Here is a 49,965-nt window from a genome sequence, read left to right as displayed (position 1 = left end):
TGGAGGACATGGATGTGCTGGCTGAAGAGGAAGATGAATTCTGGAAATCAAGTGATGAAGAGCGTATGCAAGTCCGGGCTCAAGCCGGTCCACGTAGACAAGAGTGCCTTCACATCAGGCAAGTGAACTACTGGGCCGGAGAACAGTGCAACAACTACTTCGGACTTACGCCAGAGCAGGTGGTCGGCATACTCAGCGACCACGTCGCCCGTGCGGATGTACTGGAGGAGGGCGCCTATATTGTTGTCTCGTACGACCCGCTGACCTCGGAGCAGGCGCGAGAAATTACTCCTGCATTGATGCCTTTGCTGAAGACGCGGTGAAGTACTTGAACGGGGTAGTGTCTTCGCTGCGATGCAGGGCGCCTGGGGCGGGTAGTTGCAGGCGATTCATCCAAACCTGCTGTGCTTTACCCACCGTGGTTGCCCACTTTTTGCAGGGTGCCTATCGCGGTATGGCAGCAAGGTCGTGTACGAATCGAATTACCCTATTTTCCCGATACAGATGCTGTGCAAATACGGCAGTCACCAATTCGCGGGACTAATACAAGCGGATGCCTCACTTGAGAGGTGGCGCCGGACAGATTTCCGCATTGAGTGGTTCTGAGACGGTCGCTTGCTGGTCAGAAGCGGTCGTCCAGCGCGTTGCATCGATCGGTTGAATCCACAGTCGATCGCTGCCTTGGATCACTGGCGACTCTCGGTTGCGGCCACTGTCAGCTTGCGACCTGAACGATGGCTAACGCAGTTGGCTGACACTGGTGCTGCTGGATATGATGTATCAATAGCTTGTTCTCCCGCTCCGAGGCTGGGAAGCGGTGGTGGCCACACCATCGTCACTCTGGGCAGGAAGACGGCCTCACATCCAGCATGCAGCTCCTGGACGAGCTGTTGGCGTCGCTCGCCAACGCCTGAAGATTCCCTCTCAACACAGACCTTGAAAGTCTCAAATGTCCCAGAAAATCTTCGTCAACCTGCCCGTCGCTGACCTGTCGAAGGCCAAGTCCTTCTATGAAGCAATCGGCGCCGTCAACAACCCGCAGTTCAGTGACAATACCGCCGCCTGTATGGTCGTCTCCGACAGCATCTACGTGATGCTGCTCACCCACTCGAAGTGGGCCACGTTCACCCAGAAACCTATCGTCGACGCCCATGCTGCCAGCGAAGTCATGTTGTGCCTGAGCGCCGGTGACCGCGCGGCCGTCGACAGCATGGTTGAGGCCGCTTCTGCTCACGGCGGCAAGGCTGACGTGAACCCCTTGCAAGACCACGGCTTCATGTATGGCCGCAGCTTCGAGGACGTAGACGGCCACATCTGGGAAATCATGTTCATGGACATGAGCCAGATGCCTCAAGGCTGAAGCAATCTCGACCATCGGCAACGACTGCATATAGTCTTTTTTAGACTGCCTGCGTGGCAATGATGCAGGCCAGCCTGCTCAGGCTGGTAGCATCAGTCTGTAGACTTCGCTGACAGCCTGATTTCTCCGGCTGGGACTGCATATCGGGGTGTCCGCTTCGTGGCATATCCGTGTGCTTACACTATTGGGCAGAAGCGGGCATTGAAAAAATCATGCCAAGCGACTGCTTGCACTCGGAAAGACTCGACTTTGAGTCCGGTGCGCCACTTTGGTCCTAGTCCGTCCCACGTGGTCTGGGGTCCGTGGAAGGGTTCCCCGATCCGGCTAACCGTAGCTGTATCAATTCCAGCAGTGCCCGGACACGCGCAGTCACGGAATGTCGATGGCTGTATGCCCCAAGCAATTGCAGCGGGGCAGGGCAGAGGTCCAATCGCACTTCCTGCAATCGACCCGTTGTAAGGTCTTCCTGGCAGGGATAGGCCGCCACAATCGCGAAGCCGATGCCTTGCCGTGCACCTGCCACGGCCAGCTCTCCGCTGTTGACGCGGTAGCGGCTGCGGACCGGCACCTTGACGATTTCCCCCGCGGCGTCCTGAAACTGCCAGGGTTGGCCCTTCAGCGCGCTGAGGGTGGTGATGCAGGGCAGGGATTTCAACTCACGCACATGGCGTGGCATACCGGTCCTGGCCAGCAAGGAGGGGGCGGCAACCACGATGCTGGGCAGTGTGGCGAGTTCGCGGGTGATGAAAGCACTGTCCTCCTGATGGCCCCGGTGGAAAACGATGGAAAGGTCCACGTCTTCTCGAAGCACTTCCAGTCCGGTCATCCGGGTATCGCATTCGAGCTCGATCCCCGGATGGAGGCTACAGAATTCGGCGAGGATGGGGGCCAGCAGTTTTGGTGCTTTGCCAGGCATGCAGATCTTCAGAGGTCCACGCAGTTCGCGCTGCACCGCGCCAAGCTCTTCCTGCGTAGAGAGCAGGGTGTCGAGCAAGGGCTTGGCACGTTCGTAGAGCAATCGACCGGCTTCCGTCATGCGCAGGTGGCGGGTGCTTCGCTCCAGCAGCCGTGTACCGAGTCTGCGCTCCAGTGACGCGACGTGGCGACTGACGTTGGACGAGGGCATGACCAAAAGACGCGATGCGCCGGCAAAGCTTTGCTCATCAACAACCGCCGTATAAACGCGTACGGCATTCAGGTCGAGTGCATCGCGCATTGATTATCCCGTTTGAGGTATGAAAACGTCCCAATTTTGCATGCTAGTTCTCTTCAATGGCGAAATCTAAGATGCCCTTTTGCTCGATACAACGCAGTGCGCCGTATATCGGGCATCGTATGGACAGGAGAGATTCAGCGTGGAAATTGGAATACTTGGCGGTGGCATTGCGGGCTTGAGCGTGGCGCTGGCTTTGCGCAAGCAGGGTTACAACCCTCGGGTCTATGAGCGTCGAACGGAGCCGGCAACCATGGGGGCAGGCGTGACGCTCTGGCCCAATGCGAGCTTTGTGCTGGAAGAGCTGGGGCTGCTGCAAGACATAGCGGCCATTGGCGGTCGGCCGCTGACAATGCGCCGCAAGGATGCCATGGGCAATGCATTGGGAGGCCTCGATATCGCCTTGCTGGACCGGACGATGGGCTACCCGACCTACACGGTGCTGCGCAGGCACTTGCAGGAGGTGCTGCTGGATCACGCAGCCCGGGCCGGGATACCGGTGGAGTTCGGACACCGGGCGGTGGCCGTCGAGCTGGATGCCAATGGCAGGGCCGTGGCCTATTTCGAGAACGGTGCGAGCATCCGCCCGGATCTGCTCATTGGCGCCGACGGTCGCATGGGGTCAGTGGCGCGCAAGTTTGTCGCGGGTGACAACACACCTGTCTATCAGGGCTTCGTGAACTGGATCGGCGTGGCGCAGGGGCAGCATGCGCTGGTGGACGATATTGCGATTCAGGATTTCTGGGGGGCGGGCGAGCGCTTTGGTTGCGTGCCGATTCGCCCCGAGCTGGTGTATTGGGCTGCGGCGCAGGCACGGCCCTTCAGCGAGGTTACGCCCACCGCAGATCTGCGCAAGGAGGTCGAGAAGCTGTTCGCGCAATGGCCTGAGCCGATCTTGGCAATCGTCCGTGCCACGCCCGAAAATGCTATCCGGCGGATTGCGGTGCATGACCTGGAGCCGCTGCATACATGGAGCAGGGCGAATGTGCTGCTGGTTGGCGATGCCGCGCATGCGCCGTTGCCGACGTCGGGGCAGGGTGCCTGCCAGGCACTGGAAGATGCGTGGCATTTGGCCCGGTGCCTGGATGGCGCAAGCGGCGGCTTGGACGATGTCTTCCAGGCGTTTGCGAAAATCCGAGCCTCGAAAACCGCAAGGCTGGCGGAACAAGGCCGGGTCTTCGCACGCGGGCTGTTCGCCACTGATCCTGAAACCTGCCGCATCCGCAATGAGCGTGCCAGGGCGTCCAATCCTATGCATGACGTGCAGGTCTTGGCAGCTGGATGGGGACAGGGCCTGCCAATGCCTGGCTGCACCGACGGCATGCCGGCGCAAGGGGGTGGCTTCGGCAGCCTGTACCGCATTGAATGACGGGCGCTGGATTCCACGCGGATAGAAAGCCATGTCTGCAGTGACGGGAGTCGCGCGGCCGGCTGAGCTTTCCAGGTGCTGGATGTGCCTCGTCGGTTTTTATTCAGACGCCTCTTGCTATGCACCCGGCTAGCGTACATGTGGGCACCAGCCGGTAAGCGCTGCATAGCAGGCATGGTCATTGACACTTGAACGACCTCCACGGGTTGATCTGCGACTGTCGCAGTCCGGCCAGGAGCTGCCGGTAGCTAACGCTCCGCATGCACCGCTGCTGTTACTTTCATGTCACAGAGTACAAATGTCACAAAACGTACTTATGTGTTGCCTAAAGTTCCGGCAGCGGTTGCAAGAAAGCCACCGCCATTTCCTCTGACAAGTTCCGTTCGTATTTCGCCAATGAAAAATCATAAAACGTGCTCGCGTACTCTGGCAGTCGTGGTTGGCTCATTCCTAGCCTCTTCTTCCAGCCTGGCCCTGGCACAGTCTTCCATCACCATTTTTGGCGTAGTGGACGTCGGCATCACCAGTGCCAAGTCCGGCAGCAACAGGCTCAATGCTCTGAACTCCAGCCAAGGCAAGACCAGCCTGATCGGCTTTCGCGGCACTGAAGACCTCGGCGGCGGCAACCAGGCTCAGTTCTGGCTCGAAGGTGGCCTCAGCCCTGACGCCGGTAGTGGCGGCAGCAGCGGCTCTCTGGGTTTCGAGCGCCGTTCTACTATCGGACTGATCAACAATTCCTGGGGTGAAATCCGCCTGGGTCGCGACTACACCCCCAGCTACAACATCTTCACCGCGTTCGGGGGCCCCGACACCACCACCGGCGTGCAGGCCAACCTGTTCCAGACGATCCGCCAGACTGCGTATAACGCCGCCAGCCAAAGCGGCACGGTGGACCGCACGCGCATCAGCAACTCCGTGGGCTACTTCCTGCCGCGCAACCTGGGCGGTGTCTACGGTCAGTTCTCGGTTTCCTTTGGTGATGAAAATGCCTCCAACTCTGGCGCAAGCAAGGCCCGCAGATACATAGGCGGTAACCTGGGCTATCGCTCTGGCCCGCTGAACGTGGGTATCGGCTACGGCAAGATCGACGGCACTGCGGCCGTGACTTCGCCCAGCGCCATCGCCGCAACCAGCGACCTGGAAGACTTGGCGCTGGGCGCTTCATACAACTTCGGCAGTTTCGTGCTCAATGGCGGATACAACAGCCTGAAGTGGAAACCCGTCAGCGGTGCGACCTCCGGGAAGGTGGACGGCTTCTACCTGGGCGCTACCATCCCCGTGGGGCCTGGCAGCTTCCGCGTCAAGTACGCCAGCGCCAAGTTCAGCGGTAACGCCACGGCCCTCACGCGCAGCGGTGGCAAGACCGACAAGTATTCGATCGGATATGTCTACGACTTCTCCAAGCGCACCTCCATGTACGCCGGGGTTGCGCGTGTCAACAACAAGAATGGCGCCAGCATTGGCCTGATCGGCGGCCCTGCAGGTGTAGCCAACACCGGGTCGACTGGCGTGGATATCGGCATCAGCCACTCGTTCTGAGCTGCACGACGCCTCTTTGCGCAAAGAAGTCTCCAAGGTCGAGCAGGCCTCCGCCTCGCCGGGCTTGCTTTTTGGGGACTTCCATTTTCCTCTCAAGCCATACCCGCCATGCGCCACCTCACTTCTTCATCCTGCCTGATGGCTGCGACCGCCGCCGCGGTTGCCTTGCTGAGCGCTTGTGCCGATACCCGCCCGCTCCAAGTCGCCAACTCCGAGGCGGTCATGCAGACCACCGGCGTCGGCAGCATCAGCGCCGTCGTCACGCGTCAGGACGTACAGTTCGACGACAAGTTCTATTTCCCCTACGAAGGCCGCCATCCTGGCACCAAGGCCGATTTCCCCAAAGGCTTTCTGCCGGCCTATGGCTCGGGCCTGGCCTTGAAGGGCAGGCGCGCCGACGGCACGCTTGAGTTCTACGCCATCACCGATCGCGGCCCGAACGCCACCACCGGTCCGGTCACGCAGATAACCGACGGCTCCAACTCCACGGGCTTCGCCAGTTCCACGGTGTTTCCTTCGCCCAATTTCACGCCGTCCATCGGCGTGATCACCCTCGACAAGGAGGGTGCCAGGCTCGTCTCGACCTTGCCGGTCAAGTTCAGCGCCGCGCAGAACGCCAATGGTCGTGTGCAGCCACGGGGCATCACAGGCAACACAGGCGAGCAAGTTCTGGACGACTCCTTCACCTATCCTGGCAAGGCCAAGGGCTACAGTGAATTCGGCCTGGACACCGAATCCGTGGTGGTGGATGCAGCACGCAAGGTGCTGTGGGTTTCCGACGAATACGGCCCCTTCATCGTGAAGATCGACCCGGCTACCGGCATCATCCTGAAGAAATACAAGCCCGGTACTGGCGCGGCCGATCTGCCTGCCATCCTCGCCAAACGCCGCGCCAACCGTGGCATGGAGGGGCTAAGCATCGATGTGGACAGCGGCAAGTTGCACGGTTTCCTGCAAAGTCCGCTGAACGACGGCAAGGCCGACTACACCACTGCTGCCGTTCCCGATGCGACCGGCACGTCGGAAAACGTGCGCGACTACGCCCGCTTTGTGCGCTGGGTGGAGTTTGACCCGACTACCGAGAAAACCCGGTTGTTTGCATTGCCCGTGGACGGCAGCTGGTACAGCCAGGGCAAGACCGGCAACGCCAAGCTGGGTGATGTGGTCTCGCTGGGCAATGGGAAGTTCATCGCCATCGAGCAAGGCACGGGCAAAGACAAAAAAGTCTTTAACGATCTGGTGCTGATCGAGTTTCCGGCCAACGCTACCGACATCACCGCGCTGGGCTCCGACCTGGAAAAGAGCAGCCTGACTGGCAAACCGGTCAATGGCTCGGACTATTCCAAGGTAGTGGCGCTCAAGAAAACTCGCCTCTTCAACTTGAACGCCACCGGCTGGGTGGCCGAGAAGGCCGAGGGTCTGGCACTGGTCGATGACTACACCTTGGCGCTGACCAACGACACCGACTTCGGTGTTTCGCTGGCCGTGCTGGACGCCAGCGGCAAGGAGATCGAAGGCTCGGACGTCACCAAGTGCATGGTGGATGCCGACGGCAAGATCGTGAACGATGGCAAGTGCGCCAAGGGCGCGGCGAGTCTGCGCTTCACCACCAATGAGGTCAATGATCGCGCGCAGCGACTGTGGACCTTCAGGTTCAGCAAGAAGTTGAGCGAATACGGCGCTCTCTGAACGACAGCGGCGGCACAAGCCGCTCTCTGCTATGGCCCAGGGCGCCGCACCGGCGCCAGTCGGCCCGCTCACAGGAAGGCAGTGTTGACGTGGTGCACTGAGACCTGCGCTGGTGCTACAACGGGCTGGATATCCAGTGTGACCCGGGCCAGACCGTGACAGCCACCAAGCTCTGAATTGAGATGCGCATCAGATGTGCGAGCGCATGCCTAATTCGGGCGACTACGGGGCTAACTGCTCCCGCAAGCTTGCCAATATTTCTTCAGAAAGCGCCGGATTACCCGCTGCCGTGGCACGAGCGAGAACCAGGGCGCCGACCATGCTGCTGAGGGTCACAATAGTCTGAGTACGTTTGGCTGCATCATCACCTTGGAGCACGCTCATAAAGCGCTGGATATTGCGTTCCACTCCCTGGGCAAAAACCTCCGACATCTCAGGCCCCGCTCTTGCGGCATCTGCTGCCAATGCCGCAGCGGGGCAGCCCTCTCCGGGGTGATCGCGATGCGTCGCAGAAAGATAGCCATGCACCAGCGCGCGGAGCCTGGTTGCAGGCGCGCCATCCGCCTTCGCGGATTCCAGTCCGTCTAGCGGCGTGATGGTCCACTCAAATGCACGCAGGCAGGCCTCGCGTGCGAGAGCATCCTTGGACTCGAAGTGTCGGTACAGCCCGCCATGTGTCAAGCCCGCATCGCGTGTGATCTCTGCCACGCCCACGCCATCCAGGCCCTTTTCTCGATAAAGGCGCGCAGCGGCATCCACGATTCCTTCGCGGTTCTCGGCGGCCTGTGCTTTGCTCACTTTCATACGTTAGATGATACTCATCATCAAAACTCATTTATGATTGCGATCATCATCAATAAAGTTGGGCTCAGTTCCTGGGTTCAATAGCGGAAGGTGCAGCATGGGTCGTCGGGTAGTCATCACCGGTTTGGGCTTGGTCTCTCCTCTCGGGTGCAATGTGGAGCTGGCCTGGCAACGCCTGCTGGCCGGCCAGTCCGGGGTATGTGCCTTGAGCGCCGGTGTGGGTGAAGGCACAGGCGTCTCCATCGCCGGGCAGGTGCCAGGCCTGGAGCAGGATCCGCAAGCCGGGTGGAGCCCTGAAGCCGTGATCTCGGCCAAGGAGCTACGCCGCATGGATCGCTTCATCGCATTTGCATTGGGGGCGGCAGACCAGGCTCTGGCACACGCGCAATGGCTTCATCCAAGCGCCGAGCAACAGGAGCGTGCGGCGACTATCATCGGCTCCGGTGTGGGCGGCTTCAGTACCATTGTTGAAGCGGTGCGAACCACGGACGGCAAAGGGCCACAGCGCTTGTCGCCTTTCACCGTACCGGCGTTCCTGGCCAATCTGGCTTCGGGACAGGTGTCGATCAGGCACCAGCTCAAGGGGCCGTTGGGTGCTCCGGTGACGGCTTGCGCAGCCAGCATCCAGGCCATTGGCGATGCGGCACGTCTGATTCGCAATGACGAAGCGGACATGGCGCTCTGCGGTGGTAGCGAAGCCACGATTGACCGGGTTGCGCTCGGCAGCTTTGCTGCGGCAAAAGCAGTGACCACTTTCTGCGGCGGCGATCCCGCGAAGGCTTCCCGACCTTTCGATCAGGCACGGGACGGCTTTGTCATGGCCGAAGGTGCAGGCCTGCTGGTGCTGGAGGCACTGGATCATGCATTGGCGCGCGGCGTCAGGCCGCTGGCCGAGGTCGTGGGCTATGGCACCTCTGCCGATGCATACCATGTCACCTCCGGGCCCGAGGATGGATCAGGCGCCGCGCGATCGATGTGCGCCGCGTTGCGACAGGCACAGTTGCAAGCTCGTGATATTCAACACCTGAATGCTCACGCAACCTCTACTCCCGTTGGTGACCGGGGGGAGCTGGCAGCCATTCGTCAAGTGTTTGGAGCAGGCACCGGCCCCTCCGTCACGGCCACCAAATCAGCCGTGGGTCACATGCTGGGAGCTGCAGGCGGAGCTGCTGCGATCTTCACAGTATTGGCCCTGCGCGACCAGATCGCGCCACCCGTGCTCAACCTGGAGCAGCCAGACCCTTTGGCGAACGGCCTGGACCTGATCGCCGGGAGTGCGCGTGCTCATGCAATGGAGCATGCCATGCTCAACGGATTTGGTTTCGGCGGTGTAAATGCGTCGTTGATTCTGAAGCGATTTACTGCCTGAGCCATGCCTTTATCAGAGGCCTCATCAGGTCATATCACCCATGCGGCTCTTGGTAGATCGTTCAGGCTTCTCACACGAACGAATGCCAATTGCCGGTAGTGCGGGTTCTATAGAAGCCTGCGTCAGCAGACGTTCGGTGCAAGCAGCAAGTCGGCTGATGACTGCTTCAGGGGCTCTGGCGAAATAGAGCTTTCTTTCACAAGCCGACGTTCGGGATGCAGGCAGAGTAGCGCACAGTCATGTTGTCACCATGGCCAGGAAGACGATGATCAACAGTCCTAAATAAACCTTCGCGTGAACCCGGTCTGGAATGCGCCCGATCCACAGCGATGCTGCACGGATGCCGATCCACGAACCGGTCACGAGCACAGCAGCAGCTCGTATGTCGATATAGCCGAGGTGCCACTCCCCAAGAGGTAAAGGAGATTGGGTGGACAGGACGATGTAAGTCCCTGTTCCTGCCAGCGCGACCGGCAGTGATAGCGGATTCGCCATGGCGGTGGCTCGTGTCATTTCGATTCCACGGCGGCGCATCAGGGGAACGGTCATCACGCTGCCGCCAACCCCCAGCAATGCTGCAACCCAGCCGATAACCAGACCGGACAGTGCATTCGCCAGCGGCCCAGGGCGGTGCTGCTTTGCTGCGGGCTGAGCAAGAAATCCAGGCCTCAACCAACAATCCAGAATGGTCAGTACCAGATAGGCCGCAAAGGCCCAACGCAGCCATTCGCTTTGAACAACGGTTGCCGCAAGTGCGCCAAGTACGCCCCCCGCGCCAATGGGACCCAGCAAAGGCCTGACATACGTCCAATCCACTGTTCCTGCCCGTTGGTGACGCCAAGTTGCGAGGAGCGCACCGAAGACCATCACGCAGGTGGATGTCGCAACGGCAATCTGCATGGCCGACTGCCCCACTGCGCTGCCTGGGGCGTTCGGTGTAGACAGCAAGCAGTACAGCAGCGGAACCACCACGAATCCGCCACCGAAACCAAAGAGAACGGTAGTGACGCCCGTCACACATCCGCAGACCGCCAACAACAAATACAAGGACACGAAAAACTCCATTGATGCAGGAGCCATCACAGTAGATTGTTCTGGAGTGGCGCACATTCGATGTTTGGTCAACAATATTTGCATTTCGGCCATTCGCTACTTGCAGTCTTGTTGTGCGCAATCAATCACTGAACTCCCTCGATGCCACGCCTCGTGCCGTTGTGGCCATTGGCACCGACTACGCGCCTGGCACCGTTCTGGATACCCATAGCCATCGCCGTGCACAGTTCCTCTATGGCGCGACCGGATTGATGGAGGTCGGTACTGACGATGGCGCCTGGGTGATACCTCCCCACTGTGGCGTGTGGATTCCAGCAGGCAAGTCGCACAGGGTGAAGATGGTGGGAGTCAACACTCGAAGCCTCTACATCGAGCCTGAAGAGGTACCACGGAGCCAATCGCATTGCGAGGTGCTGGCCGTGTCCCCGCTGCTACGGCAGCTGCTCATCGAAGCCATCGACTTGCCAGCGCTGTATGACGAGCGCGGTTGCGATGGCGTGCTGATGTCGCTTTTGCTGCTGGAGGTCGGTCGCGCAGAAACACTGCCTTTCTTTGCGCCGCTACCGCGGGATGAACGACTGGCGACTCTATGCATTGCTTTCCTTCACCAGCCCGACGTGCGCTTGTCGCCGCTGGCCTGGGCGCAGCAGCTACACCAGAGTGAACGCACCTTCAGCCGGTTCTTTCGCTCGCAAACCGGAATATCGTTTTCAGAGTGGAGAAGCCAGGCATGTCTTCTTTTTGCAATGTCCAAACTGGGGACCGGTGATTCGGTGACAACGGTGGCGCTTCAACTGGGCTATGACAGCCCGGGTGCCTTCTCCACGATGTTTCGCAAGAGGCTCGGGAGCAAGCCGTCAAACTTCATGGCGGCAGATCGGTAATCCGAGCTGATGGCCAAGTAGTTCATTCATTACCGGTTAGTGAACGTCTGCCTTCAGGAGCCAGCTTTTTCAGATCAGTCCAACTTCGTGCTTTGCTTTTTTTGGAGGCACAGCCATCAAGTCGCTGCGCTCTGTACACGCCTCCAGCCTGGATGTGCTCTGTTTGGATCGAGACATGCAACGGTCTTTTGTTCAATCGTCCACGCAATCGAAGCGTGTGGTGCGCAGAGGCTGAAAGTTGTGTATCGAGCAGTGGCAGGCTGGGTAAATGAAAGAGTGAAAGAGGTGGAGCGGCTGCTGACATTGACACCTTGGGAGTAGTTGACGCGGCACCAGCCTGGTTCCGGGTCTCTGTCGGTTGGCAACATCGGCCAGTAGCAGTCGGCCACCGCAGATCTCCGAACGGCGGGTTGAGGCGGTTTGCTGTCGGTGCTCATCAGGCATGCCGGTCGACATTGAGCCGAACAGGGGGCACGACCGACCAGTACCCGCAGTTCGCATCACATCGGACACATTGATTGAGAATAAGTCGCATTAACAATTTATAATTTTGCCGTGTAGTTGATCGCAACTCTTTGCGCCAGGGCTCCAAGGCTGTCTTATCGCCGCGCACGTTCGACCTCACTCATTGCTACTGGCTTTTTGGATCGTGCTGACCCGCTACTACAGAGACCTGTTGAATTTCTGCATGCGCAAAGTGAGAGACCGCGATACTGCGGCTGACTTGGCGCAGGAAAGCTATGCCCGTGTGCTGTCCATGCAGCAGAAGGGGCAGGTCATTCTTGAGCCAGGTGCATTGCTGAGGCAGGTAGCCTTGCGCGCCAAAATCGATATGGATAGACGGGCTGAGGTGCGCCAGCATCAAAATATCGATTCTTTGGAGGAGCGGGATCAGCCTGCGAGTCCTCTGCATCTGCAGCCCGAGCATGCCTATGCATCGTCTCAGAGCATTCAAGCGTATCTTGACACTATCGAGGGACTGCCGCCTCGGTGTCGTGATGCCTTCTGCATGTACATCTTCGATGAGTTGCCCAACAAGGAAATTGCAGAGCGGATGGGGGTGTCGCTGAGCATGGTGAATCAGTACATCAGCCGCGGAAAACTTGCTTGTGCTGCGCGCAGAATGGAACTTGATAATGTCGAGTGATCGCAAATTCGCGTGCGTTTTGCGTAGCTGTTTCGTCGAGGGCGAATTTTTGCCCCGCCCCGCGCATCCGTATCCATAAGATGAGTCACTCTTTTGCATCCCAGCGCAATGTGCCAGCCTCCTTTGACGAGGCTGCGGAAGCGCGCGAGCTTGCGGATTTTTTCAGTCGACAGAATCCGGTAGATGTGGCGGCCGTCGAATGGCACTCGCGTTGGGAGCAAGGCCTGAGCGAGAGCGAGCATGAAGCCCTGCGTCAGTGGTTGGCTGAGGATGCTGCACATGACACGGCATTTCGTCGTCTGACGCAAGACATGGCGGTGCTGCGCTCTGCTCCTTCCGATATGGTTGCAAAAGCACGTTCCTCGTTCAAGCGCGAAGCCATTGCCAGTGGTGGATCTTCTGCGCAGCCAGGCGAGGAGCCCGCGAAGCCGAAGGCGATGGAGGGATGGGCCCGCACAGACGCTCTGTTTAGCTGGATGCAGCCGCGCTCTGCCTTGGTCGCTGCCTGTTGTGCTGCGGTCTTTGCGGCAGGGATTGGATGGCATCAATGGATGCTGCAGCCGACATTCGAGAGCAGCTTTGTTGCGCAGAAGGGGCAGCAAAGGCTTGTCACCTTGCCAGATGGGACCGAGCTCGCCATGGACACCGATACCCAGGCTCAGGTCACCATGTACCGCGACCGCCGAGAAGTGCGGATTGCTGATGGACAAATCATGTTCTCGGTCGCCGCCGATCCCAAGAAGCCATTTCATGTCCTCGCTGGGCCTGCGCGTGTCACGGTAATTGGGACACGGTTTTCCGTTCGCTATCGCAATCAGGGGGCCGATGCCGGGGCTGCCAATGTTTCGGTGGAGAAGGGCCATGTACGGGTCACCAGTTCCTACAGCGCCGCCAACGCGAAGACTGATCTGCCTGTCGAATTGCTGGCAGGGCAAGGCCTGAGGGTGTCATCCAATGGGGTGTTAGGCCAGGTGGCCAGTGTTTCTCCCGGCAGTGTCGCCCTTTGGCGCAAGGGCTTGGTGCGTTTTGATAACACCTCACTGGCTGATGCATTGCTAGAGCTGGAGCGCTATGGTCCAACGGGCCTGGAGATTCGCGACCCTGCGGTTGCCGCTCTGACCATCGGCGGCAGCTATCAGATTGATAGACCAGGGGAGTTTGCGCGCATGCTGAGCCAGATCCTGCCCGTGAAGCTGGTCGGCATGCCATCGGGGAAGACTGAAATCGTCAGTGCGCATTGAGCACTTCATGCTCAATGCGGCCATTTCGAATTTTTTTCGGACTAGGGGTGTATTTCTGGTGATCTGATGCGTCTTAAAGAGTAGTGAGTTTCATTTTCATTCATTACTCGACGTTCGGAATCCCTCTCCATGCGCTTCACGCAGCCTCATTTTCAGCCCGCTCCTCTTGCTTTGGCCGCAGCCCTGGCAGTCCTCTCTCCGATGATTGCGCAGGCGCAATCCGCTGCTGATAGTGGAAAAAGCATCAGTTTCTCGATTAATTCCCAGCCATTGGGGAGTGCACTCAACGAGCTGGCAGCGGCCTCTGGCACCTCGATCGGGTTTGCTCCCGCGTTGGTCGCTGGCAAGACAGCGCGCCCCGTCCATGGAGCTCTCACGCTGAAGCAGGCTGTGGAGCAGATGCTGGCCGGAAGCGGTTTGGTCGCCGTGACTCAAGGGGGCGGCCTGATCATCAAGGCCGTCGCGTCAAACGATGATTCCGCATCGCTGGCCACAGTCACGGTGACTGCACAGCTTGAGAGGGACGGCGTTACCGAGGGCACGGGCAGCTACACCCAGACGGGTCCCAGCCGGACGGCAACGGGCCTGAATCTCTCGCTACGCGAGACACCTCAATCCGTGACCGTCATGACGCGTCAGCGCATGGATGACTTCAAGCTGGAGACGCTGACCGATGTGATGGAACAGACACCTGGCATCGCCGTCTACAGGCAGAACAATGCCACTGACTTTCAAGCGCGTGGGGCAAAGGTAAACCTGCAGACCGATGGCATGGCACAGCTGAGCAGCGGCTGGTACTACCTTACCAGCACCATGTTTTCGCTCGACGATATGGCGGAGATCGACCGGATCGAGGTCCTCAAGGGTTCATCCGGTCTGGTTGTCGGCAAGGGCGACTATGGCGCCACAGTGAACATGATCCGTAAACGCCCGACCCGCGAATTTCAGGCCAGCGTGCGTGCCAATGCGGGAAGTTGGGACACTTATCGAACACAGGCCGATGTGAGCGGTCCACTGAACGAGGCGGGCACGGTACGGGGGCGTCTGGTCGCTTCTGCCATGGACGCGGGGGGATTCCGTGATCATGAAAAGAGCAGCAGCAAGATGCTGTTCGGGGCACTCGAAGCGGACATCACTCCCGGCACAGTCCTCAACCTCGGTATGACTTATCGCGAACGCGATGCACAAGGCATCGGCACTACGCAGCCGATCCAGCGCTACACGCGAACAGGTGGTGAGGTGGCGTGGATGCCGCGCTCTTTCAACACCGGTGCCCCCTGGGGCGGATATTCCCAAAAAGGTCTCAATCTCTTCGGCAGTCTGGAGCAACGTCTGGCGGATGGCTGGACAGCCACGCTCAAGTTTTCGCATCAGAACGTATCCATGGACGATATGAAGGCTGGCTACTTCTACGACCAGGACCGCGCAAGCTTCGGCCGATGGCGCAACATGGAGACCGATAACTGGAGCGTCAATCTCGATGTGAAGGGGACATTCCAGCTGTTGGGCCGCTCGCATGAACTTCTGGCCGGCACAGGCGTATCGCGCTTTCACAGCAATGTGCAATTGCCGCTGAATGCGTTGAACCTGGTGCCGCTCGGCAATCTCGGTATCAATATGGCACAGGGTGGGGCGGTGCTGCCTCAGCCTGATTTCAGTGTCTTGAACTACGGCAACAACAAATTCAGTCAGAAGCAGCGTTATGTTTATGCGGCGGGACGCTTCCGGGTGGCTGATCCTCTGCAGTTGATCACTGGGTTACGCGTTACACGGTTTGAAGAGCGTGACATCACACCATATTGGTGGAACTATGACATGAAGGAGAACGGTGTGATCACCCCGTACGCTGGGTTGGTCTACGAGGTGCAGCCGAACGTATCGTTGTACGCAAGCTATGCCAACATTTTCCAGCCGCAGACGGCTCAGGATGCGCGGGGTGCAACGCTGGCACCGGAGGAGGGCAACACTTATGAGGTCGGCGCCAAGGCCGAATTCTTCGACAAGCGCTTGAACGCCAGCATCGCTCACTTCTGGATGAAGACGGAAAACACCGCAGAGGAAAGTGGTGATCTCACTCCTGCGGGCAATACGGCCTACCGTGCGGTCTCGTCTGCAACGCGGCGTGGCTGGGAACTGGAGTTGGCGGGCGAGCTCGCGCGCGGCTGGCAAGCGCAGGGCAGTCTGGTGCAGCAAAGCAGCTCGCTCACCAGCGCCAGTCAATATCCCAAGTACCAGTTCAAGTTCGGGACGACCTATCGCTTTGACCAAGGCTCGTTGCGGGGACTGACTTTGGGAGCGGCCACACGCTGGCAGGGCAAGACCTCGATGAGCAATAGCGCTGCCACTTTGTCGCAGAGAGGTTATGCGGTGCTGGACCTGATGGCGCGCTATCAGGTCGATAAGCACCTGTCGTTCAGCCTGAACGTGAACAATGCACTGGACAAGAAGTACATGGCCGGGCTCACCAACTTTACCGCGGCAGGCTTGTTCTACACCTGGGGTGCTCCGCGCAGCGTCAATGTCGGAATGCGTTATGACTTCTGAGTGCCGATATTCAAAGTTGAATGTCAGTACTTCGCTGCCTTGGAGCTCGCAATGATGGACCTCCGCTGATTCTGATTCTGGGCAAGGCGGATAGAAACTCCACGCTGACCGGCAATCAACCTGCCCAGCCTTTGTTATGTGCTGTTCGACGCAGGGCCTGGACTGCAGGCCATTGTCGAGCAGGAAGAAATCCAAAAGGCGCCAAGACGCCGAGCGGATTGAATACAACCTTCAAGATGAGGATCGCTGAGTGCAATTGCTTCCTGTATTTCATCGAATGACCTTGTGCCTGCTAATCAGTGGCCTATGGTGCCCAGCACAGGCACAAGCGGAGTATCTCTGGGTGCAGCTCGACGGGGCGGAGGTCCGAGCCTACGTAGGAGAGTTACACAAGCCATTAGACAAGTTGCCTGCGTTGCTGGAGCCCAAGGCAATGCAAGCTGATGGCAAATCATTGCCAATTCAGACTGCGATCAACCATATCGCTGTTCCCAGGCCCATCAGCGATCTGCGCTTCTCTGCAACCGGGCTCGATGATGGAGCTCTTACCTACTATCAAGCTCGCTACGGTCGCCAGGACATTCAGGCCAGGAACGACTTGGAGCTGGTTCCGACCCACCCTGACGGAAACACCTTTCGATTGATGTTCAAGGGGCGGCCCGTCGCAGCCAGCCAGGTGAATATCGAAACGGGGGAAGGGTGGCGCCGTTCACTGACACCGTCAAAGGACGGTACGGTGAGCTTCACGCCGTCTTTTCCTGGCCTGTATGTGCTGGAGGTATCGGCTCGTGTCAATGATGCAGTGGCTACTGTGGGCGGAAAAAAATATAACGATGTACGCTATACCGCGACGCTTAGCTTTACTGTCCCTCAGCAAGAGGGGAGGTGAGTTGTCTGGCGCTGGAAGCGCACCACAATCGACTCTGCTGACGAGTATGAGCCGGTCATCGCAATAATTGAGGTGAAAGACAGCCAGAGGCAGTCACTATCAAAACGTCAATGCGAAAGAACAACGCTTGCGGCAAGCTACACCGTAGCGCGAAGCCGGAAGGAACACGCAACTGAAGCTAGTACGCGTCGGCTTGACCAGCCAGCCGGGCCACAGGTACTGCGCAGCAATGCGACGGCACTTTTGATGGCTGGTTAGCTGGATTGAATCGAAACGAGGCAGTTCAACTCAGAGACACCAGCGACTGCTGCTGCCCATGGCAGACTTGCGTGTAGAAGTCGGGACTTGCTCTGACAGCGGGCGTCGACGCCTTCAAAGAAAAAGGCCTTGAGATCTGAGATCTCAAGGCCTTTTTGCGCTGGTGCTTGTGTAGAAGCGCAGGTTTCAGTGCTGCACCACTTGCTGGTCATGCAAATCGCTCAGCACTTGTCGGATATAGCGACCTGCGGTTTGAACCCCGGACATATCTACGCCGGTCTCATAGCCCATGGCATGCAAGGCATGGAGCAGCTTTTCGGTGGCCAGATTGCCTGAAGCTCCCTGGGCATAGGGGCAGCCGCCCAGGCCCGCTACAGAGCTGTCGAAAATGCGCAGTCCCATTTCCAGAGAAGCGCAGACATTGGCTTCCGCCATACCATAGGTATCGTGAAAATGGCCCGCCAGGCGTGCGCTGGGAAGGTCCCTGAGGCAGACTTCCAGCAGCTTGCGTGTGGACTCGGGCGAGCCGCGGCCAATCGTATCGCCCAGAGAAATCTCATGGCACCCCATGGCCAAAAGCTCTTGCGCAACCTGCAAGACTGCCTCTGCAGCAACATCGCCTTCATAGGGACAACCCAACACGCAGGACACATAGCCACGCACAGGGACTCCGGCCTCCAGCGCCTTCTGCACCACAGGCCTGAAGCGATCCAGACTCTGCGCAATGCTGCAATTGATATTGCGTTGCGAGAAGGTTTCCGAAGCCGCGCCAAAGACCGCCACCTCGTCACAGCGAGCAGTCAGAGCAGCTTCCAGTCCTTGCAGATTGGGTGTCAATGCGCTGTAGCGAACTCCAGGGCTGCGGTCGATCAAGGCCATCACTTCGGCGCTGCCGGCCATTTGTGGCACCCATTTGGGCGACACAAACGAAGCCGCTTCGATAAAGCGCAGGCCTGCGCGGCTGAGCTGGTTGATCAACTCGACCTTGGCATTCAATGGCACAGGCCGCTTTTCGTTTTGCAGGCCGTCGCGTGGCCCGACTTCCACGATCTTGACCCGGCGCTCTGATGCATTCGACATTGCTGCCCTCGCTTTCAGAACAGCTTGAGCAGCGCAGGAACGCTGAGCACGGCTGTGTAATAGCCCATGAACTGCACGCCGGTGTTAAAGCCGAAGGTGCGTGAGAGCAGGCCACCCATGAGGCCCATGGTCAAGATCACCAGTAGGCCCAGCAGACCGCCTTCCCAGACGCTGATCACGATGATCAGGCCGACAAAGGTTGCAATGATGGCTTCGTGGCTGACTTTGCGCGAGACAAGCATTGCAGCACGGCGCGCGTAGTTCATTGCAAACGGATAGGACACCACTGCGGCAAGCAACACCGACAACATGCCGTAGCCCAGAAACTCCCAGTGGCTCAGCAGATTGTGCAGATTGTGGGTCTGGCCCGTAGCAGCATCCACCGTAAAGCGTGGAGGTGCATTGAACAACGGTGCCGCAGGGCCGGCAGCTACAGGACTCAAGGGCAAACCAAAGGCGATCAGCGGGATCAGCGCTTCAGCAATATAGGTGGCTTCTGTCACGCCGTTACGAGCGCTCAGCACCGTGGTCAGGCGGTGATAAGCGTGTTTGATGCGAGAGCCCACCAACTCGCCCAGCACCACGGTCATGGCCACAGGACTGAATACAAAGGTTGCGCTGGAAATGGCGGCAGTCGTCAATGTCCAGCGTGTCTGGGTGCGATCCAGCACTTTGAGAGGGTTGGGGAAATAGCCCGACCAACCTTTGACATCAGGAGCCAGGTTGAACTGGCGAACCTTGTCGCGCAACATGCTCTTGCGGCCTGCCGGCGCCATGACGGTAAAAAGATCGGCAACCAGAGGTCCAATGGCGATACCCAGGAAGTAGCTGATGCTGAGCTTGGTGTCGTACTTGGCAGTCAGTGCCTGCAGAGCCAGAATCACCACCACAAAAGGCACGAGCAAAGCAATTGCCCCCCAGCGGCCTTTGGAGAAATAAGCAATCAGCACGGCTGCGGCCAGAAAAATCCAGGGTGCAGTCTTGGTAATGGTTGAGCCGAACGGCGCCAACATCACGGCAAACAGCACCGCCAGCGGCACGGCGACAAAGGCCGCGACGATGGCGCCCGAGACCATTTTGCGTAAGGCAATATGCGGCACGCCAAGCTTGCGCAGCAAGTCTGCATCCTGCAGCAAAGGCGTGGCGAGTGTATCTCCGGGGATACCCAGCAGTGCTGTAGGAACGGCGTGGGTCATGTGCTTGGCAACAGCACCAGCCAGAAAGAAGGTAAAGACGCCTGCAGGCGGAACGCCGAGCAAAACGACAAGCAGGGTGAGTGGTGCGAGTGTCGTGGTTTCGTCGGTGCCGGAAACCAGTCCGATTGCAGCAAAGACGATGGCGCCGATCAGGCCCATGCCCGCAGCGACGCCGATTTGTTCAATGAGTTGAGGATCCATGCCGTGTACTCCTAGGGTTATTGGCCATCACGGCTTTGGGATGTCTTGGGCGTGACGAAAAGCTCGTAGAGCTTGAGTTCCTTGAGCTCCTGCACCACGACTGGAGGCAGGTCAGACACAGAACCCAGACCACCGGGCTGCTGCTCCAGCTCACGCAGCACCTCGGCACGCCATTCAGGGTTGCTGGAGATGTCTTCTTCGGTCACCACACGTTTTGGGGGGAAGATGCGAGCGCAAATAACGCCAGCCAGAACACAGCCGGCCAGACCAGCGAGCATGGCGTAGGCATGAGCCAGCTGTTTGGATTCGACCACCGAGCTCAGCCAACGGCTGGCTGCAAAAAATCCGAGCACGCTGATCCCGATGCCAATCAGGATGGACCAGCTCAGGTGCTTGAGGTCGACGGTATCACCCCAGACCTCAGCGAGTTGCCAGTGCGAGGCTTGCTTGTCGGAACTCATAGCCTTGTCTCCTTGCTTGTTGTTGTTCCCGTTTCGGGTAAGAAAAGCCTCGCCCGGATGTGCCTGGCGAGGCTGAGGATGCTTAGCGCCGGGCGCGAATTTCTTGCAGCACTTCCAGTGCGCGATCGGTGCGCACGTCATGCTCGGCAGCCAGGCGCTTGGCGACGATCTCTACTTCTTCACCCACGGCTCCTGCGACCAGTGCAATATTGCGAGCGTGAAGTGCCATATGGCCGCGCTGAATGCCTTCGGTGGCCAGCGCGCGCAAAGCACCCAGGTTCTGGGCCAGACCCACGGCGGCGGCAATCTCGCCCAGTTCCTGGGCAGATTTCACTTCCATGATCTTGAGCGCCAGGCGCGCCAGCGGATGGGTCTTGGTGGCACCACCCACCAAGCCCACGGGCATGGGCAGCTCGATGGTTCCCACCAAAGCGCCGGCATTGTCTTTTTCCCAGTGCGTCAGCGAGGTGTATTGGCCGTTGCGGCTGGCATAGGCATGGGCACCGGCTTCCACCGCGCGCCAATCGTTGCCTGTTGCGACGATGACGGGGTCGATGCCGTTCATGATGCCCTTGTTGTGGGTGGCGGCGCGGTAGGGGTCAATGGCCGCGAAAGTGTAGGCGTCGAGCACGCCTTCAATAATTGCCTCGCCGCTGCGCTCTTTGGTGGCCAAGGTTTGTGGGGTCAGGCGTACACGAGCACGGGCCAGGCGCAGATCTGCCAGGTTCGAGAGAATGCGCAGACGCACCGAACCACCGGTAATCTTTTCCACCAGTGGCGAGACTGATTCAGCCATGGTGTTCACGGTGTTGGCACCCATGGCATCGCGCACGTCAACGATCAAGTGCATCACGACCATAGGGCCGCGCGGAGAATCGGGGAAGACATGGATTTCGATGTCCTTGCAGCCACCGCCCAGGCTGATCAGCACCTTGTCTCGGCTATTGGCTTGCGCGAGGATCTCATCGCGGGCCTTGAACAACGCCAGTCTTGCACCATAGGGGTCGCTGATGCCGACGATTTGCACCTGCGCACGCATCAGCGGCAAGGTGCTCGACGTTTCAAAGCCTCCGTCTTCACGGGCCAGCTTGGCCATATACGAAGCAGCAGCAATGATGGAGGGCTCTTCCACTGCGAGCGGAATCAGCACATCGCGACCGTTGATGCGGAAGTTGCCTGCGACGCCCATGGGTAGCTCGAACGTGCCCACCACATTTTCGATCATGCCGTCAGCCAAGGTGACGGGCAGGGCGCCAGCATGGGTCAGTAGATTGCGTTCTTCGGCGCTGAGATTGCATGCGGTGGCGACATGCTCCCAGCGCTGTGCGGGGGTGAGAGCTCGGAAATTGGGAAGACGCGAATCGACGGCCATGAAAACTCCTACAGATCCAAATCTGGATATCAATACAAGGGGACGGTTGGCCGAGAATTTATTCAAACTGTACCTTTAAATACAGGTACAGTTTGCGAGAACAGTACTGCCGCAATGCAGCATTGGACCCATCGGCATACATACTGGCAACTCACGATCTAGGAGACTTGAATGGCGGGTGGTAGCAAGCGTCAGGCCCCTATTGCAGAGCGTCTAGCTGATTTGATAGGGCAGCAAATAACCGATGGCGTGTATCGTGCAGGGGACAAGTTGCCATCCTTGCGTGAGCTGGCGCATTTGCACAGTTACGCCAAAAACACCGTGGTGGCCGCCTTTGATCTGTTGGTCTCACGCGGCTTGGTGGAGTCCCGGCGCGGTGCTGGCTTTTATGTTCAACCGCAGGCCCGCCATGCGGTTCAGGATGAAGACGCAGGGCAGCTCAATCGCGCGATGGATGTGGTCTGGTTGATGCGCGAGCAACTCAAGACCCAGCCAGATGCTGTCGCGGTTGGCGATGGATTTCCGCCTATAGAGTGGCTGGCCGATATGCGCATGGATCGCTATCACCAGAAAGTGGTGCGAACCGGACTGGGGTCCTTGTTTCGCTATGGCAGCCGCTTTGGCTATGCGCCGCTGCGAGATAGCTTGGTGCGCAAGCTGGGCGTGTTCGGCCTGGGAGTCACACCTCAGCAACTGGTCCTGACCCAAGGTGCGAATGAGGCCATGGATCTGGTGATTCGCTACTTCGTCCCGCCCGGCGCGACGGTGCTGGTAGACGATCCTGGCTACTATTTGCTGTTTGGCAAGCTCAAACTGGCAGGAGCACGTGTGTTGGGAGTCCCCAGGCAAGCCGATGGGCCCGATGTCCAGGCTTTGGAGCAGTTGCTGCTGACCGAGCGCCCGCGCTTGTTCTTTACCCAGTCTCTGGCGCACAACCCCACTGGCTCGGACATCAGCGCTGCCAAGGCTTACCGCGTCCTGCAGCTTGCAGAACGGCATAACCTCTTGCTGGTAGAGAACGACCCATTGGCCGATTTCAAACCAACCTCGTCAGTGCGTTTGTCCACGCTGGACCAGCTGGAACGCACGATCTATATAGGCAGTTTTTCTAAGTCGTTTTCTGCAGCCCTTCGCGTGGGATTCATCGCCTGCAGCGATGCTTTAGCCAGCGACCTGGCAGATTTGCGATCACTGATCCATGTGAGCGGGTCAGAATACTGCGAGCGCATGGTCGATGTGATGCTCCGCGAAGGCCATTACGAGCGGCATCTCGTGCGCTTGCGCCAACGTTTGGGCAAGGCAACGGAGCAGGCGCTGGACTGGTTGGAGATGCACGAGTGCGAGGTGTTTGCGCGTAACCCTCAATCGCTATACCTCTGGGCCACGTTCCCTGGCAATCCCGATGCCGTGCGTCTAGCTGAGCGTTTGCTCGCCCACAAAGTCACCATGGCTCCGGGCCATGTTTTCAACCTCGATCCGAGCCAGACTTCGCCTTGGTCGCGCTGCAATGTAGGTGCCATGCTAGACCCCCGCTTTGAGGTAGCCTATCGAGCAATGCAGGAGGTGCGCTAATCGCTTCTGCATAGCTTTGCGGAACTCATTCGTTGGAGTCCCAAAAAGAGAAGTGGCCTCGGTCGAGAACCGCCGTCCCTGGATTGATCAACGCTACGGACTTATGGCTGCCGATCACGGTCCGCTGCTTGAGCGGCTTTCACCGACCACATCAGTTTTTGGCGCGCCCGGCAACTTCGTCCTCGGGGTCGGCTGCTTGGCTATTTGGCTCGACGCGTACCCCTGGACGATATGAGAGGCGCAATGAAGCTCAGTTTGATGGCACTTTCAATTGTGGCTGCGCTCCTCCTTGCAACCCGAGGCTGTGCAAGCTTCAACAGCTACTGGTACGAAGGCTACCTACCTCAGGCGATCGAGATTGAAGAACTACTGTTTATCGAAGACAGCGGCGGCTTCAGAGAAGGTTGCGGAGCAGCGGTCTACAAAATCGATGGGCTATCGCTGGAAAACATTCGCTCGAATGGGCTTGATGCTTTAAGAGAAGCCAAGCAGGCTAGGCGGCATAAAGCTCGCGAATACAGTGACTGGAAGGAAACACCCTACATCGAGCCGAAGGGCGAAATAGTTCGAAACGGCTGGCTGACCGGTATGAACGAGGGGTGCTCGGATATTCCCTCCGAAATGGCGCGCGATATTAACGAGGCGTTGGGAGAGCCAGGCTCCTTTTATGCAACTGGGCATGAGTCTGGCTTGATAGTAATTCCCAAGCGTGGGTGGATCATCTTCTCTCATTTCGGATGAAGATCGCTTGCGACCCCTTCGGTTGCATGTACCTCCTCACCGCCATCCGATACCTGCGCCGAGCGTCAGTTTCGCATGCCTCCAGCGACGGCCTGTGGCCGGGACCTCCATTTCACTCATGCTCTCGAAAGCGGTCGGCCGTGAACTTTCCCCATCGACCGCTTCATGCCAGGTATCGGAAGAAAAAGAGGCGGCAATGAATCACTGATTGCTGCCCATCAGGCAGTTCGTTCAGGTTTACAGGACCTTGAATGGAAGCTCCGCTTGTAGTCGAAGCTGATTCATATTGGCTTCACCTTGCGCTTTATTCGTTCGATGCACTCCGTAGCGCAACTGCAAACTCAGATTCTTCACCGCCCCATGTTGCACCGTGTATCGAACCTGAATGTCTCGCTCCCAGTGTTTGCCGTTGGCTGCCGAATAGCCGAGGTAGCTGGCATGCACTGCGTTGAGACGGCTGTTGTCGATACCGGAGCCTCTGGTGTAGGCCACGCCCGCGCTCAATCCAGGGGTTGCGATGGAGCTCAGGTCCACGTCGTACCTGAGTTGCCAGGAGGCTTCGCGCGGACCGTTGAAGTCGGATAGCTGCATCGCGTTTTCCAGCCAGATGGAGCCGCGATTCACATAGTCAAACGGGTTGTTCCCGCGGACCTTCTGGTAGCCGAGTCCGAATTTGTGAGCACCTATGGCGTAGCTGCTCATCAAGCTCCAGGTGGTGGTGTCGATGACGCCGGACTTTGCCCTGCCGGTGTCGGTGCTGCGATAGATATTCAGATTGAACGACAGTGAACGCTTATCTGGCAGAGGAAGTTTGTAGAAACTTCCCAGATAAGCGGTGTTCCAGTTGTCCGCGTATTGCCCGTAGTAGCTGCTGAGCGTCAGGTGGGTGATGGGAGTGACCCATGTACCGCCTATAAAGCTGAAGGAGCTGCTGGTCACGCCCGAGTAGTTGGCCTGCAGATAGGCACCGTTCTTGCGGGCGTTGCGGTCAGCCCAGCCGGTAAAGCGTCCGGCTTGCAGTGTGAGCGCAGGGATGTCTCTGCTGATGACTTGCCAGCCTCGATTGCTTTCAGGCAGCAATCGAGTATCGGACGAACTGAAGAGTGGGGACCCGGTACGCATCTCGCCCACCTTCAGTTCGGTGGCTGACATTCGGATTTTCAGCGCAGCGCCGGCGCGCCCAAAACGATCAGCAATCTCTTGTCCATCCCTGGCCACGTAGCGAGGTGTTGCGCGTGCATGGTTCGCTTCGGTGCCTAGATTGAGGGCCCCATAGGCATGCGCATCAAGCCCCACTCCAACAAGGCCCCGTGTGTAGCCTGATTCGTAATTGAGCATGAGCCCGTAGGCCGATTCGCGAGCAAGGGTTTGGCCTCTCTGTCCGCTTGCGGCGCGAAAGCTGCTGCCATTTTGATAGTCGAGTTGCTCTGAAAGCATACGGTTTTGCATGATGAGGGAACTGCCCTCGGTAAAACCTTTGGCCTCCTCCTGTCCAATAGCGAAGGCATTGCCACCAGCCAGGAACAAGGCTGCGACGATTGCAGGGGAGCAGAGGGTGGGGCGGGAGGTCTCGATGGGTTTTTCGGGGAAGATAGCGTGCATGTGCTCCTGCGCTATTGGACACATGGTTTGCTTGCTGGAAGGGAAGAGCTGGAACCATGTGCGGGTAAACATAGAGTTGATATGATAGTGATAATTCAATATCAATAGAGCAAGCAGCTTGTCACCTTCTCCATCTTCGCTAGCGAGTGCTGGCCGTCTGCAATCGATCGATGCGCTGCGTGGTCTCGTCATGCTGTTCATGCTGCTCGACCATGTCCGTGAAACCTTTTACCTGCATCTGCAAGTGCCGGACCCGATGGTGGTGGCAGACACTGCGCCCGGCCTGTTCTTTCCGCGCATGCTGGCCCATTTGTGTGCGCCTGTGTTTGTGTTTCTGACAGGCTTGGGGGCATATCTGTATGCCAGCCGCCATGCCGAGGCGGGTCAGGCGAGTGCAGCGTCAGGCTTCCTGTGGCGGCGCGGCCTGTTCTTGGTGCTGCTGGAGGTGACGGTAGTCAACTTCGCCTGGACTTTCCAATTTCCCCCCGCCAAGATCTTCCTGCAAGTGATCTGGGCCATTGGTCTTTCCATGCTGGCTCTGTCGGTGCTGGTGTGGCTGCCACGCAAGGCCTTGCTGCTATTGGGCCTGGTGCTGGTAGCAGGCCATAACCTGTTCGATAGCCTGCACTTCCCGGCGGATCACGTGATGCATATTCCCTGGGCAATCTTGCATGATCGTGGCTGGCTGGAGCTGGCGGGCTTGCAACTGCGCACGTCCTATCCCTTGCTGCCCTGGATTGGTGTGATCGCCCTGGGCTACGCCATCGGACCGTGGTTTGGCAAAGCCTGTGACCCGGCACGGCGCAGACACCATCTGCTCGTTGCAGGCATTAGCTGCCTGCTGAGCTTTGCGCTGTTGCGCACGCTGAACCTGTATGGCGATGCACCTTGGCTGGCCGGTGCGGATACGCTGCGGACGGTCATGTCCTGGTTCAACGTCACCAAGTATCCGCCCTCACTGCTGTTCCTGCTGTTGACGCTCGGCATCGGATTGCTGTTGCTGGGAGCGTTCGAGAAAGCCACAGGCCGCCGCTGGCTGCTGCTTCTGGCCACGCTGGGGGCCGCGCCTATGTTTTTTTATGTGCTGCATCTGTACGTGCTCAAGTTCATGTACTTGAGCGCAATGGCGGTCTGGGGGGCCAACCAGGGACAACTGTTCGGGCTGAGCAGTTTGCTTTGGCTATGGGTGATCTCGGCGCTGCTGGCCGTGACCTTGTATCCCGTCGTTCGCTGGTTTGCTGCATTCAAGCAGCGTCGACGCGACATCACTTGGCTCAAGTACCTGTAGGGGCCGCTCAAGGGGCGAGCCAGGGCACAATATCGCATCCCCGCTTCCATGACATAGCCTCGCCACAATGACCCCCTCCAAGCAACGATCCACGAAGCAGCGCGCGGCTATTGAGCAGGCCATGACGAAGGCCGACAGGCCGCTTGCGCCACAGGAGGTGCTGGAGTTGGCGCAGGCAACGCTACCTGGGCTGGGGATTGCGACCGTGTACCGAGCGCTCAAAGCGATGGCTGAAGAGGGTTTTCTTCATGAAGTCCACTTGCCTGAGCGCACGCCCATGTACGAGGTAGCTCACCACGGCCACCACCACCATTTTCAGTGCACCGTCTGTCAGCGGGTTTTCGATGTGCATGCCTGTCCCGGCAACCTGGCGGGCTTGGCGCCACCTGGTTTTCTGGTAGATAGCCATGAAATTACGCTGTATGGCCGCTGTCGTGAGTGCGCGTCCAATTTGTCGGGGGGATGACCTCTCTTGCCGGTAGCCGTCTTGTCGGTCAGCCTTGAATACCGATTCCATCCGAGACCGGTCATGCGATCTGTTGTCATGTCCGACATCATCTGGATGACTGCTTCTGCGTGTGCCGAAATGGTGCAGCAGACCCTTGCGGGCGTATGCAAGCGCACATCTGCGACGAGCCCGAGACCGCGCCGTACTGCTCCGTACGACCACCTTGGATCTTGATGTTGTTTGCTGCCCCAAGGAATATGTCAGACAGTCCTGTCCTTGGTCATGCAATATGAGTTGACGAACATTGCAGTGTGCTGCAAAGCCTGACGTATATCCGGTTTGGCTATTCCATGCCTATTGGCAAATTGCTCGACCGCCGCCGTATCAAAGCGAGTGGTCTGGATAAAGTCCAAGGCTTCGGCGTCTGTATTCAAGAACCGCGCGACGGGCGGAATACTCAGCAGCAACTTCAGCAATCGCAGTGAGATGTGATACCTGGGAGGCTTCAAGCCCATGGGTTGTGCCACCTGTCCCAAGAGCTCCCGCAAGTTGGGGCTTTGGTCATCAAGCGCCAGCAGTTCCTTGCCCACCATGGCAGGATCGAAAGCACAAGCCGCCACCAACTCAACCAGGTAATCCACGGTGACCAGTGGCAGCCAATGCTCGGCAGTGCCGGGCACTGCAGCCAGCTTTCCCTGCGCAAGATTGCGTATCAGTGCCACCAGCGGCTGACCGTCAAGGATATGTCCGGTACGGCTATGGCCGCAGACCGTCGCGGGGTGAACTACGGTAGCTTCCCCACCCTTGGTGGACATGACCTGCAGGGTCGCAAAGTGCGCTTCCAGCTTGCTCGCCTCGTAAGCACCGACGTGTCGGTAGACGGCAGGCCAATCGGTCAGCTCTGGATGACGAGGATCAATTCCGATGCGAAGCAGATGTTCATGATTCTTCAGCATGTAGCCGCCGATCATCACCAAGCGGCTATTTAGCTCAGCCGCCAACAGCGCCACGCGCTTTGCCCCTTCTACATTGACCGCACGAGAATGCTCCAATGAAAGCCCCCAAGCGAAGTGGGCACCCAGGTGGAATACGACTCTGGCCTGCCTTAGCACTGCTTGGTCGGCGGGACTCAGCCCGAGGTTGTCCCGCTCAAGGTCGCCTGCAACGGCAAATATCCGGGTGGCAATTCCTCCCAGATTGTCGACTTGCTCTCGCAGTGCAGCCAGCCGTTCTGGGCGGCGCATCAACACCCGGACGGTGTGACCTTTGGCACTCAGGTTTGCCAGCAAATGTTGACCGATGAAGCCGGTCCCTCCCGTGACAAAGCACTCCACGTTCATTCTCCTGCTCCTTGGTAAGGTGAGAAATCAAATGTAGAGTGTCGACCTAACTCTATAGTCAAGCGGTATTTTGATGAGAATCGGCGAACTTGAAACCCGCAGCGGCGCCAGCCGCCATACTTTGCGTTACTACGAGCAAATCGGTCTGATCTCGCCGACGCGGCGAACCAACAATTATCGCGTCTACACTGCGCAAACCCTGCAGGATCTGACCTTTATCCAGCGCGCGCAAAGCATGAGTTTTTCGCTGGGGGAAATAGGCCAGATCCTGGATGCGCAGCGGAACAAGACGATTGATTGTGCTGACGGCGCCAAACTCATTGAAAAGAAGATGGCGGAGATCAGGCAGAAAATCGCCGACCTCAAAAGCATTTACCGCTATCTGGATGAAGAGCGTGCAAACCTCGAAGCCAGTGCTGCCAGACAACTTGAACTGCAGCAACTGGCCAAGGCTTCGAGCTGAGCTGTCGGTGCCCAGGAACGGAAGCTGCCGCCGGCTTCCGGTTTCAAGCCCCCGCTCAGGTATTTTCTGGAACGTAGCGGCCGGACCCTGTCTGGTTCAGTGCAGGCTTGCGCGTCCTCTCTACGAGATTTGACTGGAGCCCTGCTGCGCGGTTTGTTTCTGGGGGCGCACACCTCGTGCCTAACCCCGTCTGTAGATGGGCAGTCTGTTCCTCGTTTCAAGCACCTGGATCGCCTTGACAGACAGGTCCATCAAAAGTTACTGATCAGCGCTTGCATTGACGGGAAGTCCCTGTAAAGCAACAACACCATGCACCTAGAGACATGCCTAGCTATAAGATACATAATTAATGAATCTTATGTGCGGTAACGACAGCGAAAGGAATTGTGCAATGAGGATTCATGAGCTTTGCACTGAAGAGGAGGTCGTCAGCTTGGTGCACTCCTTCTATGCGCGAATACGCCAGGACGAGGTGCTCGGCCCCATCTTCGATGCACGTATAGCGGACTGGGATCATCATCTGACCAAGCTGGTGGATTTCTGGTCGGCCATTTTGCGACGCACAGCACGCTTTTCAGGGGCCCCTATGCCCAAGCATGCTGCGCTACCGGGTCTAAGCCTAGAGCTGTTTGAGCGCTGGTTGGGCCTGTTCGAGATCACGCTGGCCGAGCAACCCAACCGCGCCATGGCCGATCAAGCGTGGCAGGCGGCGCGCCGTATTGCACAGAGCCTGTGGTCGGGCTACCAGATGAGTCGTGATCCCAAGGCACTACCGGCGGTGGTGAGCCATGTCTGAGCTGCTGCAGATCGAGGAGCCGATGGGGTTTGTGCCCCAACCCAAGGCTCCTGCACCCCAGTGGAAAGCCTTACTGGAGCTTGGCTTCAGGCCCTTGTACATGGCCGGTTGTCTGTGGGCTGCGGTGTCGGTCGCGTTGTGGGTGTTCGCGCCACAGTGGCTTGCGGGGCGTTTGGGCGGCGTGCAGTGGCATGCGCACGAGATGTTGTGGGCCTTTGTGGCGACGATTGCCGTGGGCTTTCTGCTCACGGCGGCTAGTAACTGGACTGGAAGCAACCCTATTCAGGGCCGGGCGCTGGGCGGGTTGTGCGTACTGTGGCTGCTGGCGCGCGTGGGTTTCCTGGTGGTGGGTGATACAGCTTTTGCTTTTGCCGTAGTGTGCGAACTGCTGTTTTTCGCCGCCGCTGCCGTAGTGCTGGGCCGGGTGATCTATGCAGCACGCAGCCGACGCAATTACGGCCTGCCGCTGCTGGTGTCAGCTCTGGGCGTGGCCGATGCACTCTTTCTGCGCTCGGTATGGCAAGGCAGCGACTACGCAACGCTGATGCATTACCTTTATACAGGGCTGCTGTGCATGGCTGTGATTGCACTACTGGTTGCGCGGCGCGTTATTCCATTCTTCGCAATGCGGGCGGTGACGGATCTGCAGATTCCCATGCATACGGCCAGCGGGCAGTGGCAACTCTGGGCTGGCGTGCTTGGCATTGTCTGCCTGTTGCTGGGATGGGTGTCGGGTATGGTGACCGCATTGGCTGTCACGGGACTAATCACCCTATGGCAGGTGTTGGCCTGGAAACCCTGGGCTGTGCGTCAGGTGCCGTTGCTGTGGATTCTGTATCTGGGTCATGCGGCCTTGGGCACGGGCCTGCTGGTGGCAGCGTTCCAGGCGAGCGGCTGGGTACTGCGCTTGGCCTGGCCGGTCCATGTGATCGGTGTGGCCGGCTTTGCGGTGCTGATAATCGGCATGGTGACACGTACGGCTTTGGGCCATCTGGGGCGACCATTGCGCGCCGATGGGAGCATCGTGGTCATGTATGTGCTGGTGCTTGCCGCCGCTTTGCTGCGCCTGCTGGCACTTCTGCCTGCGGGGCTCCCTCAAGCCGCGCTGCATGCCTCGGCGCTTGCATGGGTGCTGGCCTTTGCTTTGTACCTATGGCGATTTGCGCCCTTGCTGATTCGGCCGCGCCTGCCACCAGCTGGACTCTCAGCGGCTCAACCATCAGGATATGTCGCCAGCAAGTCCAGAAAATCTGTTTGAACGAGATCACTCAATGCGTCTAACCCTGATGACCGACTATGCGCTGCGGCTGCTCATGCATGTGGCCCAGCGGCCAGAGCGCCTATGCACGATTTCCGAGGTGGCGCAGGCTTACAGCATTTCCGAGGCAAATCTGATGAAAGTGACGCATCAGCTGGCCCTGCAGGGTTGGATAGAGACGGTACGTGGCAAGGGAGGCGGCATGCGCCTCGCCCGTGAACCTAAGCAGATCCATATCGGTACAGTGATACGTGGACTAGAGTCCGACTTCACGCTGGTGGAATGCTTTGGCAACGACAACCGGTGCACGCTGACCGGCGACTGCCGCCTCGCTGGCATGTTGCAAGGAGCTTTGCACAGCTTCATGGCGCATCTAGATGGCTTCACTCTTGCGGACCTGATACCGCCAACGTCTGTCAGCGCAGTGCCGTTGATTCCTGCCATACGACTGTCAAGAGAGAAGGCCCAGACATGAGCTATGGCCTGCTGATCACACTACACCTGCTGGCCGCCGTGGCGTTTGCAGGCACAGTGTTCTTCGAAGTCGTGCTGCTGGCCAACGTGCACAGCCGAGTGCCGAAGCAGCACATGCTCCCCGTGGAGCAGGCGCTGGGGACACGCGCCACCGCCGTCATGCCCTGGGTGTTGCTAGTGCTGTATTTTGCGGGAGCAGGCTTGGCCTGGCAGCACCGCTCGGTACTGGCGCACCCATTGGCCAGCAGTACAGGCATGCTGATGGTGCTCAAGATTGCGCTGGCGCTTAGCGTGCTTGCGCACTTCGCCAGCGCCATGTGGTGGCGCCGCCAAGGACAACTTAATGGGCGACGCTCGCACCGATTGCATCTGAGCGTGTTCTGCCATGTGCTGGTCATTGTCTTGCTGGCCAAGGCCATGTTCTATCTGCACTGGTAAGAGCCTAGCCAGGTATGCCAAGCGGCTGCATCCAAATGCGTCATGGCAGACTTTCCCCTTGATCAGGGTGAGTCTGCCAAATCAATACCCAAAGAACTCCTCACTACGAACATCGTCCTCATCAATGCCGGCTGATAACAGCAACTGCTGCATTGCCGCCACCATGGAAGGTGGGCCAGCAACATAAAAGATCGGATTAGCCAAGCCCTCAATGGCCTGCTGGAGCCACTCTCTATCGATCGTTTGTGTATCACCACTCCAATCCACGGCAGAGTGCGCCATATCCGTCATGGTGGCCTTGAGCCGGAATTTTGGATTCTTCTTTTCGAGAGCTTGAAGCTCAGAGAGAAATGCCGAATCTTCTGGACGACGATTGGAATACAGCAGAAGCAAATCCTGCTGTGACTGCTGCACTGCAGCGTTTCGAAGCATGCTGATGAACGGCGTCACGCCAATCCCACCGGCGATGAGCACACCCGCTCGCGCCGTGTTTTTATGCAAGGTCAGCGAACCAAATGGTCCATCGATATCCAACTCTGCACCTACGGGTAGAGCTCCCAAAGCGCGTTTGTAAACGCTGTCCCTCATCCGCGTGGCAAACACCAATTCACTCTCGTGTGGCGCGCTGACAATGGAGAATGCGTGACATCGCTCCTCTTTGCTCTCCCCTGGGAGCGCGCCCGGCAGCTGGATTTCAAACGCCTGTCCAGGGCGGAAATCAAACCCCGCCGGTTTGGCGAGATGGAATGCCATCGTACCCTGTGCAACCTCTTCGCACTCGAGGATTTTGCTGTGCTCTATGCCCATGATTCACTCCTTCGCAATCAATGGATCTACACATTGGATGCGTCCAATGGAGCAAATATTCCTGCCAATCGATACCCACCGTGAGAAACGGGTCGAATTGGGTGTTCTCATTGAACCGACTACCTCAGCCTGTTATGGCAGCGTTCGGCCAGAAGCAGCACCGTTCAGCACGAGGCCGCGAACGGGAAGTCTAGGCTGGCTGTAGCCGTTTAACTCAAAGAGGCGTTGTTGCATAAATCCAGTTTGAGGCGAGTGATCCCATACCCCGGCCGTGGCTATGCCACGGCTGCCGTCTGAGGACGGCCCAGTTCAGTAAATCGATTCAATATGGCTGCTCGGATGTGCAGCTCGTTGACTTGGCGTTCAAAGGTGCAAGACATCACTCGCTCACCCAGTCTTTTGATGCAGTTCATCTTCGTTTCCACCAGACTTCGCCGGTGGTAGCCAATCCAGCGTTTCCAGATACTGCGTCCCAAGCGCCTGCACACAGCAATAGCTGCATTGCGGTGTTCAAAAACTGTTCCCCTGCGCACTCGTGCATTCTTGCGTGGAGGAGTGATGGGTATAGCCCCGCGCCTGATGACCGCTTCGTAGGCGGGCTGTGTATCGTAAGCACCATCACCAGTAAGACTTTTAAGTGCTTCATCTGGTGGCAATTGTTCCAACAAATCGCAGAGCACTGAGGCATCGCTGACGTTGTTGCTCGTCACACAGATTGCCCGAATCTGCAAGGTGTCGGCATCGATGCCTATGTGCAACTTACGCCACTGACGGCGATATTCGGCACCGTGCTTTTTGCACTTCCATTCGCCTTCACCCAGAAACTTGATTCCTGTTGAGTCAACCAGAAGGTGCAAGCCTGCTTTGCTGCGAGAGTACGGAATCTGGACATTCAAATCTCGCTGTCGCCTGCACAGGGTGCTGAAGTCGGGCACTGGCCATGCAAGGCCGCACAGTTGAAGCACCGACTCCACCAAACCAGTGGTTTGCCTCAGCGCCAAGCCAAACAAGTTTTTAAGGGTTAAGCAAAACTGGATGGCAGCATCAGAGAACTTCGGACTACGTCCGCGTTTGCCGCTGCCAGCGGCAAACCAGGCCATGTGCTTGTCCAATCAAACTGACAGTGAACCACGTGCCTTGAGTGCCGCGTTGTACTGTTTCCAGTTCGTGGTTTGGTAGCGAGGTTTGTTGGCTGGGATCATGCAGCAAGCCTACGGCTGGCGGCATAGCTATTTATGCAACAACGCCCTGTCGAGGCTAGAGGATCATCATTGCGACCGCCCTGGCGGAAGCGGGGCGAGTTCCATCCGGTCCCGTCCCTTGCGCTTCGATGCGTAGAGGGCTTCGTCGGCCCGCTTGAGCCAATGTGACAGCTCGGTCTCGGGCTGGTCGAACAAGATTGCACCGATGCTCAGGGACACTGGCTCCGGCGTTGCGAACATGGCGCGCGCCTGCTGCGCGAACGACTCGCGCAGGTTCTGTCCCAGCTCCTGTGCGACGGCACCGGAGACACTGCGCAGCAGAATCACGAACTCGTCCCCGCCCAGTCGCGCGGCCTGTGCGCCGTGGGGCAGCAAGCCTCGGATGAGGTCGCTCAGGGTCACCAGCAGGCGGTCGCCGGCATCGTGACCGTGTAGGTCGTTGACCTGCTTGAAGTGGTCAATGTCGATCAGCAGCAGGGCGCCTGGGCTGGCTGGCGAGGCCTGCCGCAGCAGCTCGGGTGCGCGCAGATAGAGCGCTCGGCGGTTGTCCAGGGCGGTCAGCGGATCGCGGGCGGCGATCTGTGCGATGCGCTCTTCGCGGCGATGGCGCTCGGTGCCGGTCATGGACATCGCGAGCAGCATGATCGCCATTACGCCTTCTACCAGCGAGACCAGAATCACCGCGCCTCGGAAACTGGCCAGGTTGACGAAAGCGTCCGGTGCCACGGCCGAACCGGCCTTGGCCAGGTAGAACAGGCCGTGTGCCAGCAGGACGAAGCGCAGCTGCGCCGCACCCACACTCAGCGCCGCGCCATGCGGGCGCAGCAGCAGGCCGGCGCGCAAGGTGATGACGGCAATCATCAGCGACTGGATGCCCAGCATCGTCTTGGACCACCAGGGCCCGTCGGGCAGAAACAGCATCGCCAGCCAAACGACGGCCAGCAGCCACCAGGTGCGCGGCAGCCTAGTGCGTGTGAATCCGGCAACGCCAACCAGGAACAGCCAATGGGCTGAGATCAGCAAGCCGTTCGGGAACCAGATGCCGAACAACACATAGCCACTGGAACGCAGCAGGGCCAGCACGCTGCCCACGGCGATGATCGCAAACCCCGCGCTCCAGAGCAGCAGCGAGCGTTCGCGGACGCTGCTCCATTCCGCAGCCAGGTACAGCGCCGAGGCTGCGGCCATGGCCGCGGAGAGGACGAGCAGGGTGAAGGGATCGAGAACCATGGACGATGGATGTGTCAGCGGGGGAGCCGATCAGCTGCTCGGGGGCGACGGTCGGGGCCGTGGCATTGATTGAAATGGAACGGGCCGCACGCGAGGCGAATTGTCGCAGGATGCGGATTTTCAAGTATCTCTTGTGGGCTGGGTCACCGGGAGGAATTAACGGATGGAGCCGGGCATAAGGAGAGGATGTCCGACGCAGCTCCCGCCGTGATCGGCAGGCCGTCCTCGGTGACCCGGGCACACGCGGAGCGGCCGTGCGACATCGCCGCTACGGCTGCGAATTCACACATGAAAAAGCCCCGGGGCAGGGCCACGGGGCTTGGTGTCCGAGTCAGAAGAACTTACTCGGCGCTGGGAGGCACATAGCCGGCTGCAGCATCGGCTCCGCCGCCAAAGAAATGGTTTTCCATCTGACGAGCCAGATACTGGCGGGCGCGGGCATCGGCCAGGTTCAGACGGTTTTCATTGATCAGCATGGTCTGGTGCTTGAGCCAGTCGGCCCAGGCCTGCTTGCTCACGCTTTCATAGATACGCTTGCCCAGCTCGCCAGGGGCAGGAGGGAAATCCAGGCCTTCAGCGTCTTGACCAAGCTTGATGCAGTGAACGGTACGTGCCATGTGTAGGGTCCTCTTGGTTGATTTCAGATGTTTAGGTAATAACAAACTGAAATCTTAGTAGTTTGAGTTTTAAGAATGCGGCTCAAGAATGCACAGCAACGGGGGCAGAAGCCCGTTAACCATTCACTCCAAGAACACAGTCCAATGAAAAATCGTCGCAACTTTATCAAGTTTCCTCTGGCTGCCGGTCTGATTGCCGGCTTGACCCTCTCGGCTCTGCCCACATTGCCTGCTTTTGCACAAACCGGCGTGCAGCTGCTCAACGTTTCTTACGACCCCACACGCGAGCTGTATGTGAACTACAACCAGGCGTTTGCCAAGCACTGGAAGGCTGCGCAGAACCAGGACGTGACCATCAAGCAGTCGCATGGCGGCTCGGGCAAGCAGGCGCGTTCCATCATCGACGGCATTGAGGCCGATGTGGCCACGCTGGCCCTTGCAGGCGATATCGACGCCCTGGTCAAGAACGGCAATGTCAAGGCCGACTGGCAAAAGCGCCTGCCGCACAACAGCGCGCCCTACAGCTCCACCATCGTGTTCCTGGTCAAGAAGGGCAATCCCAAGGGCATCAAGGACTGGGACGATCTGGTCAAGCCCGGCATCCAGGTGATCACGCCCAACCCCAAGACCTCGGGTGGTGCACGCTGGAACTATCTGGCAGCCTGGGAATTTGCCAAGCGCAAATACGGCGGCGATGCACAGGCCAAGGATTTCATCACCAAGCTCTACAAGAACGTGCCCGTGCTGGATACGGGCGCGCGTGGCTCCACCGTGACCTTTGTGCAGCGCGGTCTGGGCGATGTGCTGCTGGCCTGGGAGAACGAGGCCTATCTGGCGCTCAAGGAGTTCGGCCCAGAAAAGTTCCAGATCGTCGCACCTTCGCTGTCCATCCTGGCCGAGCCTTCGGTGGCCGTGGTCGACAAGGTGGTCGATAAAAAGGGCACGCGCACCGTGGCCGAGGCCTATCTGAAGTATCTGTACTCCGAGGAGGCCCAGCGCATTGCCGGCAAGAACTTCTACCGTCCGACCGATGCCAAGGTGGCCGCCGAGTTTGCCGGCCAGTTCCCCAAGCTGGAGCTGTTCACCATCGACAAGGCCTTTGGCGGCTGGGCAGCGGCAGACAAGGCTCACTTCGCCGATGGCGGCAGCTTCGACCAGATCTACACCAAGAAATAAGCGAAACGCAGGATGGGAGCGCGATGAGTGCTCCTGTCTTTGCAATAACAAAAAGATAGAGCCAAGCCATGTCGATTTTGCTGATTGCCGGTAGTCCCTCGCAGCCTTCGCGCTCCAGTGCCTTGCTCAATGCCGTGGCTGCCCGCCTGCAGGCACAGGGCCTGAGCACCGAGCCCGTGCTGCAGCTCAACCAGCTGGACCCCGCAGCCCTGTTGCATGCCCGCTTCGATCACTCCGAGATTCGTGCCGTGACCGATAGAGTGGCCCGTGCCGACGCGGTGGTGGTGGCCACACCCGTTTACAAGGCTGCCTACAGCGGCCTGCTCAAAGTGTTTCTCGATGTGCTGCCACAGACGGCGCTCAAGGGCAAGCTGGTCCTGCCTCTGGCCACTGGCGGCAGCCCTCACCATATGCTGGCGCTGGACTACGCGCTGCGTCCCGTGCTGCAGTCGCTTGGCGCGCGCCACATACTGCCGGGCATCTATGCCACCGATCAGGGGGTGCCACTGCTGCCTGAAGGCGGTTATGGCCTGGCCCCCGAGATCGCCGAGCGCGTCGAGGATGCCGCCCAGTTGCTGGCCACCGATCTGCGCCGCAGTGCCCAATGGGCCGCAGCCAATGACTTTGAAAGCATCGCGTTCTCCGACGTGCGATGTAGCGTTTGAACTAGCGCCCCCTGAGCCGCTACGCGGCTTCCCCCCCGAGGGGACGGCCGCATCGCTGCGGGGCGCCCCTTGCTTGCTGCCTCACTGATGGGGCGGTGCCCATTTCTCCATGTCTCTGTTTTTGATAGCAGTTCCTGCACTGCGAAGGCTGAGTTGCGCCTGAAATCAGGCCGAAGGTGCGCCTGAAGTGTGTGGACTGCAAGCTCCAAGGATTGATTTCTCATGACCGATCGCAACAACACTTCTGTCGTCATTTCGTCGCAATTGCTGAGCACCACACGCCGTCAGTGGCTGGCGGGTACGGCAGCTTCGGCGCTGGCCCTGGCCTCGGGCGCACTGCATGCGCAGCAGGGCAATGGCACGGCAGGCGGGCAGCGCGTGCTGCGCGTGGGCCATCAAAAAGGCTGGCTGTCGATTCTCAAGAATCGCGGCACGCTGGAAAAGCGCCTGACCCCGCTGGGCGTGGCCGTGCGCTGGGTTGAATTCAATGCCGGACCTGTGCAACTGGAAGCGCTCAATGTCGGCTCGATCGACTTTGGCGATGTGGGCGAGGCTCCGCCCATCTTTGCCCAGGCCGCCGGTGCGCCCCTGGTCTATGCGGGTGCCACGGTGGCGCGCCCCGGCCTGGAAGCGGTGATCGTGCCCAAGGGCTCGGCGATTCGCAGCGTGGCCGACCTCAAGGGCAAGCGCATTGCCTACAACAAGGGCTCCAACGTTCATTACTTCCTGGTCAAGCTGCTGGAAAAGCATGGCCTCAAGTACGGCGATGTGCAGTCGGTCTTTCTGGCTCCTCCCGATGCGCGGGCCGCGTTCGAGAAGGGCTCGGTCGATGCCTGGGTGATCTGGGACCCGTTCCTGGCCTCGGCCCAGAAGGCGCTGGATGCACGCCTGCTGGCCGATGCCAAGGGCGTGGTCAACAACCGTGCCTACTACTTCACCTCGCGTGACTATGCGAGCCGCAATGCCGATGTGCTGCGCATCGCGATCGAGGAAATTGCCGCCATCGATGCCTGGGCCAGCAAGAACAAGAGCGCAGCAGCGGCCGAGCTGTCTCAGATCCTGGGCCTGGACACCGCGGTGACCGAGCTGTACCTGAGCCGTGCCGAGTTCGGCACCAAGGCCGTGAATGCCGAAATCCTGGGTGAGCAGCAAAAGATTGCAGACACCTTCTTCGATCTCAAGCTGATCCCCAAGAAGCTCAATTTGCTGCATGCCGCGCCTGTGGACTTGCTGGCCAGCCGCTGATTCATGAAAAGGTCATTGCCATGAGTTCAGCATCCTCTTCACCCCGTTTCCATCGCGGCCGTCGCCAGGCACTGCAACTGCTGGGCACCACGGCTTTCAGCTGGACCCTTGCCGCGCATTACGCCAACGATGCACTGGCCCAGCCTGTGCCGGTTATTGCGGCTCCGGCCCAGTTGCGCATCGGCTATCAGAAGTCGGCCGTCAATCTGGTCGTGCTCAAGCAGCATGGCATTCTGGAAAAGCGCTTTCCAGGCACCAAGATCAGCTGGCTGGAGTTTCCAGCCGGGCCGCAGTTGCTGGAGGCGCTGTCGGCCGGAAGCCTGGACTTTGGCCTGACCGGCGATTCGCCGCCCGTGTTTGCCCAGGCCGCGGGCAAGGATCTGCGCTATGTAGGGGCCGAGCCGCCCAAGCCTGAAAGCTCGGCCATTCTGGTGCTCGCCGATTCGCCGCTGAAAACCCTGGCCGACCTCAAAGGCAGGCGCGTGGCGCTGCAAAAAGGCTCAAGCGCCCATTACCTGCTGGTGCGTGCGCTGGACAAGGCCGGTATTGCCTGGGCCGACATTCAGCCCGTGTATCTGGCACCGGCCGATGCGCGTGCCGCTTTCGAACGCGGCAGCGTCGATGCCTGGGCCATCTGGGACCCGTTCTATGCGGCCACCGAGCTGAGCATCCGGCCGCGCGTGCTGACCAGCGGTGAAGGGCTGTCGGGCAACAACTCTTTCTATCTGGCCTCGCGCGGCCTAGTCGAGCACCATCCCCAGCTCATCAAGGCCTTGTTCGACGAGCTCACGCGCGCCGATCAGCTGGTGCAGACCTCGCGCAAAGAGGCCGTGCAACTGCTGGCCGCTTTCAGCGGGCTGGATGCGAATGTGGTCAGCCGCTTCATCGGCCGCAGGCCCAGCTCGCCGACCACGCTGCTCAATCCCGCCATCGTGGTCGAGCAGCAGCGCGTGGCCGATACCTTTTTTCGTCTGGGCGTGATTCCACGCCAGGTGAAGGTGGCCGACATCGTCTGGCAGCCCACGGCGGCTGAATATGCCGGCCATGGCCAGGCGAGCCCCGCCGCTTCATCCATCACGCCCTCCGTGGCATCCAGGTTCTAAGTCAGGTTCAAGGAGATTTCGTCATGCAAGTGTTCTGGTTCATTCCCACCCATGGTGATGCCCGCTACCTGGGTAGCAGCGAAGGCGCACGCCAGCTGAGCCATGACTATGTCAAGCAGGTGGCCGTGGCGGCCGACAGCCTGGGCTACGAAGGCGTGCTGATTCCCACGGGCCGCTCCTGCGAAGATCCCTGGGTAGTGGCGTCCAGCCTGTTGCCCGTCACCAAGCGCCTCAAGTTCCTGGTGGCCGTGCGTCCCGGCCTGCATCAGCCCAGCCTGGCTGCTCGCATGGCAGCCAGCTTCGACCGGCTTTCCGGCGGGCGGCTGCTGATCAATCTGGTCACCGGCGGCGATCAGGCCGAGCTGGAGGGCGATGGCGTGTTTCTCGATCATGCGACGCGCTATGAACAATCGGCCGAGTTCATCGAGATCTGGCGCGAGATTCTGGCACGCAGCCATGAGGGAAAGTCGCTGGATTTCGAAGGTCGGCATCTGCAGGTCAAGGGTGCCAAGCTGCTGTTCCCGCCACTGCAAAAACCCTATCCACCTGTCTATTTCGGCGGTTCTTCGCCTGCCGCCCACGAGCTGGCGGCAGAGCAGGTCGATGCCTATCTGACCTGGGGCGAGCCACCGGCCGAAGTCGCCAAAAAGATTGCCGATGTGCGCGAGAAGGCCGATCGCCGTGGCCGCCAGGTCAAGTTCGGCATCCGCCTGCATGTGATCGTGCGCGAGACCGATGAGGAGGCATGGGCCGACGCCGAGCGATTGATCAGCCGCCTCAAGGACGAGACCGTGGTGCAGGCCCAGGCTGCGTTTGCACGCATGGATTCCGAAGGCCAGCGCCGCATGGCCCAGCTGCATGCGGGCGGCACCAAGCGCAGCCGCAAGGACCTGGAGATCAGCCCCAATCTATGGGCCGGTGTGGGTCTGGTGCGTGGCGGTGCGGGCACGGCCCTGGTGGGCAGCGCCCAGGCTGTGGCCGACCGCATCAAGGAATATGCCGATCTGGGCATAGACACCTTTGTGCTCTCGGGCTACCCGCATCTCGAGGAAGCCTATCGCTTTGCCGAGCTGGTCTTCCCGTTGCTGCCCGTCAACGTGCAGGAAAAGCTCGGCGGTGGCAACCCCGGCGGCCCGTTCGGCGAGACCGTGGCCAATCTGTACTCGCCGCGAGCCGCCGCTTCGGAAGCCGCTGCTTCGGGAGCCGCCGCTCCAGAGCGCGAGCAGGTCCGAGTGTCGCAAAGCTGAAGGAGAGTGTATGAGTGATGTTCAAACGCTGACCTTGCAATCCGCTGCCCAGCCTGCAAGCCCGCCGGTGCCGCGCCTGGAGTTGCTGGCGCGTCAGTTCGCTTTGCGGCTGCTGCCCTGGCTGTTGCCGGTCGCGCTGATCGCTGCCTGGCAGGCCGCATCGGCCTATGGCTGGCTGTCCACACGGGTGCTGCCCGCACCGCTGGATGTGTTGCGTGCAGCCTGGGCTCTGGCAGAGTCGGGCGAGTTATGGACCCATGTCAAGGTCAGTGCCGGGCGTGCGCTGGCGGGGCTGGCCATTGGCGGCAGCCTGGGCCTGCTGCTAGGTCTGCTTACAGGCTCGCTGCGCTGGGCCGAGACGCTGCTCGATTCCACGATCCAGATGGTGCGCAACATCCCTGCGCTGGCGCTGATTCCGCTGGTCATTCTGTGGTTCGGAATCGACGAATCGGCCAAGCTGTTTCTGATCAGCGTCTCGGTGTTCTTTCCCATTTATCTGAACACCTTTCACGGCATTCGCAACGTGGACCCTGGTCTGATCGAGATGGGCCGCAGCTACGGCCTCACGCGCTGGCAGCTGTATCGCGACATCGTCTTGCCGGGAGCGCTGTCTTCCATCCTCGTGGGCTTGCGTTTTTCGCTGGGGCTGATGTGGGTGATTCTGATCGTGGCCGAGACCATCTCGGCCCAGGCGGGCATCGGCTACCTGACCATGAATGCGCGTGAATTTCTGCAGACCGATGTGGTGCTGGTGGGCATCTTGCTCTACGCAATCCTGGGCAAGCTGGCCGATGTGTTTGCCCGTTCGCTGGAGCGCTGGTGGCTGCGCTGGCATCCTAGCTATGGAGCCCCCTGAGCCGCATTGCGGCTTCCCCCAGGGGACGACAGCCTCGCTGCGCGGCGGCGCTTGCTCGCTGCCACGCGCATGTGCTGCGCCAGTTTTGAACAGACAAAGACGGGAGTTGGTGATGAGCAGTTTGTGGAATCGTTTGACGCAGTCGCTGGTGGGTGCAGGTGCGCTGAACGCGCGTCAGCCGCTGGTGGCCTGGGAGGCTTCCTGGGACGAGGCCGAGGCCTTGCAGGCGAGTGGAAAGCTGTGGCAGCGGACCAAGGATGAGGAAGAAGAGCAGCAGGGCAGCAGCAAGCAGCCGGATGTGCAGCAGAAAGCGGCCCAGGGTGTGCATCTGCAGACGCTGCAGCTGACCAAGCGCTATGGCGAGCGGGAAGTGCTCAAACAGGTGCAGCTCGATGTCCGGCCCGGCGAGTTCATCGCCATCGTTGGGCGCAGCGGCTGCGGCAAGTCCACCTTGCTGCGCCTTGTGGCCGGGCTGGAAGAGGCCAGTGCCGGGCAGCTACTGATCGATGCGGGCGATGCGCGCGAGCAGCGCCGGCAGAACAGGGATACGCGCATCATGTTTCAGGACGCGCGTCTGCTGCCCTGGAAGCGGGTGCTGGACAACGTGATTCTTGGGTTGCCCGATTCGGCACGCGAGCGCGGCCGCAAGGTGCTGGCGCAGGTGGGACTGGCTGACCGTGAAAACGAATGGCCGGCTCGGCTGTCTGGCGGCCAGCGCCAGCGCGTAGCCCTGGCCCGTGCCCTGGTTCACCAGCCGCGACTGCTGCTGCTCGATGAACCGCTGGGCGCTCTTGATGCGTTGACGCGCATCGAGATGCACCGCCTCATCGAAGGTCTGTGGCGCAGTCATGGCTTCACGGCCTTGCTGGTCACTCACGATGTGCAGGAAGCCGTGGCCCTGGCCGACCGCGTGGTGCTGATCGAGGATGGGCGCATTGCGCTCGACGAGCGCATCGATTTGCCGCGTCCGCGTGTGCATGGCGATGCCCGCTTTGCTGCGCTGGAGACGCGCATTCTGGATCGCGTGCTGCAAAAGCCCGAGTCAGAACAGGCAACCGGATTGCCGAGCTGGCCTGGCGTGCCGGCTACGGGCCTGCGCTGGGCGATTTGAGCATCCAACGAAAACAAAGAGAAACAGGCGGCTGGCGCAGCCACAAGCTGTGCCGCCTGCCATCAAGATATGAATTTTCAGCAACTGCGTTCGGTCCGGGAAACGGCAAGGCGTGGCTTCAATCTGACCGAGGTGGCGGCCATGCTCCACACCTCGCAGCCCGGTGTGAGCCGGCAGATTCGCGAGCTCGAGGAGGAGTTGGGCATCGATATCTTTGTGCGCGCCGGCAAGCGTCTGACGGGCCTGACGCCGCCCGGCACGGCCTTGCTGCCTATTGTCGAGCGCATGCTGCTCGAGGCCGACAATCTGCGTCGTGCAGGAGAGGACTTCCACGCCAGCGAGCGTGGCGGCCTGTCGATTGCTGCTACGCATTCTCAGGCACGTTATGCCTTGCCCCAGGTGGTGCGTGATTTCCGTAGGCTCTACCCCCAGGTTTCGCTGCATCTGCATCAGGGCTCGCCACGCCAGGTGGCCGAGATGCTGCTATCGGGCGAGGCCGATATAGGTGTAGCCACCGAGGCGCTGGGCAGTTATGAGAACCTGGTGACCCTGCCTTGCTACCGCTGGTCGCACAGCGTGGTCGTGCCGCCCGGCCATGAACTGCTCGATACGGACGGAGCACTGACACTGGAGGCGCTGGCGCGCCACCCCATCATCACCTACGAGCAGGGTTACACGGGGCGTGCCCATATCGACAAGGCGTTTGCGGCGACCGGGCTGCAGCCCGATGTGGTGCTCACCGCCATGGATGCCGATGTAATCAAGACCTATGCGGAGCTGGGCATGGGCGCGGGCATCATTGCCTCCATCGCTTTCGATGCCGAGCGCGACCGCCATCTGCGTGCTATCGATGCCCGCCATCTGTTCGAGGTCAATCTCACGCGCCTGGCTCTGCGCCGCGATGCCTGGCTGCGTGGCTATGCCTATGCCTTCATCGAGAGCTTTGTGCCTACGCTGACGCCCGAGGTGGTGCGCGCGGCACTGCAATCTGCCGAAGACTGAACTTCAACTCGAATCTCCCGAAAGAGCCTCAAGCCCCGGTATGGCACTGCATGGGGCGACCGTGCAGCAGGGGCTGGAGCAGGTGGTGCTCAGCCTCGAGCTTTTTGCGCAGCCATATCGTGGTGTTGCCATCTTCGCCATCTTCGCCATCTTCGCCATCTTCGCGATCGGGCTGCTGCTCAATGTCCGGCCGTGCAGGCTTGTGCCGCGCGATGGCCACTGATTTTCATAAGATGTTTTTGATATAAAAATTTTTGTTTTTATTCTTTTGAGTTTTTTGGAGAAGGTTTCAGAATCGTTTTCATGCAGTGCAGCAAACACTGTTTTTCAGAACCCTTCACGACTTCTCAGGAGAATTTTGTATGTCCATTCAAGCCATCAACGTACGCAATCAGTTCAAGGGCAAGGTCAAGGAAATCATCCGCGGTGACGTGGTCTCGGAAGTGGATGTGGAAACGCCCTGGGGCATCGTCACTTCGGTGATCACCACACGCTCGGTCAATGATCTGGGCTTGGCGGTGGGCTCGGAGGTTGTAGCTCTGGTCAAGTCCACAGAGGTGTCCATCGCCAAGCTGTAAATCTCATCTGCTCTCAAAAGAGCACCCAGCGCAGGTACTGCTTGCGCTGGGTGCTTTCTTTTTTGGACCCGCCAATACACCCTTGATATGTCGTTGATTCGCCTTGCCGTACTTTTGTACTGTCTGCGGCTTCGCGCCTGGTCTCAATGGCAAACCTGCGGTTTGCTCGGTGGTGTTGGCGGCTCTGAGGGGCGTGGTGAGTATCGGGCGCACAGCGCCAAACAGGCATGGCCTGAGCAGTGGACAGCAAGCAAGGGCCTTGGCGGCCCCGCCGCCCCGCAGCGAGGCTGTCGTTTCCTTGCGCGAAGCAGAGAGGAGGAAGGCGCAAAGCGCCTCAGGGGGTGTTTGGCTATTCCAGCGTCATCAATGCCGCGTTGCCGCCCGCTGCCGCCGTGTTGTGCGATAGAGCGCGTTCATGCCAGAGCCGCTCCAGCCGGACGGGTTGGCCTGTCACACAGCGTGTGGGCAGTACCAACGGGCCTGGACGTCTTGCCAATGCCTGCGCCCAGCGCAGAAATTGGGGGGCGTCGCATTCCAGCAGTGCTGCATCCATGGGCTCGGTTTCTGCAATTTCCTCGACGCTGAGCTCGGCAGGCAGCAGCCGCACATGGAGGCGCAGTGCATCTGGCAGCTTGCCGTGAACTGCGGTGCCTAGCGGGCCGGGTAGCCACAGCGCTTGCGAGCCGCAGGCCAGTGCGGCAGCCAGTTGCTGCAGCAGCATGGTTCTTTCCTGCGCCAGGCACAGTGTGCGCGGCTTGCCAAGCAGCTGGTAGAGATTGCGCTCGCCTGTGGGGCCGGGCAGCAGGCGCGCAGCATGCAGATCGGGCAGGGCCGATTGCAGGCGCTCGCAATCGTGGCTGACGATGGCTTCGCCATGCTGCCTGGCCCAGTGGCCCAGTTGCTGCAAGGCGGTCGCCGCTGCTGCCGTGACGGGCGCGGCGCTTGCCTGTGCCTCTCCGCATTGATGCAACAGCAGACTGAGCAAGCGCAGGGGCGAGCCGGGTGTCTGCTGCAGGCGCGGCAGATACAGGGGGCCGCCGGCCTTGGGACCGGTGCCCGACAGCCCCTCGCCGCCAAAGGGCTGAACACCGACCACGGCCCCCACCATATTGCGATTCACATACAGATTGCCAACATGTGCCGCCTGGGCGACCAGCTGCACGGTTTCGTCGATGCGCGTGTGCAATCCCATGGTCAGGCCGTAGCCCAGGGCGTTGATGCGCTCGAGCAACTGCGGCAGCTCGCGCCTTTGATAGCGCAGTACATGGAGCACGGGGCCGAAGACTTCACGCTTGAGCTGATGCAGGTTGGGCAGCTCGATCAGCGTGGGCGCCACAAAATGCCCTTGTGCGGCAGTTTCCGGGCTCAGCGGCGATTGATGGATGCGCAGACCCAGAGCCCTGAGTCTGGCGATATGTCGCTCGATACCAGTCTTGGCATCGGCATCGATCACGGGTCCCACATCGGTGGCCAGCTCGGCCGGATTGCCGCAATGCAGCTCTTGCATGGCACCGCGCAGCATGGCCAGCAGCCGGTCGGCGCAGTCGTTTTGCACGCACAGCAGGCGCAGAGCCGAGCAGCGCTGGCCCGCGCTGTCAAAGGCGGATGCAGCAATGTCCTGCACGGCTTGCTCGACCAGGGCGGATGAGTCGACCAGCATGGCGTTCTGGCCGCCGGTCTCGGCCACCAGCACCACAGGCTGGCCGTCGGGGCGCAGCCTGGCGGCGGTCTGCAGAGCCAGCAGTCGCGCCACCTCGGTGGAGCCGGTGAACAGCACGCCTGCCACGCGCGCATCGGACACCAGCGCGGCGCCCACGGTCTCGCCCCGACCGGGCAGCAATTGCAGCACGTCTGGCGCAATGCCGGCCTGATGCAGCAGGCGCACGGCTTCAAGGGCGATCAGCGGGGTTTGCTCGGCGGGCTTGGCCAGCACCACATTGCCAGCGCCCAGGGCGGCTGCGACCTGGCCGGTGAAGATGGCCAGTGGAAAATTCCAGGGGCTAATACAGACCACAGGGCCTATGCCGGGGGCGAGCAGATCCGCATCGGCCTGCCGCAGAATCTGAGCCGCGTAATAGCGCAGAAAGTCCACGGCCTCGCGCACCTCGGACACGGCATTGGCCGCAGTCTTGCCGGCTTCGCGCATCAGCAGGCTCATCAGCGGCTGCATCTGCGTTTCAAAGAGCTCGGCTGCGGTCTGCAGCAGACTGGTGCGCAGCTCGGCCGGGCTGGCTTGCCAGGCGGGCTGGGCCTGTGCGGCCGCCTGCATTGCCTGCTGAATCTGCGCGGGCCCGGCATCGCTGACATAGCCCAGCAACTCCTGATGGCTGGCCGGGTTGGTTATGGCTGTGCCGATGGCGTCGGCGGCATGCACGGCATGGACACCCTGGCGAAGTTGTGCGGGCCGGCTTTGCGCAAGCGCTTGAGACAGAGCGCCCAACACACCGTCATCGCTCAGGTCCAGACCAGAGGAGTTGCGGCGCTGTTTGCCCAGCAGCTCGCGCGGCAGCACTATACGCGGGTGGGGCAGGCCTATGTCATCGACCGCAATCAGTGTCTCCACCCCGGCCCGGGTTTGGGGATTTGGTTGACCCTCAGCCCACGTTTGGTCTGCAGGGGCTGCTATCAAATCAGAGATGGGCCAGTCGGGGTTGGCGATGCGGTGCACGAATGAACTGTTGGCGCCGTTTTCCAGCAGGCGGCGAACCAGATAGGCCAGCAGTGTCTCGTGCGTACCCACGGGAGCATAGATGCGGCAGGGGCGGCGTGCGGCCTTGTCTTCGGCCTCGACCACATGCAGGTATAGCTGCTCGCCCATGCCGTGCAGGCATTGAAACTCGTAACGTCCGGCGCTGTAGGGCTGGGCACCGGCCAAGGATTCGATGCTGGCCACGGTCTGGGCGTTATGGGTAGCGAATTGCGGGTAGATGGCGCTGGGTGCGGCCAGCAGCTTGCGAGCGCAGGCAATATAGGCCACATCGGTGTGGTGCTTGCGGGTGTAGACCGGGTAGTCGCTCAGACCGTCGATCTGGGCGCGCTTGATTTCGCTGTCCCAGTAAGCGCCCTTGACCAGGCGCACCATCAGACGACGCTCGCTGCGACGGGCCAGGTCGATCAGATAGTCGATCACATAGGGACAACGTTTTTGATAGGCCTGAATCACAAAGCCCAGGCCGTTCCAGCCTGCCAGGCCAGGGGCGTGGGCCAATTGTTCGAGCAGGTCCAGCGACAGCTCCAGGCGGTCGGCTTCTTCGGCGTCGATATTGAGCCCTATGTCGTAGCTGCGTGCCAGCTCGCACAGTTGCAGCACGCGCGGCAGCAGCTCGCTCATCACGCGCTGCCATTGCGCGCGGCTGTAGCGCGGGTGCAGGGCGCTGAGTTTGATGGAAATGCCCGGCCGTTCATAGACGCCCTCGCCGCCAGCGGCCTTGCCGATCGCATGAATCGCATTCACATAGGACTGCATGTAGCGCTGCGCGTCCTCGGCGGTGAGGGCGGCCTCGCCGAGCATGTCGTAGGAATAGCGAAAGCCTCTGGCCTGCAGCTCGCGTGCGCGCTCCAGAGCCTGGGAAATGGTCTCGCCCATCACAAACTGCTCGCCCATCAGGCGCATGGCCATGTCCACGCCCTTGCGCACCAGCGGCTCGCCGCCCCTGGCTGTGATGCGTTTGAGCGCCGCGAGCAGGCCAGACTCGCTATGCGTATCGACCAGCTTTCCGGTGACCACCAGTCCCCAGGCGGCAGCATTGACAAAGAGCGAGGGGCTCTTGCCCAGATGAGCCTGCCAGTCGCCTCCGCGCAGCTTGTCGCGAATCAGCGCATCACGGGTGGCCGCATCGGGGATGCGCAGCAAGGCCTCGGCCAGACACATCAGCGCCACGCCTTCCTGCGAGGACAGCGAAAACTCCTGCAGCAGACCTTGCACCAGTCCCTGGCGCCCAGCGCTGGCGGGTTGGGCGCGCAGCTGCTCGACCAACTTTTGCGCATGGGCAGCGACCTGGGCAGCCTCGGCGGGCGGCAGCGTGGCTGCAGGCAGCAGCCGGGCCACGGCATCGGACTCGGCCATGCGGGTGGCGCAACTGATGGCTTGACGCAGTTCATCGGCAGGGCGGCTGGAATCTGGCAGCGCAGTGAAAGTCGGCATGTCTGTGCAGGTGTCGTAGAGCCTGGACGCGAGCGGGTGCGCGGCCTTCACCATGTTCACAGCTGCATTGCAAGCGGCGCGGACGCGGCTGTCTACATAGGGAAAATCATTGCTGGTTTGTTGAAAAATGAATCACTATATTGAGTGAGTTAAAAAGAGGAATTCACCAATGATTGATGCTTCAGAAGTGGATATCGACAGGATTGATCGAAAAATACTGGCAATTCTGCAAACCGATGGGCGCATCTCCAATCTGCGCCTGGCAGAGCAGGTGGCGCTGTCGCCCACAGCCGTGCAGGCCCGCGTGGCCCGGCTTACACGCGATGGTTACATCCTGGGCTACGAAGCGCGGCTGAATCCGCAGAAGCTGGGCGTGGGCATGACGGTGTTTGTCGAGGTGCTGCTGGACCGCACCACGCCCCATGTGTTTGACGAGTTCAAGGCCGCCGTGCTGGCTTACCCGGCCATCATGGAGTGCCATATGGTGGCGGGCGGCTTTGACTACCTGCTCAAGACCCGCATGGCCGATATGGCGGCTTACCGTGACTTCGCGGGCCGGGTGCTGTGGCAGCTTCCGGGCGTGCGCGAGACCAGAACCTATGCGGTGATGGAGGAGATCAAGGATGATGCGCGGCTGCCTTTGTAGGAGAAAAGCGCGTTTGCATGAAGAGTTCAGGACTCTGTATCTGCGTTGACGCAGGCTAGCAACAACTGCTTTTTCAGGAATAGATGGGCCGCAAAAAACATGTAAATAATTGATACACACAGAGGTGGTTGCCGCAGTGAGGGCTGCGGCACAAGCTGTGCAGTTTTTCTCGATTAATGACCAAAAAGCGGCATCTATGAGAGTCAATGCACCAGTAACTCAGCGGGAGTACAGCTTTGATGAGCAT

Annotated in this window: 44 protein-coding genes and 2 pseudogenes; 32 read left to right on the top strand and 14 right to left on the bottom strand. The window is 59.8% G+C overall.

The features are described from left to right. The coding region (locus tag Cth01_RS24070) for a hypothetical protein (protein ID WP_217997481.1) at positions 1 to 323 on the top strand (323 nt) is incomplete at its 5' end. A gap of 626 nt (positions 324 to 949) precedes the next feature. Then, a complete protein-coding gene (locus tag Cth01_RS22600; RefSeq protein WP_045840504.1) occupies positions 950 to 1,360 on the top strand; it encodes a VOC family protein in 411 nt (136 codons plus the stop codon). 274 nt (positions 1,361 to 1,634) lie between these two features. Here Cth01_RS22600 and Cth01_RS22595 read toward each other — a convergent pair whose 3' ends face one another. Continuing rightward, entirely contained in the window at positions 1,635 to 2,576 is a 942-nt protein-coding gene (locus Cth01_RS22595; protein WP_072248303.1) for a LysR family transcriptional regulator, read from the bottom strand. 139 nt (positions 2,577 to 2,715) lie between these two features. Here Cth01_RS22595 and Cth01_RS22590 point away from each other — a divergent pair, with 139 nt between their 5' ends. The 4 genes and pseudogenes from Cth01_RS22590 to Cth01_RS24385 form a co-directional block, all read left to right on the top strand. Further along, positions 2,716 to 3,942 carry an FAD-dependent monooxygenase gene (locus Cth01_RS22590; RefSeq protein WP_045840503.1) on the top strand — a complete coding sequence of 409 codons (1,227 nt, stop codon included), beginning with the start codon at positions 2,716 to 2,718 and terminating at the stop codon, positions 3,940 to 3,942. A gap of 396 nt (positions 3,943 to 4,338) precedes the next feature. Beyond that, positions 4,339 to 5,481, top strand: coding sequence for a porin (locus tag Cth01_RS22585; RefSeq protein WP_045840502.1), 1,143 nt, complete (start codon positions 4,339 to 4,341; stop codon positions 5,479 to 5,481). Positions 5,482 to 5,589: 108 nt separating this feature from the next. Then, the gene (locus Cth01_RS22580) at positions 5,590 to 7,170 is read left to right on the top strand and encodes an esterase-like activity of phytase family protein (RefSeq protein WP_045840501.1); all 1,581 of its coding nucleotides are present in this window, start codon (positions 5,590 to 5,592) and stop codon (positions 7,168 to 7,170) included. A gap of 23 nt (positions 7,171 to 7,193) precedes the next feature. Further along, positions 7,194 to 7,337: pseudogene (locus Cth01_RS24385) on the top strand (IS3 family transposase); the annotation flags it as partial. Between the two features lie 55 nt (positions 7,338 to 7,392). Here Cth01_RS24385 and Cth01_RS22575 read toward each other — a convergent pair. Next, complete coding sequence (locus Cth01_RS22575; protein WP_045840500.1) at positions 7,393 to 7,974, bottom strand: TetR/AcrR family transcriptional regulator; 582 nt, start codon at positions 7,972 to 7,974, stop codon at positions 7,393 to 7,395. A 97-nt stretch (positions 7,975 to 8,071) separates the two neighbouring features. Between Cth01_RS22575 and fabF the strand changes: the two genes are divergently transcribed. Continuing rightward, positions 8,072 to 9,343, top strand: a complete 1,272-nt coding sequence (gene fabF, locus Cth01_RS22570; RefSeq protein WP_072248302.1) for a beta-ketoacyl-ACP synthase II — start codon at positions 8,072 to 8,074, stop codon at positions 9,341 to 9,343. A gap of 237 nt (positions 9,344 to 9,580) precedes the next feature. Here fabF and Cth01_RS22565 read toward each other — a convergent pair whose 3' ends face one another. Continuing rightward, positions 9,581 to 10,489: a sulfite exporter TauE/SafE family protein gene (locus tag Cth01_RS22565; RefSeq protein ID WP_045840498.1), complete on the bottom strand. Its 909-nt coding sequence runs from the start codon at positions 10,487 to 10,489 to the stop codon at positions 9,581 to 9,583. Between the two features lie 20 nt (positions 10,490 to 10,509). Here Cth01_RS22565 and Cth01_RS22560 point away from each other — a divergent pair, with 20 nt between their 5' ends. The 5 genes from Cth01_RS22560 (at position 10,510) to Cth01_RS22540 (ending at position 17,101) form a co-directional block, all read left to right on the top strand. After that, a complete protein-coding gene (locus tag Cth01_RS22560; protein WP_045840497.1) occupies positions 10,510 to 11,280 on the top strand; it encodes an AraC family transcriptional regulator in 771 nt (256 codons plus the stop codon). 649 nt (positions 11,281 to 11,929) lie between these two features. After that, positions 11,930 to 12,427 (top strand): RNA polymerase sigma factor, encoded by a 498-nt coding sequence (locus Cth01_RS22555; protein ID WP_034406445.1) that lies wholly within the window; start codon positions 11,930 to 11,932, stop codon positions 12,425 to 12,427. An 80-nt stretch (positions 12,428 to 12,507) separates the two neighbouring features. Beyond that, complete coding sequence (locus Cth01_RS22550; RefSeq protein ID WP_045840496.1) at positions 12,508 to 13,668, top strand: FecR family protein; 1,161 nt, start codon at positions 12,508 to 12,510, stop codon at positions 13,666 to 13,668. A gap of 129 nt (positions 13,669 to 13,797) precedes the next feature. Beyond that, positions 13,798 to 16,212: a TonB-dependent siderophore receptor gene (locus tag Cth01_RS22545; protein WP_045840495.1), complete on the top strand. Its 2,415-nt coding sequence runs from the start codon at positions 13,798 to 13,800 to the stop codon at positions 16,210 to 16,212. Between the two features lie 277 nt (positions 16,213 to 16,489). Beyond that, complete coding sequence (locus Cth01_RS22540) at positions 16,490 to 17,101, top strand: hypothetical protein (RefSeq protein WP_045840494.1); 612 nt, start codon at positions 16,490 to 16,492, stop codon at positions 17,099 to 17,101. Between the two features lie 444 nt (positions 17,102 to 17,545). Here the strand turns inward: Cth01_RS22540 and Cth01_RS22535 are convergent, their stop codons facing one another. From Cth01_RS22535 to Cth01_RS22520, 4 genes are all read right to left on the bottom strand, one after another. Then, a complete protein-coding gene (locus tag Cth01_RS22535; protein ID WP_045840493.1) occupies positions 17,546 to 18,439 on the bottom strand; it encodes a hydroxymethylglutaryl-CoA lyase in 894 nt (297 codons plus the stop codon). A gap of 14 nt (positions 18,440 to 18,453) precedes the next feature. Next, the gene (locus tag Cth01_RS22530) at positions 18,454 to 19,836 is read right to left on the bottom strand and encodes a tripartite tricarboxylate transporter permease (protein ID WP_045840492.1); all 1,383 of its coding nucleotides are present in this window, start codon (positions 19,834 to 19,836) and stop codon (positions 18,454 to 18,456) included. A 17-nt stretch (positions 19,837 to 19,853) separates the two neighbouring features. After that, complete coding sequence (locus tag Cth01_RS22525; protein ID WP_045840491.1) at positions 19,854 to 20,297, bottom strand: hypothetical protein; 444 nt, start codon at positions 20,295 to 20,297, stop codon at positions 19,854 to 19,856. Between the two features lie 82 nt (positions 20,298 to 20,379). Next, complete coding sequence (locus Cth01_RS22520) at positions 20,380 to 21,669, bottom strand: hydroxymethylglutaryl-CoA reductase, degradative (protein ID WP_034356319.1); 1,290 nt, start codon at positions 21,667 to 21,669, stop codon at positions 20,380 to 20,382. Positions 21,670 to 21,840: 171 nt separating this feature from the next. On the opposite strand from Cth01_RS22520, the gene Cth01_RS22515 reads away from it, so the two are divergent. Further along, positions 21,841 to 23,241 (top strand): aminotransferase-like domain-containing protein, encoded by a 1,401-nt coding sequence (locus Cth01_RS22515; RefSeq protein WP_045840490.1) that lies wholly within the window; start codon positions 21,841 to 21,843, stop codon positions 23,239 to 23,241. Between the two features lie 243 nt (positions 23,242 to 23,484). Further along, the gene (locus Cth01_RS22510) at positions 23,485 to 23,982 is read left to right on the top strand and encodes a hypothetical protein (RefSeq protein WP_045840507.1); all 498 of its coding nucleotides are present in this window, start codon (positions 23,485 to 23,487) and stop codon (positions 23,980 to 23,982) included. A gap of 237 nt (positions 23,983 to 24,219) precedes the next feature. On the opposite strand, the gene Cth01_RS22505 is transcribed toward Cth01_RS22510, so the two are convergent. Further along, positions 24,220 to 25,584 (bottom strand): OprD family outer membrane porin, encoded by a 1,365-nt coding sequence (locus Cth01_RS22505; RefSeq protein WP_052703452.1) that lies wholly within the window; start codon positions 25,582 to 25,584, stop codon positions 24,220 to 24,222. Positions 25,585 to 25,702: 118 nt separating this feature from the next. On the opposite strand from Cth01_RS22505, the gene Cth01_RS22500 reads away from it, so the two are divergent. Together Cth01_RS22500 and Cth01_RS22495 are read left to right on the top strand one after the other, a co-directional pair. Continuing rightward, positions 25,703 to 26,872 (top strand): acetyltransferase domain-containing protein, encoded by a 1,170-nt coding sequence (locus Cth01_RS22500; RefSeq protein WP_072248301.1) that lies wholly within the window; start codon positions 25,703 to 25,705, stop codon positions 26,870 to 26,872. A gap of 67 nt (positions 26,873 to 26,939) precedes the next feature. Then, complete coding sequence (locus Cth01_RS22495; protein ID WP_034385118.1) at positions 26,940 to 27,338, top strand: Fur family transcriptional regulator; 399 nt, start codon at positions 26,940 to 26,942, stop codon at positions 27,336 to 27,338. A gap of 242 nt (positions 27,339 to 27,580) precedes the next feature. On the opposite strand, the gene Cth01_RS22490 is transcribed toward Cth01_RS22495, so the two are convergent. Then, positions 27,581 to 28,660 carry an SDR family oxidoreductase gene (locus Cth01_RS22490; RefSeq protein WP_045840488.1) on the bottom strand — a complete coding sequence of 360 codons (1,080 nt, stop codon included), beginning with the start codon at positions 28,658 to 28,660 and terminating at the stop codon, positions 27,581 to 27,583. Positions 28,661 to 28,733: 73 nt separating this feature from the next. Between Cth01_RS22490 and Cth01_RS22485 the strand changes: the two genes are divergently transcribed. From Cth01_RS22485 to Cth01_RS22465, 5 genes are all read left to right on the top strand, one after another. Further along, positions 28,734 to 29,123, top strand: a complete 390-nt coding sequence (locus Cth01_RS22485; RefSeq protein ID WP_045840487.1) for a MerR family transcriptional regulator — start codon at positions 28,734 to 28,736, stop codon at positions 29,121 to 29,123. Between the two features lie 391 nt (positions 29,124 to 29,514). After that, positions 29,515 to 29,919 (top strand): group III truncated hemoglobin, encoded by a 405-nt coding sequence (locus Cth01_RS22480; protein WP_003073223.1) that lies wholly within the window; start codon positions 29,515 to 29,517, stop codon positions 29,917 to 29,919. After that, entirely contained in the window at positions 29,912 to 31,177 is a 1,266-nt protein-coding gene (locus tag Cth01_RS22475; RefSeq protein WP_045840486.1) for an NnrS family protein, read from the top strand. The genes Cth01_RS22480 and Cth01_RS22475 overlap by 8 nt, the downstream gene beginning before the upstream one ends. A 13-nt stretch (positions 31,178 to 31,190) precedes the next feature. Then, positions 31,191 to 31,652, top strand: a complete 462-nt coding sequence (locus Cth01_RS22470) for an RrF2 family transcriptional regulator (RefSeq protein ID WP_003066673.1) — start codon at positions 31,191 to 31,193, stop codon at positions 31,650 to 31,652. Continuing rightward, positions 31,649 to 32,089, top strand: coding sequence for a CopD family copper resistance protein (locus tag Cth01_RS22465; protein ID WP_034379846.1), 441 nt, complete (start codon positions 31,649 to 31,651; stop codon positions 32,087 to 32,089). The genes Cth01_RS22470 and Cth01_RS22465 overlap by 4 nt, the downstream gene beginning before the upstream one ends. A gap of 81 nt (positions 32,090 to 32,170) precedes the next feature. Here the strand turns inward: Cth01_RS22465 and Cth01_RS22460 are convergent, their stop codons facing one another. From Cth01_RS22460 to Cth01_RS22445, 4 genes and pseudogenes are all read right to left on the bottom strand, one after another. Beyond that, positions 32,171 to 32,896, bottom strand: coding sequence for an FAD-dependent oxidoreductase (locus Cth01_RS22460; protein ID WP_045840485.1), 726 nt, complete (start codon positions 32,894 to 32,896; stop codon positions 32,171 to 32,173). A 275-nt stretch (positions 32,897 to 33,171) separates the two neighbouring features. After that, positions 33,172 to 34,098, bottom strand: a pseudogene (locus Cth01_RS22455) (IS5 family transposase). 66 nt (positions 34,099 to 34,164) lie between these two features. Beyond that, positions 34,165 to 35,328 carry a GGDEF domain-containing protein gene (locus tag Cth01_RS22450; RefSeq protein ID WP_034356269.1) on the bottom strand — a complete coding sequence of 388 codons (1,164 nt, stop codon included), beginning with the start codon at positions 35,326 to 35,328 and terminating at the stop codon, positions 34,165 to 34,167. A 341-nt stretch (positions 35,329 to 35,669) separates the two neighbouring features. Beyond that, entirely contained in the window at positions 35,670 to 35,945 is a 276-nt protein-coding gene (locus Cth01_RS22445) for an oxidative damage protection protein (protein ID WP_003053502.1), read from the bottom strand. 144 nt (positions 35,946 to 36,089) lie between these two features. Here Cth01_RS22445 and Cth01_RS22440 point away from each other — a divergent pair, with 144 nt between their 5' ends. From Cth01_RS22440 to Cth01_RS22395, 10 genes are all read left to right on the top strand, one after another. Continuing rightward, on the top strand, positions 36,090 to 37,121 hold the full coding sequence (locus Cth01_RS22440) for a sulfate ABC transporter substrate-binding protein (protein WP_003066547.1): 1,032 nt from the start codon (positions 36,090 to 36,092) through the stop codon (positions 37,119 to 37,121). Between the two features lie 68 nt (positions 37,122 to 37,189). Beyond that, positions 37,190 to 37,786 (top strand): NADPH-dependent FMN reductase, encoded by a 597-nt coding sequence (gene ssuE, locus Cth01_RS22435; protein WP_034356266.1) that lies wholly within the window; start codon positions 37,190 to 37,192, stop codon positions 37,784 to 37,786. Positions 37,787 to 38,008: 222 nt separating this feature from the next. Beyond that, positions 38,009 to 39,031 carry a sulfonate ABC transporter substrate-binding protein gene (locus tag Cth01_RS22430; protein ID WP_045840483.1) on the top strand — a complete coding sequence of 341 codons (1,023 nt, stop codon included), beginning with the start codon at positions 38,009 to 38,011 and terminating at the stop codon, positions 39,029 to 39,031. A gap of 20 nt (positions 39,032 to 39,051) precedes the next feature. Next, positions 39,052 to 40,134 (top strand): sulfonate ABC transporter substrate-binding protein, encoded by a 1,083-nt coding sequence (locus tag Cth01_RS22425; protein WP_045840482.1) that lies wholly within the window; start codon positions 39,052 to 39,054, stop codon positions 40,132 to 40,134. A gap of 23 nt (positions 40,135 to 40,157) precedes the next feature. Further along, positions 40,158 to 41,381: an FMNH2-dependent alkanesulfonate monooxygenase gene (gene ssuD, locus Cth01_RS22420; protein WP_034379833.1), complete on the top strand. Its 1,224-nt coding sequence runs from the start codon at positions 40,158 to 40,160 to the stop codon at positions 41,379 to 41,381. Positions 41,382 to 41,391: 10 nt separating this feature from the next. Continuing rightward, entirely contained in the window at positions 41,392 to 42,237 is an 846-nt protein-coding gene (gene ssuC / locus Cth01_RS22415; RefSeq protein ID WP_034406305.1) for an aliphatic sulfonate ABC transporter permease SsuC, read from the top strand. A gap of 112 nt (positions 42,238 to 42,349) precedes the next feature. After that, on the top strand, positions 42,350 to 43,348 hold the full coding sequence (locus Cth01_RS22410) for an ATP-binding cassette domain-containing protein (protein WP_045840481.1): 999 nt from the start codon (positions 42,350 to 42,352) through the stop codon (positions 43,346 to 43,348). 69 nt (positions 43,349 to 43,417) lie between these two features. Then, complete coding sequence (locus Cth01_RS22405) at positions 43,418 to 44,350, top strand: CysB family HTH-type transcriptional regulator (protein WP_045840480.1); 933 nt, start codon at positions 43,418 to 43,420, stop codon at positions 44,348 to 44,350. Positions 44,351 to 44,390: 40 nt separating this feature from the next. Beyond that, positions 44,391 to 44,573, top strand: coding sequence for a hypothetical protein (locus Cth01_RS22400; protein WP_045840479.1), 183 nt, complete (start codon positions 44,391 to 44,393; stop codon positions 44,571 to 44,573). A gap of 139 nt (positions 44,574 to 44,712) precedes the next feature. After that, entirely contained in the window at positions 44,713 to 44,928 is a 216-nt protein-coding gene (locus tag Cth01_RS22395; RefSeq protein ID WP_003053517.1) for a TOBE domain-containing protein, read from the top strand. Between the two features lie 349 nt (positions 44,929 to 45,277). On the opposite strand, the gene putA is transcribed toward Cth01_RS22395, so the two are convergent. Further along, a complete protein-coding gene (putA, locus tag Cth01_RS22390; RefSeq protein WP_045840478.1) occupies positions 45,278 to 49,126 on the bottom strand; it encodes a trifunctional transcriptional regulator/proline dehydrogenase/L-glutamate gamma-semialdehyde dehydrogenase in 3,849 nt (1,282 codons plus the stop codon). A gap of 115 nt (positions 49,127 to 49,241) precedes the next feature. Here putA and Cth01_RS22385 point away from each other — a divergent pair, with 115 nt between their 5' ends. After that, a complete protein-coding gene (locus Cth01_RS22385) occupies positions 49,242 to 49,718 on the top strand; it encodes an Lrp/AsnC ligand binding domain-containing protein (RefSeq protein WP_034356242.1) in 477 nt (158 codons plus the stop codon). The last annotated feature ends 247 nt before the right edge of the window (positions 49,719 to 49,965 follow it).

The organism is Comamonas thiooxydans (assembly GCF_000964545.1).
GTDB classification, from domain to species: domain Bacteria; phylum Pseudomonadota; class Gammaproteobacteria; order Burkholderiales; family Burkholderiaceae_C; genus Comamonas; species Comamonas thiooxydans.
This window is presented reverse-complemented; position numbering and strand designations above follow the sequence as displayed.

What these genes read in the sequence shown, in the direction of transcription:
- Cth01_RS22600 (WP_045840504.1), top strand. Translation starts at nt 950, where the DNA reads ATGTCCCAGAAAATCTTCGTCAACCTGCCCGTCGCTGACCTGTCGAAG.
- Cth01_RS22595 (WP_072248303.1), bottom strand. Translation starts at nt 2,576, where the DNA reads ATGCGCGATGCACTCGACCTGAATGCCGTACGCGTTTATACGGCGGTT.
- Cth01_RS22585 (WP_045840502.1), top strand. Translation starts at nt 4,339, where the DNA reads ATGAAAAATCATAAAACGTGCTCGCGTACTCTGGCAGTCGTGGTTGGC.
- Cth01_RS22580 (WP_045840501.1), top strand. Translation starts at nt 5,590, where the DNA reads ATGCGCCACCTCACTTCTTCATCCTGCCTGATGGCTGCGACCGCCGCC.
- Cth01_RS22575 (WP_045840500.1), bottom strand. Translation starts at nt 7,974, where the DNA reads ATGAAAGTGAGCAAAGCACAGGCCGCCGAGAACCGCGAAGGAATCGTG.
- fabF (WP_072248302.1), top strand. Translation starts at nt 8,072, where the DNA reads ATGGGTCGTCGGGTAGTCATCACCGGTTTGGGCTTGGTCTCTCCTCTC.
- Cth01_RS22565 (WP_045840498.1), bottom strand. Translation starts at nt 10,489, where the DNA reads ATGGCCGAAATGCAAATATTGTTGACCAAACATCGAATGTGCGCCACT.
- Cth01_RS22550 (WP_045840496.1), top strand. Translation starts at nt 12,508, where the DNA reads ATGAGTCACTCTTTTGCATCCCAGCGCAATGTGCCAGCCTCCTTTGAC.
- Cth01_RS22545 (WP_045840495.1), top strand. Translation starts at nt 13,798, where the DNA reads ATGCGCTTCACGCAGCCTCATTTTCAGCCCGCTCCTCTTGCTTTGGCC.
- Cth01_RS22540 (WP_045840494.1), top strand. Translation starts at nt 16,490, where the DNA reads ATGACCTTGTGCCTGCTAATCAGTGGCCTATGGTGCCCAGCACAGGCA.
- Cth01_RS22535 (WP_045840493.1), bottom strand. Translation starts at nt 18,439, where the DNA reads ATGTCGAATGCATCAGAGCGCCGGGTCAAGATCGTGGAAGTCGGGCCA.
- Cth01_RS22530 (WP_045840492.1), bottom strand. Translation starts at nt 19,836, where the DNA reads ATGGATCCTCAACTCATTGAACAAATCGGCGTCGCTGCGGGCATGGGC.
- Cth01_RS22525 (WP_045840491.1), bottom strand. Translation starts at nt 20,297, where the DNA reads ATGAGTTCCGACAAGCAAGCCTCGCACTGGCAACTCGCTGAGGTCTGG.
- Cth01_RS22520 (WP_034356319.1), bottom strand. Translation starts at nt 21,669, where the DNA reads ATGGCCGTCGATTCGCGTCTTCCCAATTTCCGAGCTCTCACCCCCGCA.
- Cth01_RS22515 (WP_045840490.1), top strand. Translation starts at nt 21,841, where the DNA reads ATGGCGGGTGGTAGCAAGCGTCAGGCCCCTATTGCAGAGCGTCTAGCT.
- Cth01_RS22510 (WP_045840507.1), top strand. Translation starts at nt 23,485, where the DNA reads ATGAAGCTCAGTTTGATGGCACTTTCAATTGTGGCTGCGCTCCTCCTT.
- Cth01_RS22505 (WP_052703452.1), bottom strand. Translation starts at nt 25,584, where the DNA reads ATGCACGCTATCTTCCCCGAAAAACCCATCGAGACCTCCCGCCCCACC.
- Cth01_RS22495 (WP_034385118.1), top strand. Translation starts at nt 26,940, where the DNA reads ATGACCCCCTCCAAGCAACGATCCACGAAGCAGCGCGCGGCTATTGAG.
- Cth01_RS22490 (WP_045840488.1), bottom strand. Translation starts at nt 28,660, where the DNA reads ATGAACGTGGAGTGCTTTGTCACGGGAGGGACCGGCTTCATCGGTCAA.
- Cth01_RS22485 (WP_045840487.1), top strand. Translation starts at nt 28,734, where the DNA reads ATGAGAATCGGCGAACTTGAAACCCGCAGCGGCGCCAGCCGCCATACT.
- Cth01_RS22480 (WP_003073223.1), top strand. Translation starts at nt 29,515, where the DNA reads ATGAGGATTCATGAGCTTTGCACTGAAGAGGAGGTCGTCAGCTTGGTG.
- Cth01_RS22475 (WP_045840486.1), top strand. Translation starts at nt 29,912, where the DNA reads ATGTCTGAGCTGCTGCAGATCGAGGAGCCGATGGGGTTTGTGCCCCAA.
- Cth01_RS22470 (WP_003066673.1), top strand. Translation starts at nt 31,191, where the DNA reads ATGCGTCTAACCCTGATGACCGACTATGCGCTGCGGCTGCTCATGCAT.
- Cth01_RS22465 (WP_034379846.1), top strand. Translation starts at nt 31,649, where the DNA reads ATGAGCTATGGCCTGCTGATCACACTACACCTGCTGGCCGCCGTGGCG.
- Cth01_RS22460 (WP_045840485.1), bottom strand. Translation starts at nt 32,896, where the DNA reads ATGGGCATAGAGCACAGCAAAATCCTCGAGTGCGAAGAGGTTGCACAG.
- Cth01_RS22450 (WP_034356269.1), bottom strand. Translation starts at nt 35,328, where the DNA reads ATGGTTCTCGATCCCTTCACCCTGCTCGTCCTCTCCGCGGCCATGGCC.
- Cth01_RS22445 (WP_003053502.1), bottom strand. Translation starts at nt 35,945, where the DNA reads ATGGCACGTACCGTTCACTGCATCAAGCTTGGTCAAGACGCTGAAGGC.
- Cth01_RS22440 (WP_003066547.1), top strand. Translation starts at nt 36,090, where the DNA reads ATGAAAAATCGTCGCAACTTTATCAAGTTTCCTCTGGCTGCCGGTCTG.
- ssuE (WP_034356266.1), top strand. Translation starts at nt 37,190, where the DNA reads ATGTCGATTTTGCTGATTGCCGGTAGTCCCTCGCAGCCTTCGCGCTCC.
- Cth01_RS22430 (WP_045840483.1), top strand. Translation starts at nt 38,009, where the DNA reads ATGACCGATCGCAACAACACTTCTGTCGTCATTTCGTCGCAATTGCTG.
- Cth01_RS22425 (WP_045840482.1), top strand. Translation starts at nt 39,052, where the DNA reads ATGAGTTCAGCATCCTCTTCACCCCGTTTCCATCGCGGCCGTCGCCAG.
- ssuD (WP_034379833.1), top strand. Translation starts at nt 40,158, where the DNA reads ATGCAAGTGTTCTGGTTCATTCCCACCCATGGTGATGCCCGCTACCTG.
- ssuC (WP_034406305.1), top strand. Translation starts at nt 41,392, where the DNA reads ATGAGTGATGTTCAAACGCTGACCTTGCAATCCGCTGCCCAGCCTGCA.
- Cth01_RS22410 (WP_045840481.1), top strand. Translation starts at nt 42,350, where the DNA reads ATGAGCAGTTTGTGGAATCGTTTGACGCAGTCGCTGGTGGGTGCAGGT.
- Cth01_RS22405 (WP_045840480.1), top strand. Translation starts at nt 43,418, where the DNA reads ATGAATTTTCAGCAACTGCGTTCGGTCCGGGAAACGGCAAGGCGTGGC.
- Cth01_RS22400 (WP_045840479.1), top strand. Translation starts at nt 44,391, where the DNA reads ATGGCACTGCATGGGGCGACCGTGCAGCAGGGGCTGGAGCAGGTGGTG.
- Cth01_RS22395 (WP_003053517.1), top strand. Translation starts at nt 44,713, where the DNA reads ATGTCCATTCAAGCCATCAACGTACGCAATCAGTTCAAGGGCAAGGTC.
- putA (WP_045840478.1), bottom strand. Translation starts at nt 49,126, where the DNA reads ATGGTGAAGGCCGCGCACCCGCTCGCGTCCAGGCTCTACGACACCTGC.
- Cth01_RS22385 (WP_034356242.1), top strand. Translation starts at nt 49,242, where the DNA reads ATGATTGATGCTTCAGAAGTGGATATCGACAGGATTGATCGAAAAATA.